Source organism: Virgibacillus sp. GM2-2, from assembly GCF_055329585.1.
Window position 1 is genome coordinate 1 of sequence record NZ_JBUZWC010000005.1, and the last position, 57,671, is coordinate 57,671.

At 36.7% G+C, this 57,671-nt stretch carries 57 protein-coding genes (1 of these 57 running past the window's edge); 48 read left to right on the forward strand and 9 right to left on the reverse strand.

Features of this window, described 5'->3' with window-relative positions; genetic code table 11:
* Positions 1-75 precede the first annotated feature (75 nt).
* The 5 genes from ACY9Z2_RS07640 to ACY9Z2_RS07660 all read left to right on the forward strand — a co-directional run bounded on the left by ACY9Z2_RS07640 (position 76) and on the right by ACY9Z2_RS07660 (position 4,972).
* A complete protein-coding gene (locus ACY9Z2_RS07640; protein WP_463609033.1) occupies positions 76-1,068 on the forward strand; it encodes a thiamine pyrophosphate-dependent dehydrogenase E1 component subunit alpha in 993 nt (330 codons plus the stop codon).
* A gap of 15 nt (positions 1,069-1,083) precedes the next feature.
* Entirely contained in the window at positions 1,084-2,067 is a 984-nt protein-coding gene (locus ACY9Z2_RS07645; RefSeq protein ID WP_463609034.1) for an alpha-ketoacid dehydrogenase subunit beta, read from the forward strand.
* Positions 2,068-2,091: 24 nt separating this feature from the next.
* Positions 2,092-3,369 (forward strand): dihydrolipoamide acetyltransferase family protein, encoded by a 1,278-nt coding sequence (locus tag ACY9Z2_RS07650; RefSeq protein ID WP_463609035.1) that lies wholly within the window; start codon positions 2,092-2,094, stop codon positions 3,367-3,369.
* 94 nt (positions 3,370-3,463) lie between these two features.
* Complete coding sequence (locus tag ACY9Z2_RS07655) at positions 3,464-3,895, forward strand: BrxA/BrxB family bacilliredoxin (RefSeq protein ID WP_463609036.1); 432 nt, start codon at positions 3,464-3,466, stop codon at positions 3,893-3,895.
* Between the two features lie 108 nt (positions 3,896-4,003).
* A complete protein-coding gene (locus ACY9Z2_RS07660; RefSeq protein WP_463609037.1) occupies positions 4,004-4,972 on the forward strand; it encodes an aromatic acid exporter family protein in 969 nt (322 codons plus the stop codon).
* Positions 4,973-4,991: 19 nt separating this feature from the next.
* Here the strand turns inward: ACY9Z2_RS07660 and prli42 are convergent, their stop codons facing one another.
* Positions 4,992-5,126 carry a stressosome-associated protein Prli42 gene (gene prli42, locus ACY9Z2_RS07665; protein WP_463609038.1) on the reverse strand — a complete coding sequence of 45 codons (135 nt, stop codon included), beginning with the start codon at positions 5,124-5,126 and terminating at the stop codon, positions 4,992-4,994.
* A 122-nt stretch (positions 5,127-5,248) separates the two neighbouring features.
* On the opposite strand from prli42, the gene ACY9Z2_RS07670 reads away from it, so the two are divergent.
* The 13 genes from ACY9Z2_RS07670 to ACY9Z2_RS07730 all read left to right on the forward strand — a co-directional run bounded on the left by ACY9Z2_RS07670 (position 5,249) and on the right by ACY9Z2_RS07730 (position 22,330).
* Complete coding sequence (locus tag ACY9Z2_RS07670; protein ID WP_463609039.1) at positions 5,249-6,904, forward strand: acyl-CoA mutase large subunit family protein; 1,656 nt, start codon at positions 5,249-5,251, stop codon at positions 6,902-6,904.
* A gap of 16 nt (positions 6,905-6,920) precedes the next feature.
* Complete coding sequence (gene mce / locus ACY9Z2_RS07675; RefSeq protein ID WP_463609040.1) at positions 6,921-7,745, forward strand: methylmalonyl-CoA epimerase; 825 nt, start codon at positions 6,921-6,923, stop codon at positions 7,743-7,745.
* Positions 7,745-9,292, forward strand: coding sequence for an acyl-CoA carboxylase subunit beta (locus tag ACY9Z2_RS07680; protein ID WP_463609041.1), 1,548 nt, complete (start codon positions 7,745-7,747; stop codon positions 9,290-9,292). The genes mce and ACY9Z2_RS07680 overlap by 1 nt, the downstream gene beginning before the upstream one ends.
* 56 nt (positions 9,293-9,348) lie before the next feature.
* Complete coding sequence (locus ACY9Z2_RS07685; protein ID WP_463609042.1) at positions 9,349-10,473, forward strand: M20/M25/M40 family metallo-hydrolase; 1,125 nt, start codon at positions 9,349-9,351, stop codon at positions 10,471-10,473.
* Between the two features lie 466 nt (positions 10,474-10,939).
* A complete protein-coding gene (locus ACY9Z2_RS07690; protein WP_463609043.1) occupies positions 10,940-12,187 on the forward strand; it encodes a DNA polymerase IV in 1,248 nt (415 codons plus the stop codon).
* A gap of 103 nt (positions 12,188-12,290) precedes the next feature.
* Positions 12,291-13,499 (forward strand): acyl-CoA dehydrogenase family protein, encoded by a 1,209-nt coding sequence (locus ACY9Z2_RS07695; protein WP_463609044.1) that lies wholly within the window; start codon positions 12,291-12,293, stop codon positions 13,497-13,499.
* A gap of 14 nt (positions 13,500-13,513) precedes the next feature.
* A complete protein-coding gene (locus tag ACY9Z2_RS07700) occupies positions 13,514-14,287 on the forward strand; it encodes an SDR family oxidoreductase (protein ID WP_463609045.1) in 774 nt (257 codons plus the stop codon).
* 61 nt (positions 14,288-14,348) lie between these two features.
* Positions 14,349-14,912: a TetR/AcrR family transcriptional regulator gene (locus ACY9Z2_RS07705; protein WP_463609046.1), complete on the forward strand. Its 564-nt coding sequence runs from the start codon at positions 14,349-14,351 to the stop codon at positions 14,910-14,912.
* 47 nt (positions 14,913-14,959) lie between these two features.
* Positions 14,960-16,030: a phosphotransferase family protein gene (locus ACY9Z2_RS07710; RefSeq protein WP_463609047.1), complete on the forward strand. Its 1,071-nt coding sequence runs from the start codon at positions 14,960-14,962 to the stop codon at positions 16,028-16,030.
* A gap of 21 nt (positions 16,031-16,051) precedes the next feature.
* Positions 16,052-17,026, forward strand: a complete 975-nt coding sequence (locus ACY9Z2_RS07715; protein WP_463609048.1) for a quinone oxidoreductase family protein — start codon at positions 16,052-16,054, stop codon at positions 17,024-17,026.
* Positions 17,027-17,126: 100 nt separating this feature from the next.
* On the forward strand, positions 17,127-18,728 hold the full coding sequence (locus ACY9Z2_RS07720; protein WP_463609049.1) for a long-chain-fatty-acid--CoA ligase: 1,602 nt from the start codon (positions 17,127-17,129) through the stop codon (positions 18,726-18,728).
* Positions 18,729-18,789: 61 nt separating this feature from the next.
* Positions 18,790-20,535 (forward strand): acyl-CoA dehydrogenase FadE, encoded by a 1,746-nt coding sequence (locus ACY9Z2_RS07725; protein WP_463609050.1) that lies wholly within the window; start codon positions 18,790-18,792, stop codon positions 20,533-20,535.
* A gap of 184 nt (positions 20,536-20,719) precedes the next feature.
* A complete protein-coding gene (locus ACY9Z2_RS07730) occupies positions 20,720-22,330 on the forward strand; it encodes a peptide ABC transporter substrate-binding protein (RefSeq protein ID WP_463609249.1) in 1,611 nt (536 codons plus the stop codon).
* A gap of 470 nt (positions 22,331-22,800) precedes the next feature.
* On the opposite strand, the gene ACY9Z2_RS07735 is transcribed toward ACY9Z2_RS07730, so the two are convergent.
* The 4 genes from ACY9Z2_RS07735 to ACY9Z2_RS07750 are packed head-to-tail and all read right to left on the reverse strand — an operon-like array spanning position 22,801 to position 26,874.
* The gene (locus ACY9Z2_RS07735) at positions 22,801-24,174 is read right to left on the reverse strand and encodes an aldehyde dehydrogenase (protein ID WP_463609051.1); all 1,374 of its coding nucleotides are present in this window, start codon (positions 24,172-24,174) and stop codon (positions 22,801-22,803) included.
* An 18-nt stretch (positions 24,175-24,192) separates the two neighbouring features.
* Positions 24,193-25,113: a ribonuclease Z gene (rnz, locus tag ACY9Z2_RS07740; RefSeq protein ID WP_463609052.1), complete on the reverse strand. Its 921-nt coding sequence runs from the start codon at positions 25,111-25,113 to the stop codon at positions 24,193-24,195.
* A gap of 12 nt (positions 25,114-25,125) precedes the next feature.
* A complete protein-coding gene (namA, locus tag ACY9Z2_RS07745; protein WP_463609053.1) occupies positions 25,126-26,142 on the reverse strand; it encodes an NADPH dehydrogenase NamA in 1,017 nt (338 codons plus the stop codon).
* Positions 26,143-26,874 (reverse strand): glycerophosphodiester phosphodiesterase, encoded by a 732-nt coding sequence (locus ACY9Z2_RS07750; protein ID WP_463609054.1) that lies wholly within the window; start codon positions 26,872-26,874, stop codon positions 26,143-26,145.
* A 68-nt stretch (positions 26,875-26,942) separates the two neighbouring features.
* Between ACY9Z2_RS07750 and ACY9Z2_RS07755 the strand changes: the two genes are divergently transcribed.
* The 3 genes from ACY9Z2_RS07755 to ACY9Z2_RS07765 all read left to right on the forward strand — a co-directional run bounded on the left by ACY9Z2_RS07755 (position 26,943) and on the right by ACY9Z2_RS07765 (position 30,409).
* A complete protein-coding gene (locus tag ACY9Z2_RS07755) occupies positions 26,943-28,568 on the forward strand; it encodes a M20/M25/M40 family metallo-hydrolase (RefSeq protein ID WP_463609055.1) in 1,626 nt (541 codons plus the stop codon).
* A 74-nt stretch (positions 28,569-28,642) separates the two neighbouring features.
* Positions 28,643-29,605: an MBL fold metallo-hydrolase gene (locus ACY9Z2_RS07760; RefSeq protein ID WP_463609056.1), complete on the forward strand. Its 963-nt coding sequence runs from the start codon at positions 28,643-28,645 to the stop codon at positions 29,603-29,605.
* Entirely contained in the window at positions 29,606-30,409 is an 804-nt protein-coding gene (locus ACY9Z2_RS07765; protein WP_463609057.1) for an SDR family NAD(P)-dependent oxidoreductase, read from the forward strand.
* A gap of 62 nt (positions 30,410-30,471) precedes the next feature.
* On the opposite strand, the gene ACY9Z2_RS07770 is transcribed toward ACY9Z2_RS07765, so the two are convergent.
* The 3 genes from ACY9Z2_RS07770 to ACY9Z2_RS07780 form a co-directional block, all read right to left on the reverse strand.
* On the reverse strand, positions 30,472-32,037 hold the full coding sequence (locus ACY9Z2_RS07770; RefSeq protein WP_463609058.1) for a hypothetical protein: 1,566 nt from the start codon (positions 32,035-32,037) through the stop codon (positions 30,472-30,474).
* A 119-nt stretch (positions 32,038-32,156) separates the two neighbouring features.
* The gene (locus ACY9Z2_RS07775; RefSeq protein ID WP_463609059.1) at positions 32,157-33,407 is read right to left on the reverse strand and encodes a Y-family DNA polymerase; all 1,251 of its coding nucleotides are present in this window, start codon (positions 33,405-33,407) and stop codon (positions 32,157-32,159) included.
* A gap of 156 nt (positions 33,408-33,563) precedes the next feature.
* Complete coding sequence (locus ACY9Z2_RS07780) at positions 33,564-34,481, reverse strand: aldo/keto reductase (protein WP_463609060.1); 918 nt, start codon at positions 34,479-34,481, stop codon at positions 33,564-33,566.
* A gap of 127 nt (positions 34,482-34,608) precedes the next feature.
* Between ACY9Z2_RS07780 and ACY9Z2_RS07785 the strand changes: the two genes are divergently transcribed.
* The 18 genes from ACY9Z2_RS07785 to ACY9Z2_RS07870 all read left to right on the forward strand — a co-directional run bounded on the left by ACY9Z2_RS07785 (position 34,609) and on the right by ACY9Z2_RS07870 (position 50,176).
* Positions 34,609-35,154 carry an NUDIX hydrolase gene (locus ACY9Z2_RS07785; protein WP_463609061.1) on the forward strand — a complete coding sequence of 182 codons (546 nt, stop codon included), beginning with the start codon at positions 34,609-34,611 and terminating at the stop codon, positions 35,152-35,154.
* A 3-nt stretch (positions 35,155-35,157) separates the two neighbouring features.
* Positions 35,158-36,342 carry an endonuclease Q family protein gene (locus ACY9Z2_RS07790; protein WP_463609062.1) on the forward strand — a complete coding sequence of 395 codons (1,185 nt, stop codon included), beginning with the start codon at positions 35,158-35,160 and terminating at the stop codon, positions 36,340-36,342.
* Between the two features lie 86 nt (positions 36,343-36,428).
* Positions 36,429-37,070 (forward strand): stage II sporulation protein M, encoded by a 642-nt coding sequence (gene spoIIM / locus ACY9Z2_RS07795; protein ID WP_463609063.1) that lies wholly within the window; start codon positions 36,429-36,431, stop codon positions 37,068-37,070.
* Positions 37,071-37,181: 111 nt separating this feature from the next.
* A complete protein-coding gene (fur, locus tag ACY9Z2_RS07800) occupies positions 37,182-37,637 on the forward strand; it encodes a ferric iron uptake transcriptional regulator (protein ID WP_404452911.1) in 456 nt (151 codons plus the stop codon).
* A gap of 514 nt (positions 37,638-38,151) precedes the next feature.
* A complete protein-coding gene (locus ACY9Z2_RS07805) occupies positions 38,152-38,358 on the forward strand; it encodes a DUF4227 family protein (protein WP_463609064.1) in 207 nt (68 codons plus the stop codon).
* Between the two features lie 5 nt (positions 38,359-38,363).
* On the forward strand, positions 38,364-39,254 hold the full coding sequence (gene xerD / locus ACY9Z2_RS07810; RefSeq protein WP_463609065.1) for a site-specific tyrosine recombinase XerD: 891 nt from the start codon (positions 38,364-38,366) through the stop codon (positions 39,252-39,254).
* 96 nt (positions 39,255-39,350) lie between these two features.
* Positions 39,351-40,550 (forward strand): phosphopentomutase, encoded by a 1,200-nt coding sequence (gene deoB, locus ACY9Z2_RS07815; protein ID WP_463609066.1) that lies wholly within the window; start codon positions 39,351-39,353, stop codon positions 40,548-40,550.
* A complete protein-coding gene (locus ACY9Z2_RS07820) occupies positions 40,543-41,361 on the forward strand; it encodes a purine-nucleoside phosphorylase (RefSeq protein WP_463609067.1) in 819 nt (272 codons plus the stop codon). The genes deoB and ACY9Z2_RS07820 overlap by 8 nt, the downstream gene beginning before the upstream one ends.
* A gap of 26 nt (positions 41,362-41,387) precedes the next feature.
* Entirely contained in the window at positions 41,388-42,692 is a 1,305-nt protein-coding gene (locus ACY9Z2_RS07825; RefSeq protein ID WP_463609068.1) for a pyrimidine-nucleoside phosphorylase, read from the forward strand.
* Between the two features lie 120 nt (positions 42,693-42,812).
* Positions 42,813-43,997 (forward strand): D-alanyl-D-alanine carboxypeptidase family protein, encoded by a 1,185-nt coding sequence (locus ACY9Z2_RS07830; protein ID WP_463609069.1) that lies wholly within the window; start codon positions 42,813-42,815, stop codon positions 43,995-43,997.
* A gap of 104 nt (positions 43,998-44,101) precedes the next feature.
* Positions 44,102-44,449: an anti-sigma F factor antagonist gene (gene spoIIAA / locus ACY9Z2_RS07835; RefSeq protein WP_463609250.1), complete on the forward strand. Its 348-nt coding sequence runs from the start codon at positions 44,102-44,104 to the stop codon at positions 44,447-44,449.
* On the forward strand, positions 44,446-44,886 hold the full coding sequence (gene spoIIAB / locus ACY9Z2_RS07840) for an anti-sigma F factor (RefSeq protein WP_463609070.1): 441 nt from the start codon (positions 44,446-44,448) through the stop codon (positions 44,884-44,886). Before spoIIAA ends, spoIIAB begins: the two co-directional genes overlap by 4 nt.
* Before the next feature lie 9 nt (positions 44,887-44,895).
* Positions 44,896-45,648, forward strand: coding sequence for an RNA polymerase sporulation sigma factor SigF (sigF, locus tag ACY9Z2_RS07845; RefSeq protein ID WP_463609071.1), 753 nt, complete (start codon positions 44,896-44,898; stop codon positions 45,646-45,648).
* A 195-nt stretch (positions 45,649-45,843) separates the two neighbouring features.
* On the forward strand, positions 45,844-46,467 hold the full coding sequence (locus tag ACY9Z2_RS07850; RefSeq protein WP_463609072.1) for a stage V sporulation protein AA: 624 nt from the start codon (positions 45,844-45,846) through the stop codon (positions 46,465-46,467).
* Entirely contained in the window at positions 46,436-46,864 is a 429-nt protein-coding gene (locus ACY9Z2_RS07855) for a stage V sporulation protein AB (protein WP_463609073.1), read from the forward strand. The genes ACY9Z2_RS07850 and ACY9Z2_RS07855 overlap by 32 nt, the downstream gene beginning before the upstream one ends.
* A gap of 74 nt (positions 46,865-46,938) precedes the next feature.
* Positions 46,939-48,387, forward strand: a complete 1,449-nt coding sequence (locus ACY9Z2_RS07860) for a spore germination protein (protein WP_463609251.1) — start codon at positions 46,939-46,941, stop codon at positions 48,385-48,387.
* A gap of 750 nt (positions 48,388-49,137) precedes the next feature.
* Positions 49,138-49,575, forward strand: a complete 438-nt coding sequence (locus tag ACY9Z2_RS07865; protein ID WP_463609074.1) for a peptidylprolyl isomerase — start codon at positions 49,138-49,140, stop codon at positions 49,573-49,575.
* A gap of 235 nt (positions 49,576-49,810) precedes the next feature.
* On the forward strand, positions 49,811-50,176 hold the full coding sequence (locus tag ACY9Z2_RS07870; RefSeq protein WP_463609075.1) for a GNAT family N-acetyltransferase: 366 nt from the start codon (positions 49,811-49,813) through the stop codon (positions 50,174-50,176).
* 84 nt (positions 50,177-50,260) lie between these two features.
* Here ACY9Z2_RS07870 and ACY9Z2_RS07875 read toward each other — a convergent pair whose 3' ends face one another.
* Entirely contained in the window at positions 50,261-50,350 is a 90-nt protein-coding gene (locus ACY9Z2_RS07875) for a YjcZ family sporulation protein (RefSeq protein ID WP_463609076.1), read from the reverse strand.
* Positions 50,351-50,488: 138 nt separating this feature from the next.
* On the opposite strand from ACY9Z2_RS07875, the gene ACY9Z2_RS07880 reads away from it, so the two are divergent.
* From ACY9Z2_RS07880 to ccsB, 9 genes are all read left to right on the forward strand, one after another.
* On the forward strand, positions 50,489-51,226 hold the full coding sequence (locus tag ACY9Z2_RS07880; protein ID WP_463609077.1) for a segregation/condensation protein A: 738 nt from the start codon (positions 50,489-50,491) through the stop codon (positions 51,224-51,226).
* A complete protein-coding gene (scpB, locus tag ACY9Z2_RS07885; protein ID WP_463609252.1) occupies positions 51,223-51,801 on the forward strand; it encodes an SMC-Scp complex subunit ScpB in 579 nt (192 codons plus the stop codon). Before ACY9Z2_RS07880 ends, scpB begins: the two co-directional genes overlap by 4 nt.
* 308 nt (positions 51,802-52,109) lie before the next feature.
* A complete protein-coding gene (locus ACY9Z2_RS07890) occupies positions 52,110-53,003 on the forward strand; it encodes a D-alanyl-D-alanine carboxypeptidase family protein (protein WP_463609078.1) in 894 nt (297 codons plus the stop codon).
* Positions 52,996-53,586 carry a nucleoside recognition domain-containing protein gene (locus tag ACY9Z2_RS07895; protein ID WP_463609079.1) on the forward strand — a complete coding sequence of 197 codons (591 nt, stop codon included), beginning with the start codon at positions 52,996-52,998 and terminating at the stop codon, positions 53,584-53,586. The genes ACY9Z2_RS07890 and ACY9Z2_RS07895 overlap by 8 nt, the downstream gene beginning before the upstream one ends.
* On the forward strand, positions 53,583-54,113 hold the full coding sequence (locus tag ACY9Z2_RS07900) for a spore maturation protein (RefSeq protein WP_463609080.1): 531 nt from the start codon (positions 53,583-53,585) through the stop codon (positions 54,111-54,113). The genes ACY9Z2_RS07895 and ACY9Z2_RS07900 overlap by 4 nt, the downstream gene beginning before the upstream one ends.
* A gap of 292 nt (positions 54,114-54,405) precedes the next feature.
* Positions 54,406-55,134, forward strand: coding sequence for a pseudouridine synthase (locus ACY9Z2_RS07905; protein WP_463609081.1), 729 nt, complete (start codon positions 54,406-54,408; stop codon positions 55,132-55,134).
* A 53-nt stretch (positions 55,135-55,187) separates the two neighbouring features.
* Positions 55,188-55,766 (forward strand): thiol-disulfide oxidoreductase ResA, encoded by a 579-nt coding sequence (gene resA / locus ACY9Z2_RS07910; RefSeq protein ID WP_463609082.1) that lies wholly within the window; start codon positions 55,188-55,190, stop codon positions 55,764-55,766.
* A 33-nt stretch (positions 55,767-55,799) separates the two neighbouring features.
* Positions 55,800-57,437: a cytochrome c biogenesis protein ResB gene (gene resB, locus ACY9Z2_RS07915; protein WP_463609083.1), complete on the forward strand. Its 1,638-nt coding sequence runs from the start codon at positions 55,800-55,802 to the stop codon at positions 57,435-57,437.
* Positions 57,438-57,464: 27 nt separating this feature from the next.
* Positions 57,465-57,671, forward strand: the beginning of a protein-coding gene (gene ccsB, locus ACY9Z2_RS07920) for a c-type cytochrome biogenesis protein CcsB (RefSeq protein WP_463609084.1). Its footprint extends 984 nt past the window's final position; the window shows 207 of its 1,191 coding nt (coding positions 1-207); the start codon lies at positions 57,465-57,467; its stop codon lies off the right edge, out of view.

Sequence of the window (57,671 nt, forward strand, 5' to 3'; positions counted from 1 at the left end):
CCTACGTTCATCCTGAATATCTATTTGCTAGACGCTAGAAGCCGTAGCTAGACAAAAAGAGGAGGGAAATTTAAAATGACTGAAAATCGTCATAAAGCATTGGGTTTGTCGGATGATCAAGTGTTAGAAATGTTTAAAACGATGCTGTTAGCAAGAAAAATTGATGAAAGAATGTGGCTATTAAACCGTGCTGGTAAAATTCCATTTGTAATTTCATGTCAAGGACAAGAGGCAGCACAAGTAGGGGCGTCATTTGCACTAAATCGCGATGAAGATTATACAGCTCCTTATTACCGAGATATGGGAGTAGTTCTTGCGTTTGGAATGACTGCGAAGGATCTTATGCTATCCGGTTTTGCAAAAGAAGAAGACCCAAATTCAGGTGGACGTCAGATGCCTGGCCATTTCGGACAAAAGAAAAATCGAATTCTTACAGGATCTTCTCCAGTTACCACTCAATTACCACATGCAGTTGGTGTTGCACTTGCTGCAAAAATGGAGAAAAAAGAGATCGTATCTTTTGTAACGCTTGGTGAAGGTTCGTCGAATCAGGGAGATTTTCATGAAGGCTTAAACTTTGCTGGAGTACATAAACTGCCAGTAATTACGATGGTAGAAAATAATAAATACGCAATTTCTGTTCCGATTGAACGTCAATTAGCTGCAGAAAAGGTTTCCGATCGTGCAATTGGTTACGGTATGCCGGGAATTACTGTTGATGGAAATGATCCACTAGCAGTTTTTGAAGCGGTTCGGGAAGCGAGAGAACGTGCAATAAAAGGTGAAGGACCTACATTAATCGAAGCTGTATCGTATCGTCTTACGGCACATTCTAGTGATGATGATGATCGACAGTATCGTGATAGTGAAGAAGTTGAGGAAGCGAAAAAGAAAGATTCTATTATAACATTCGCAGCGTACTTAAAAGAAATAGGAATCTTAACGGATGAATTAGAAAAAGAGATTAACGGTGAAATTGGCGATATTGTAAACGAAGCAACGGATTACGCAGAAAATGCACCATATGCAGAACCTGAAAGTGCATTGAAGTACGTATATGAAGAGTAGGGAGGGAACGATAAAATGCCAGTAATGTCATATATTCAAGCTGTTACAACAGCATTAAAAGAAGAAATGCAACGTGATGAAAATGTATTTGTTTTAGGGGAAGATGTAGGTAAAAAGGGTGGCGTGTTCGGTGCTACCAAAGGTTTGTACGATGAGTTTGGCGATGCTCGTGTACTTGATACACCACTCGCTGAATCTGCGATTGCAGGTGTTGGGATTGGCGCAGCGATGTACGGAAAGCGTCCTGTAGCTGAGATGCAGTTCGCTGATTTCATTATGCCTGCTGTAAACCAAATAATCTCAGAGGCAGCAAAAATCCGCTACCGTTCAAACAATGATTGGAACGTTCCGATGACAATCCGCGCTCCATATGGTGGTGGTGTTCATGGTGCACTATATCACTCACAATCAGTGGAAGCTGTATTTGCTAACCAACCAGGATTGAAAATTGTCATGCCATCTACTCCATATGATGTAAAAGGTCTGTTAAAAGCTTCTATTCGTGATAACGATCCTGTGTTGTTTTTTGAGCATAAGCGTGCCTATCGTTTACTGAAAGGTGAAGTTCCTGAAGATGACTACGTACTTCCACTTGGAAAAGCTGATGTAAAACGTGAAGGATCAGACGTTACGATTATTACGTATGGTTTAGCAGTTCATTTTGCTCTTCAAGCAGCTGAGAAGTTAGCTGATGAAGGCATTGATGCGCATATTTTAGACCTACGTACTGTGTATCCTCTAGATAAAGAAGGAATAATTGAAGCAGCTAAAAAGACAGGAAAGGTATTGCTGATCACTGAAGACAACAAAGAAGGAAGTATTATCGGTGAAGTAGCAGCAATTATTGCCGAAAATTGTTTATTTGATTTAGATGCACCAATTCAACGGTTAGCAGGACCAGATGTACCTGCAATGCCATATTCACCGAAAATGGAAAAATATTTTATGATTAATCCAGATAAAGTAGAAAAGGCAATTCGTGAACTTGCTGAATTTTAAATGACATTAAAGGAGGGACATAAAATGGCTTCTGAAAAAATTACGATGCCACAGCTAGGAGAAAGCGTAACAGAAGGAACGATTAGCTCTTGGCTTGTACAAGTAGGAGATAAAGTTAACAAATACGATCCAATTGCTGAAGTTATGACAGATAAAGTTAATGCTGAAGTACCGTCTTCTTTTACAGGTGTGATTAAGGAACTTGTTGCTCAAGAAGGAGATACAATTGAAGTAGGAGAATTAATGTGTTATATCGACACAGAAGGTGGTTCTAGTAGTTCTGAAGAAAGTTCTCCAAAAGAAGAAAGTAAAACAGATGAAAAAGCAGAACCTGCAAGTGAAGAACAAGATCAGTCCATGAAAAAACGTTATTCTCCTGCAGTTTTACGACTAGCACAGGATAATGATATTGACTTAGCGCAAGTTACTGGTACTGGTAAGGGTGGAAGAATTACAAGAAAAGATATCGAGAAAATTATTGCTTCTGGTGAAATGCCTAAAGCTGATGAAACAGCTTCTGCACCAGAACAGGAAAAACAAGTTGATTCTACACCAACAAAAGAACCAAAAGCAGCATCAGCACCTGCTCCAACATCCCAGGCTGGAGATATTGAAATTCCTGTAACTGGTGTTCGTAAAGTTATTGCACAAAATATGGTGCGTTCTAAAACAGAAATTCCACATGCTTGGATGACTGTCGAAGTAGATGTAACAGATCTTGTAACGTATCGTAATTCTGTAAAAAATGAATTTAAACAAAAAGAAGGATTTGGTCTTACTTTCTTTGCGTTTTTCGTAAAAGCTGTTGCACAAGCATTAAAAGAATATCCACAACTAAACAGTATGTGGGCTGGTGATAAAATTATCCAGAAAAAAGATATCCATTTATCAATCGCGGTTGCAAAAGATCAAGAATTATTTGTACCTGTTATTAAACACGCTGATGAGAAAAGCATTAAAGGTATTGCAAAAGACATTTCTGAACTTGCCTCAAAAGCGCGTTCTGGTAAATTAACATCTGCAGACATGCAGGGTGGCACATTTACCGTTAACAATACAGGATCGTTTGGTTCCATCCACTCAATGGGAGTGATCAACCATCCACAAGCCGCTATTTTACAGGTGGAGTCTATTGTAAAACGACCAATGATTGTAAATGGTATGTTTGCCGCACGAGATATGGTAAACTTATCACTTTCTTTAGATCACCGTATTTTAGACGGGTTGGTATGTGGTAATTTCTTAGCTCGTGTTAAGGAAATTCTTGAAAATATGAATAACAATACAACAAATGTATACTAAGAATAGGTTATTTGAATTGAAATCTAGATATAAAATTGATAAGCTATTGATAGCTTAAATAGCAACTAATTAGTATAAGGGGATGAATGTTCAAATGGACTTTAACCTATTTATGAAAGATGTCGTTGATGTTGCACGTTCAGATATAAAAGAGGCTGGCTACGAGGAACTTATGACTACCGAAGATGTAGATGCTGCAATGAAACGGGAAGGCACTACACTTGTAATGGTCAATTCAGTATGTGGTTGTGCTGGAGGGGTAGCTAGACCTGCTGCAGCAAATGCTATTCATTATGATAAACGACCAGATCATCTAGTAACAGTTTTCGCCGGTCAGGATAAAGATGCAACAGAAAGGGCACGTGAGTATTTTGAAGGATATCCACCTTCTTCACCATCCTTTGCATTCCTAAGAGACGGCAAAATTGTGACGATGTTAGAACGTCATGATATTGAAGGATTTTCAGCAGTAGATGTAGTAGGAAAACTTCAAAAAGTCTTTGATGAACACTGTGAAGAAATATAATTTAACTAGATAATCTAGTTATAGTGAGGCTGTCTCTTTATACTCTGGGTCAGCCTCATTTTATTAAACCAGGAAACTGACTTTACATAGATGAAGGGGAACTAGGCTGTGAAAATTGGTTATCGAACAATAAAAACTGCTATTGGTACACCTCTAGCAATTACGATTGCTCAACTATTGGGATTAACAAACTTTATTTCTGCAGGTATTCTTACTCTTCTATGTATTCAACCATCACGTAAACAATCGGTACTGAGTGCTTGGCATCGGTTTTTAGCTTGTACAATAGGAATGGTATTCTCTTTCGCGCTATTTGAAACATTGGGTTATAATCCTATTGTGGTTGGTATAACCTTTGCATTATTTATTCCAGTTACAGTTTATCTAAAAATATCTCCTGGTATCGCTACAAGTTCGGTCATTATTTTAAACTTATATAGTCTAGAACAAATTACACTAGCATTTATAGCAGATGAATTTTTACTAATAATTGTTGGGGTAGGAACAGCACTTTTATTAAATTTATATATGCCAAGTCTTGATAACAAATTGAAGAAGAAGCAGATAGAATTAGAGAATAATTTTCAAGTAATTTTGCAAGAAATTTCTCTTTACATATGTGATAACAGTAAGGTATGGGATGGAAAAGAAATAACTCGAACTGAGGAAATATTAGATGAAGCAATGAATTTGGTATCACTAGATCGTGAAAACCATTTATTAAGATCGAAACATCCCTATTATGATTACTTTAAAATGAGAAAAAAACAATTTGAGTTGCTCAAAAAAATGCTGCCACTCGTAAGTAGATTGCCAAAAACTGATCAGTTATCGGTTGCAATTGCTTCATTTTTTGAGAAATTATCAGAAGCAGTTCATCCTGGTAATACAGCTTCTCTCTTTTTAAGTGAATTAGCGGAGCTTCAAAAAAACTTTCATGATGAGCAACTTCCAAAGACACGTGAAGAATTTGAAACTAGAGCCAATTTATTTCGACTATTGAGGGAAATAGAGGAATACTTAATTATTAAAAATAAATTTAAAACAAGCGATGTAAATAAAAAAGACCGGAAATAATTTTCCGGTACCCCATTTATTAATTTACAAAAAATGCTAATCCAGCAGTCAGAGTTGATAGTACCATTGCTAAAATCATAATATAGATGATGATTTTTAATCTACGTTCACGCTTTGAAGCTTTTCTAGGTGTATGTGTTTGATTCTTTGCCACAGCTAATCCTCCTTAAATCCAAATACTAATTGTATTTTACCGTTTATTTAAGGATTGGACAAGTCTAAACAAAAGAATAGTTGTATGAATTATCACTCAATAAAATATGGAGGCTATCATATATGAAGAATAATGAATCTACCACATCCCATAGAACTAATTGGGAACAGTCAGTAGAGAAAACAATTAAGCGCTTTCCTGAACGAAAAGAAAAGTTCCATACATCATCGGAAATCGAAGTTGATCGCTTATATTATCCAAAGTCAGATCAACAGTATGAAAAGGAGCTTAGTTATCCAGGCGAGTATCCTTTCACTCGTGGTATTCAACCAACGATGTATCGAAGTAGATATTGGACGATGCGTCAGTATGCTGGATTTGGTTCAGCGATAGAAACAAACAAGCGTTTTCGTTATTTACTCGATCAAGGACAGACAGGATTATCGGTAGCGTTTGATTTGCCTACACAAATCGGATATGACTCTGATGACGTCATGTCTGAAGGAGAAGTTGGTAAAGTGGGGGTAGCTATCGATTCGTTACATGACATGGAGCAGCTTTTAGATCAAATTCCGTTAGATAAAGTAAGTACGTCCATGACAATAAACGCCCCTGCTTCTGTACTATTATGTATGTATATAGCTGTCGGTGAAAAACAAGGAGTTCCTATTGAAAAATTAACAGGCACCATACAAAATGATATTTTAAAAGAATACATTGCACGTGGTACGTATATTTTTCCTCCGAAACCGTCAATGCGCTTGATTACGAATATTTTTGAATACTGCAAAGAAAATTCGATGAAATTTAACACAATAAGTATTTCTGGTTATCATATACGTGAAGCTGGTTCTACTGCTGTACAAGAGTTAGCATTTACAATAGCAAACGGAATGGCTTACGTTGATGCTGCATTACAATCAGGTTTAGAAATTGATGACTTTGCACCACGATTAGCATTTTTCTTTAACGCACACAACAATTTTTTTGAAGAAGTTGCTAAGTTTCGTGCTGCTCGACGGATTTGGGCAAAGATAATGAAGGAACAGTATCAAGCAAAAAATCCGAAAAGTTGGAAATTACGATTCCACACGCAGACTGGTGGATCAACACTTACTGCACAACAACCAGACAACAATGTTGTACGAGTTACCCTTCAAGCATTGGCAGCAGTTATGGGTGGAACACAAAGTCTTCATACAAATTCTCGTGATGAAGCACTTTCGTTACCGACTGAAGATTCTGCTAGAATTGCTCTTCGTACACAGCAAATCATAGCTAATGAAAGTGGTGTTGCTGATACCGTTGACCCACTAGGGGGTTCATATTACGTCGAAGAACTAACGGATAACATAGAAGAAGAAGTAAATAAATATTTAGAGCAGATAAAAGAAATTGGTGGAGCTGTTCAAGCTGTTGAAGAAGGTTTCATGCAACGCGAGATCCACCATAATGCATACGAAACGCAAAAAAGAATTGAAAGAGAAGAAGAAATTATCGTAGGTCTTAATAAATACAAATTAGATGAAGAAGTAAATCCTGATTTATTAAAGGTTGACGAAGCGTTAGAACAGGCACAAATTGAATCACTTCATAAGATACGCTCGGAAAGAGATCAAGCTAAAGTGGATGAATTATTATCTGTTTTAAGAAATAAAGCGAAAACAGAGGATGCTAACTTAATTCCACATATTCTTGATGCAGTTAAAGCCTATGCTACAGTTGGCGAAATCTGTAACGTCTTACGTGATGAATTCGGTCAATACACCGGTATGTAGAGGAGGAGAGAGACAAATGGGAAAAATACGAGTTTTAATTGCAAAGCCGGGTCTAGACGGCCATGATCGTGGAGCTTTGGTCATAGCACAAGCACTACGAGATCATGGTATGGAAGTAATTTATACTGGTTTACGACAAACCCCAGTTCAAATCGCACAAGCGGCGATTCAAGAAGACGTTGATGTTATTGGCCTTTCATCCTTATCTGGTGCGCATCGTTCACTATTTCCAAAGGTGATTGAGGAATTGGAGAAACGGAACGCTGCTGATATCCCAGTTGTTGGTGGGGGGGTTATTCCAAGTGAGGATATTCCTTTCTTACTCGAAAAAGGGGTTAAACAAATATTTACTAGTGGTTCTTCTACGGATGCATTAGCCTACTATATTAAACAATTGATTAACCCTAATTCTTCGACGTTTAGTCAACCTTCAAAAATTGCACATATTGGAATTGCGGTTAATTCAATTGATCAAGCACTTCCTTTTTATACAACAACCCTTGGATTAGATTTAGAGGGAGTTGAAACCGTTGAATCAGAAGGAGTTAAGGTCGCATTTCTTAAGATTGGAGAAACTCGCTTTGAATTACTAGAACCTTTATCGGAAACTTCTTCTATTCAAAAATTTATTGATAAAAAAGGTGAGGGAATTCATCACGTTGCACTTGAAGTAGACAATATTAATGCAAGGTTACAGCAATATAAAGCGGACGGAATCAAATTAATAAATGAACAATCAAAGCAAGGTGCGCATAACAGTGAAATTGCCTTTATTCATCCTAAAGCAGCAAACGGAGTACTGGTTGAATTATGTCAGCCAAACGAGGGAAGTGAAAAATAATGGATATTTTTGATAAAATTAATGAATTATATGATAAAAGAAGACAAGTTGAACTTGGTGGTGGTGACGAAAGAATTGAAAAACAACACGCTAAAGGCAAGAAGACAGCCAGGGAACGGATTGATTACCTTTTAGATGAAGGAACATTTGTGGAGTTGAATCCTTTTATGGAACACAGGGAAACTGACTTCGGGATGGACACTTCTAACGCAAAGGGCGAGGGTGTTGTAACTGGTTACGGTAAAATTAACGGAAAGCCAATCTATTTGTTTGCACAGGACTTCACTGTATATGGTGGTGCACTAGGTGAGATGCACGGTAAAAAGATTGCAGCAGTTATGGATTTAGCAGCAAAAAGCGGTGTGCCTTTTATTGGTTTAAACGATTCAGGTGGTGCTAGAATTCAAGAAGGCGTATCTTCACTAGATGGATATGGTCAAGTTTTTTATCGTAATTCAATTTATTCAGGTGTTATTCCGCAAATTTCCGTAATACTTGGTCCAAGTGCTGGTGGTGCGGTGTATTCACCAGCGATTACTGACTTTGTTATAATGGTAGAGAAAACATCGCAAATGTTCATTACTGGACCAAAAGTAATTGAAACAGTAACCGGGGAAAAAATTTCATCTGAAGGATTAGGTGGAGCGGACGTACATAATTCTAAAAGTGGAAATGCACATATTAAAGCTTCGAGTGAAGAGGAAGCACTAGATGCCGTACGTAATCTACTTACTTATTTACCTGCAAACAATCAACAAAAGCCTGATTTTGTACAGGTAACTGAACGCGATAATATGTGTCAAGATTTGACCGATATCGTACCTTTTGACTCAACTCGCCCTTATGATGTAAAACGTGTAATTGAACAAGTCGTGGATCAGAACAGCTTTTTTGAAATTCATAAAGAATTTGCTAAAAATATTGTAGTGGGATTTGCACGAATTAATGGCCAATCTGTGGGGCTTGTTTGTAATCAACCAAAATACCTAGCGGGTGGATTGGATATTGATTCTAGTGACAAGGCTGCTAGATTTATTCGATTCTGTGATTCATTCAATATCCCACTGATTACATTTGAAGATGTTACTGGATTCTTCCCCGGTGTAAAGCAAGAACATGGTGGAATAATACGTCATGGTGCTAAGATTTTATACGCATATTCTGAAGCGACAGTACCTAAAATTACCATTATTACAAGAAAAGCATTTGGTGGAGCCTATGTTGCGTTAAATAGTAAATCAATTGGTGCTGATTTAGTGTATGCATGGCCTAATGCGGAAATAGCGGTTATGGGACCAGAAGGCGCAGCTAACATTATTTTCGCTAAAGAAATTGCTGAAAGTGAAAATCCTGAAAAGACTAGACAGGAAAAAATTGATACGTACCGTGAAAAATTTGCGAATCCTTATGTAGCAGCAGGACTTGGCATGATTGACGATGTTATTGACCCAAGAGAAACACGAGTTAAATTAATGCAAGCACTAGAAATGCTCTACAACAAACAAGAGGATCGCCCGAAGAAAAAGCACGGAAATATTCCGCTTTAGTATGTTAAAAACAACAATGCTTAAAAATGATTTTAGATGAATCATAGGAGGTACCAATGATTACTGTAAATAAAGAACGAATTGTAGAAGAATTTTTAGAGTTAGTACAAATTGATTCCGAAACAAAACATGAAGAAAAAATTGTAGAAGTGTTAATAAAGAAATTTACCGATTTAGGTGTTGAGGTTGTCGAGGATAACAGCAAAGAAGAAACAGGTCATGGTGCAAATAACTTAATTTGTACACTAAAAGGTACAAAAAATTCAATTGATCCAATATATTTTACCGCACATATGGATACAGTTGTTCCTGGAAACGGTATTAAACCATCAATTAAAGATGGATATATCGTTTCTGATGGCACGACTATACTAGGAGCGGATGATAAAGCTGGCTTAGCAGCGATATTAGAGATGGTACGTAGTCTCAAAGAAAATAATATCGAGCATGGTGATATTCAATTTATTATTACTGCAGGCGAAGAGTCAGGCTTAGTAGGTGCCAAGGCATTGGATGCTTCGTTATTAAACGCTAAATATGGGTACGCGATTGATAGTAATGGTAACGTTGGTGACATCATCGTCGCTGCCCCAACCCAAGCAAAAATCTTTACCATCATGAAAGGAAAAACGGCACATGCTGGTGTTGCACCAGAGCAAGGAGTATCAGCTATTACACTTGCTGCGAAAGCTATTTCCAAAATGCCGCTTGGACGTATTGATGATGAGACGACTGCAAATATCGGCCGTTTTGAGGGTGGAAAACAAACGAACATCGTGTGTGATTATGTTGAAATCCTTGCCGAAGCTAGGTCACTTGTGCCAGAAAAAATGGAAGCTCAAGTGGAAAAAATGAAACAAGCCTTTGAATCCACTGCAAAAGAATTTGGTGGATCTGCTGAAGTAAATGTTCAAGTTATGTACCCTGGATTTAAACAAGAAGCGGGTGATCGAGTAGTAGAAGTTGCACGAAATGCTGCTAAAGCGATTGGTCGAGAAAGTAACTTACTAACTAGCGGTGGCGGTAGCGATGCAAATGTTATTGCTGGACATGGAATCCCAACAGTTAACTTGGCAGTAGGGTATGAAGATATCCATACAACAAATGAACGAATCGCAGTAGAAGATTTGGTTAAAATCTCTGAATTAATTACTGCCATCGTCGTCGAAACAACAAAATAAATTACCAAAGCCCTTATAACCATTTTGTGTTATAAGGGCTTTTTTAATAGATACTAAAGCAACATTAAAATAAAGAATCTAAGATTACTCGTAGGGAAAATAAACTGAGCGGACACCAGATTTCTTATTTGAGCAAATTTGGGGCAAATGTGTCAGTTCGCGGACACAGGATGCGCTATTTAATGAAATAAGACTGTTTCAACCTGTTTTCACCTAAATAACGCATCCTGTGTCCTCTTAACCCATAAAACAGGTGCGAATAATAAAAGTAGCGTCTTCTGTGTCCGCTAAGGACTAGTCCATGGATTCATTCGCAGTTTATACGTAGATGGACCTACTGAACTAGATTTTTTTGATTATCAAACGTTAACGGATAGTAGTGAAGATAACAAAATTGCTCTGAATGGAGTTACACTTTATGCTATAATCAATATAGAAACAACCGTTCGTGAAAAGGGTGTTGATTATGTCAGAATGGTATCCAAAAAAAGGTCGCGTTATTTTTCATATTGATATGAATTGTTTTTATGCTTCGGTCGAAATGGCGTACAATCCAAAACTTAAAGGAAAGCCACTTGCAATTGCGGGGAATCCCGAGGAACGAAGAGGTATTATCGTGACGAGTAGCTACGAAGCACGTGCAAAGGGAGTAAAAACAACGATGCCATTGTGGGAAGCTAGAAAACTTTGCCCCAATTTGATTGTTATGCGACCAAATTTTGAACGATATCGAATGGCATCAAAAGAAATGTTCAAAATGTTAGCTGATATCACTCCACATGTACAACCAGTATCCATTGATGAAGGCTATATGGACATATCTGAGTGCCAAGATTTAGGTAGCCCGCTTACGATTGCTGAAAGTCTTCAACAAAGAATAAAGTCGGAGTTAGACTTGCCCTGTAGTATAGGTATAGCTCCTAATAAATTTTTGGCCAAAATGGCGTCAGATATGAAAAAACCGATGGGAATTACTGTTCTACGAAAAAGAGATTTATCTGTAAAACTATGGCCACTTCCTGTTGGAGAAATGTACGGAATAGGAGAAAAAACTGCCAATAAATTAAACAGTGTTGAAATAAAAACGATTGGTGATTTAGCAAATACAGATGTATATCAATTAAAACGTGTATTGGGAATTAACGGGGAACGATTAAAAAATCGTGCAAACGGAATTGATACGAGATCCGTAGACCCTGATGCTGTCCATGAATTTAAAAGCATTGGTAGTTCACAAACATTACCAAACGATACAACAAATGAAATGGAAATTCAAAAACTAATGCAATCTTTAGCTGATAATGTAGAACGTCGCTTAAAGCGGAAAAATGCTGCTGGTCGTGGCGTCCAATTAATGATCCGGTATCATGATTTGAAAACAATTACACGTAGTAGAAAATTAAAAGTATATATCGAAAAAAAGGAAGATATTTTGCACGTAGCAAATGATTTGTTACAGAAGCATTGGAATATGGAGCCAATCCGTCTCTTAGGCATTACAGTACAAGATGCAGAAGAAAAAAAGCATATTGCACATCAATTGGATTTGTTCACTTACGAAAAAGAAGCTGAAAAAGAAAAGCTGTATTCCGTAATCGATACACTCTCCGAGAAATATGGAAAAAATCCATTTAAAAAATTACAAAATGAAAAGAATCACGATCAACCAAGAACTAGCTTTCAAAAGGATTTTTTGGATGATTATAAGGGATAGGAGGTAAATATTGCATTTATCTCCTTATTTGTTTATAATTAACTATAATATTCTGAACATACTATCCGGTTAGTAAGTATATAAATGAAAATGGGGGAAAACAATGGATTTTTCATATTCGGATAAAGTTAAAAGCCTGCAAAGTAAGGTTTCTAACTTTATGGAACATTATGTTTATCCAAATGAAAGCGTTTACGAAGAACAGCTAAATCAACAAAAAACTCGTTGGGAACAGGTACCTCCAGTTATGGAAGAAATGAAACGTCAAGCAAAAGCGGAAGGACTATGGAATATGTTTCTTCCAGAAAGTAGTAATGGCGCAGGTTTAACAAACCTAGAGTATGCCCCACTTTGCGAAGCAATGGGACGTTCCATGATTGGTCCAGAGGTTTTTAACTGTAATGCACCAGATACAGGCAATATGGAGGTATTAGATCGTTATGGATCAGCAAAACAAAAAGAGCAATGGCTAAAACCGTTACTCGATGGTACTATTCGTTCATGTTTTTCCATGACGGAGCCTGAAGTCGCTTCAAGTGATGCCACAAACATTGAAGCTAGTATTAGGCGAGATGGCGATGAATATGTTATTAATGGCCGTAAGTGGTGGTCATCTGGAGCAGGAGATCCTCGTTGCAAAATCGCAATCGTGATGGGTAAAACGGATCCTTCAGCGGCACGGCATGAACAACAATCTATGATTCTAGTGCCACTAGAGACACCAGGTGTAAAAATTAAACGTATGCTTTCTGTTTTTGGTTATGACCATGCGCCACATGGACATGCTGAAATTTCCTACGAAAACGTCAGAGTTCCTATAGATAATATAATATGGGGTGAAGGTAAAGGATTTGCGATTGCACAAGGACGACTTGGTCCAGGTAGAATTCATCACTGTATGCGTCTAATTGGTATGGCGGAACGAGCGCTAGAAGATTTATGCACCCGAGTCCAATCAAGGGTAGCTTTCGGAAAAAGGTTATCAGAACAAGGAGTAGTACAAGAATGGATAGCAGACTCACGAATTGAAATTGAACAAGCACGATTACTTACCTTACATGCAGCTTACAAAATGGATACCGTTGGTAATAAGGTGGCAAAAACTGAAATCGCAATGATTAAGGTAGTTGCACCAACTATTGCTTTACGAGTAATCGATCGGGCAATCCAAGCACTTGGCGGCGCAGGTGTAAGCGGTGATTATACACTTGCAGCACATTGGGCAAATGCTCGTACACTACGGCTAGCGGATGGTCCAGATGAAGTTCACAAACAACAGTTAGCTAAGTTAGAGTTGAAAAAATATAAGTAAAAGGGCGTGGTAAAATGCATGTACTAGATTTATTTAAATTAGAAGGAAAAACAGCAATTGTAACTGGTGGAGGACGTGGATTAGGTGCACAAATTGCTCAAGGATTCGCTGAAGCTGGTGCAAATGTGGTGATTTGTTCACGTAAGCTAGAGGCATGTCAGGAAGTGAGTGAAAAGTTAAAAGAACTTGGGATAGATTCACTAGCTTTTAAGTGTGATATAACGAATGCTGAGGACATTAAACATGTTGTGGCTGAAACGGAGAAACATTTTGGATCAATCGATATTCTAGTAAATAATAGTGGTGCCACTTGGGGATCCCCAGTTGTAGATATGCCAATTGAGGCGTGGCAAAAAGTTATGAATGTTAATGTTACTGGTACGTTTTTAATGAGCCAAGAAGTCGGTAAAGTTATGATTAAACAAAATAAAGGTAAAATCATAAATATTGCTTCAGTAGCTGGATTCGGTGGTACAGATCCAAGATATATGGATACTATCGGATATAACACGAGTAAAGGTGCAGTAATAACCTTTACCAAGGATTTGGCAGTTAAGTGGGGTAAACATAATATTAATGTCAATGCTATTGCTCCTGGATTTTTCCCAACCAAAATGTCAAAAGGATTAATTTATACAGGAAAAGACAAAATTTTAGAAGGAACACCTTTGAATCGACTAGGAACGGATACAGATTTAAAAGGAGCAGCACTTTTCCTTGCTTCTAAAGCATCTGATTACGTTAGTGGTGATATCTTAACCGTTGACGGCGGAGCACATGCTCAATGATTTAGTAACAAAATTTACGAAAAATGAGCTTAAATAAAAAACAAACTAGAGAGGTTTTCCTATGAAAGAGAGAATAACAGAACAGAGCATCTTACTTTTTGAAAAAAAGGGGTTTAGCCATACATCTATTCAAGATATTACAAGTGCACTTGATGTGACAAAAGGTACTTTCTATTACTATTTTGATAGTAAAGAGCAATTATTAATGGATATTCATGATGAATACATTACCAATTTATTAATACGACAGCATGCCATTATTGATGATGATCAGTTGCTACAAAAGGAGAAGCTTATACGGATTATTAAGTTACTAATAAAAGATATTTCGGATAAGGGACCAAGTGCTCGCGTATTTTTTCGTGAAATTCGACACTTAGCTAATGAGAACATCGAAAATATAAAACAAAAGCGTAATCAATTCCGTTTAAATATTGAACATGTTATTGAAAAAGGTAGTGAAAGCGGAGAGTTTCGTAAGGGACTACGTGCGGATATGCTTGCTTTTGGGATATTGGGTGTTACAAATTGGAGCTATAATTGGTATAAATCAACTGGCGATGTCTCACCAGATGAATTAGTAACTATATTTGCCGATATGATTTTTAGTGGAATCGAAAAATAATTGAATGATTATAAGATTATACAAATTTAAAGGGGATGAATACTGAAATGAATGCTTCTTTTAAAGATACTATCGATGTTCGTCCTGGAGAAGAGCTTGAAACAAAGCCTTTACTAAATTTTTTACACGAAAATTTTACAGAAGTTCAAGGTAACGAACCAATAGAAATCAAACAGTTCAGTGCTGGACACTCAAATCTTACGTATCTTCTTCGTGTTGGAGAATGGGAAGCAGTGTTACGTCGACCACCTCTTGGACCAGTAGCACCCAAAGCGCATGATATGGAACGTGAGTACATGATTTTGTCAGCATTACACCCGATTTATCCTGTAGCACCAAAGCCTTTTATTTTTTCAAAAGATGAAGAGATTGTAGGTAGTCCATTTTTTCTCATGGAACGTAGAAAGGGAATTGTGCTAGACACAGCGTTTCCAAGCAATGTGAATTACGACAAGGAATTAGGGCGTAATATCTCTAAGATGATGGTTGATCAGTTAGTTGCGTTACATGATATCGACTACCGGAAAACAGAACTAGTTAAAATAGCTAAACCAGAAGGATTTATGGAACGACAAGTATACGGTTGGATTAACCGTTACGAGCGTTCGAAAACAGATGATATTCCAGGGGTCGATCAACTAACAACATGGCTTAAATCAACTTTACCAGACTCTAATGATTCTACTATTATTCATTATGACTACAAACTAAATAATGCAATGTTTTCAGAGGATTTTAATGAAATGACTGGACTATTTGATTGGGAAATGACAACTGTAGGTGATCCATTAGCTGACCTTGGTGCAGCATTAAGCTATTGGATTGAAGCGGATGATCCCGAATTGTTAAGGCGTGGGCTAGGGAAACCTCCTGTTACCATTCAAAATGGATTTTATACTCGGAAAGAATTTCTTACTGCATATGCAGAAAAGAGCGGTCGCGATATTTCTAACATATATTTTTATCTAACTTTTGCTTATTTTAAGCTTGCAGTAATTTGTCAGCAGATTTATTACCGATACAAGAAAGGTCAAACGAATGATCAACGATTTGCGCATTTTGATACATTTATCGCAAATTTAATAGAATATGCCTTGCAAACAGCCAAAGGTAAGTAAATAGAAATTGGAGGGTCGAAATTGAAAACAATACAATTCAATCAGTATGGCGGTCCTGAAGTATTACAGGAAATTGAAACAGACATTCCGGAAGTAGGAGAACAAGATGTATTAATAAAAGTCAAAGCAATAGGCGTAAACTATGCTGACACTGCACGGAGGGAAGGCAAGTATGTTGTCCCAACAAAATTACCTTTTATTCCTGGTGCAGAGATAGCGGGTGAAGTTTCAAAGGTTGGGTCTAATGTAAAAGGCGTAGAAATAGGTATGCGAGTCGTTACATTAATCGAATCAGGTGGTTATGCAGATTATGCCGTTGCTAATTCACATTCCTTAATTCCAATTCCCGATGGTGTGACGTATGAAAAAGCTGTTGCCCTTCCATTACAAGGCTTAAGTGCCTACCATATATTGAGAACAATGGGACGTGTAGAATCAGGTGAAACAGTCCTTATTCACGCTGCAGCAGGTGGGGTTGGATCAATAGCCGTTCAGCTTGCTAAGTTATTTGGCGCTGGAAATATAATTGCAACAGCTAGTAGTACTGAAAAATTACAACTTGCGAAGAAATTAGGTGCAAATCACACTGTTAACTACACAGAAGATGGATGGGAAGATGAAATTCTTGAGATAACAAGAGGACAGGGTGTTGATGTTGCGCTTGAAATGGTAGGAGGGGATATTTTCCATAAAACGCTAAAATGCCTTGCGCCTTATGGGCGTCTAGTGATTTACGGTGCTGCTAGTGGAGAGCAGGCGAAATTCTATCCTTCATCATTGATGAAACGGAACCAGTCAGTAATTGGATTTTTTCTACCACAAATCATGCGAAAACCAGAATTATTCCAGTCAAGTTTGCAAGAGCTTTTAGCTTATGTAAATAAAGGACAAATTGAGCTTACGATTGGAGGGACATATTCGTTATCTGAAGCTGTTCGTGTTCATCATTTGTTACAAGGAAGAAAAACGAAAGGAAAGCTGGTGTTACTCCCATAAATTAATTTTCCTGATATTCCATCATGAAACACACAACTATGTAACATGTAAATGTAAGCGTTACCATTAAAGCGTGTTTACTATTAAGGAGGAATAAGTAATGGAAAAGGTATGGTTAAAGCATTACCCAGAACACATTCAACATGATCTTGAAATACCAAATGAAGCTGTATATAACATGTTAAGTCGTTCGATTGCGACATATAGTGATCGTCCTGCACTTCATTTTTATGGAAACGAACTAACGTATAAAGAGCTAGGCATGCGTACAGCAGCCTTTGCAGCTTCTCTGCAGCATGATGATTTTAAGAAAGGGGATCGTGTAGCTATTATGCTTCCTAATTGTCCGCATTACGTAATTAGTTACTATGGGACACTTCAAACGGGTGGTACGGTTACACAGGTAAATCCAATGCTTGTTGGAAAAGAATTGCAACATATTTTAACTGATTCTGGTGCAGAAACCATTGTAATTTATGAACCGCTGCTGCCAGTACTAAATCAAATAATTGATCATACATCGGTTAAAAGAGTGATTAAAGTTAATTTAGCAGGACGGGACACTGAAGATGACTTTGCAATAGGTTTCACTAACTTCTTAAAACAAGCAACGAAGGCTCCAGATCCTACCGATATCAATCCATCTGAAGATATCGCTGTTCTTCAGTACACTGGTGGCACTACCGGTAGATCGAAGGGTGCAATGCTGACACATACGAACGTCCTTGCTAATGTCATGCAAACATATGAGTATTTTAAAGATGGAATTGAATTAGGGCAAGACCGATACCTTACTGTCATACCGCTTTTTCATGTTTTTGGCATGACCGCATGTATGAATCTTTCTATCTATACTGGTTCAATGAGTGTTATGTTACCGAAATTTGATTTAGAAGAAGTATTGCAAACAATAAAAGAACTAAAGCCCACCTCTTTCCCTGGAGTTCCAACGATGTACGTTGGTCTAACAAATCATCCAAAAGCGGAACAATATGGAATCGATAGTATTAAAATTTGTAATAGCGGAAGCGCACCTATGCCAGGGGAACTATTACGTTCATTTGAAAATAAGACTGGTGCTCAAATTCTAGAAGGATACGGTCTGTCAGAAAGTTCACCAGTTACGCATTGCAATCCTATGTTTTCTACAAGAAAACCAGGAAGTATCGGAATTGGAGTTCCATCAACCGATTACAAAATTGTTGATTTAGAGGAAGGGAACCGCGAATTACCATACGGGGAAATCGGCGAAATTGTCATCAAAGGTCCTCAAGTAATGAAAGGTTATTGGAATATGCCAGAAGAAACAGAAATCGCATTACGTGACGGATGGCTGTATACCGGTGACATTGCACATATGGATGAGGAAGGTTATGTCTATATTATTGATCGTAAAAAGGACCTTATTATCGCTAGTGGCTACAACATATACCCACGTGATGTAGAAGAAATTATTTATGAGCATCCTGCTATTCAAGAAGCAGTTGTAGTTGGAATTCCTGATGCTTATCGTGGAGAAACCGTTAAAGCAGTTGCTGTATTAAAAGATGGAATGGACTGTACTGAAGAAGAATTGATGGAATATTGCAGAAAAAATATGGCCTCGTATAAAGTACCACGCGTTGTGGAATTTAGAAAAGAACTTCCAAAGACTAACGTAGGCAAGATATTACGTCGGGCAATTAGAGAGGAAGCAAGGTAAAGGGGAGAGCGTTTATGAGGAAGGAAATACAAAAAGTGGCGGTAATCAGGGAGGAAGGGTATTGTCTAATACATTAACGGAAATTTCCGGAGGGTCTTTTTTAACCAATCAAATAAATGAAAAAGATGCATTTTTTCCAGAAGATTTATCGGAGGAACATAAATTAATACAAAAGACTGCTCAACAATTTGCTGTGAATGAAGTGGAAACTAACTATAAAGAAATTGAAATGCAAAATTTTGATGTTGTGGTTAAACTACTGAAAAAGGCTGGAAATCTTGGGTTACTTGCTCATAGTGTACCAGCCAATTATGGAGGATTAGGATTAGATAAAATTACCAAAGGCATTGTTGGTGAACAGGTTGGTCGTACGGGTAGCTATGGCGTTGCTCATTCCAACCATACATGTATAGCAACTCTGCCTATTACGTATTTTGGAACACGCGAACAGAAAAAGAAATACTTGCCCAAACTAGCAAGTGGCGAATTTATTGGTGCTTATTGTTTAACCGAGCCTGATGCAGGATCAGATTCTATGTCAGGTAAAACGACAGCAGTATTAAATGATTCAAAGACTCATTATCTATTAAATGGCACGAAAATCTATATAACCAATGCTTCCTTTTCTGATACATTTATTGTTTATGCAAAAGTAGATGGAGAACATTTCTCTGCCTTTATTGTTGAAAAAGAATTCCCAGGATTGCATCTTGGACCTGAGGAAAAAAAGATGGGAATAAAAGGATCATCCACACGGTCAGTCATTTTAGAGAATTGTAAGGTTCCAGTGGATAATTTGCTTGGTGAAATTGGAAGAGGACATATTATTGCATTTACAGTGTTAAATTTAGGCCGATTCAACCTTGGTTCGGCATGTGTAGGTGCAGCTAAGTATGCTTTGAAAGAGACGGTTAATCATATTCAGGAACGGAAACAATTTCGACAGCCATTAGCAAATTTTGGTGCGTCTAAAGAAAAAGTTGCCAAGATGGCTGCTCGAATATATGCGGCAGAATCATTGCAGTATAGAACGTCTAATTTGTTAGAATCTGCTTTGGGGCAATTGACTGATGAACATGATCAAAAACAAGTAATTGCAGCCCTTTCCGAATATGCAATGGAATGTGCAATTTGCAAAGTTTATAGTTCCGAAACGCTAGATTATTTAGTGGATGAAGGACTTCAACTGCATGGTGGAGCTGGTTTCATACAAGAGTATCGAATGGAACAAATGTATCGTGATTCACGAATAAATCGAATTTTTGAAGGAACAAATGAAATTAATCGATTGCTATTAACTGGTCAATTTTTAAAGAAATCGATGAAAGGACTCTTACCTTACAAAAAAGCAGTTGAAGATGCCTTTAATCGAGTGGAGAAACAACAACCTTCCGAAGAAGTGGTTGATCTAATTCAGGATTTACGCGCAATCTATCTAGTATTAGTAGAATTTGCACGTAGAAAATTTGGTGAACACATAGAGCATCAGCAAGAAATACTAATGAAATTGTCAGATTTAGCAATCCAGTTATACGCATCAGAATCGGTTGTTTTACGTACCAAAAAGCATGATTCAATCGGAAGTGCAAGAACCTTGAAGCAACTACTAATGGAAACATCGCTAGAGAATGCGCTTCATCAAGTAATTCCAGGTGTAAAGCTATTGACACAGGAATTGATGGAAAACCATCAGAAGCTTAGTGATAATGTGTATGCTACGTTATTTTCCTACTCATTCTCAAATTCTATTAATAGAAACCGAGAGATTGCTTCTTACATGTATGAAAAAAATGAATATGTTTGTTAGAAGTAAAAGAAAAAGCTGTCATGCATAGTGACAGCTTTTTTAATCAATTCTATAACCTGTCTTACTTGTTTTCTTAAGTTAACTCCTATTATAATGTAACACGTTGATTTTTATTTTTTAGGAGGGGTAACTGTTGATATACATAAAAAAGTGCTTGCCTATTTTAATAATAGCTTTATTACTTATGGCAGCATGTAGTAACCAAAATACGGAGGAAAAATCGGCAAATCAAGATTCAAAACAAAATAAGAAGGTAGTTTATTTAAGTGCGCCTGGAGTTATTCCTGGTTTAAATCCTACTCTAGCAGATAATGATTTCAGTTTTACTGTTATTAATCAGGTATTTGAAGGCTTATACCGACTTAATAAAAATGGCGAACCAGAACTAGCTCTTGCTGCTAAAGAACCGAAAGTAAGCAAAAATAAAAAGGTTTATACATTTACCATTCGAGAAGATGCGAAATGGTCGAATGGCACCCCAGTGACAGCACACGATTTTGAATACGCGTGGAAAAAAGCTGTAAATCCCGAAACTGGGGCAGCTTATGGACCACAGTTTGAGGAAATTGTTGCGAATGCATCAGAAATTCTAAAAGGAAAAAAACCAGCCGATTCACTCGGGGTAGAGGCACTTGACGATCGTACCTTAAAAGTAACGCTTGAAAACCCAATTCCATTTTTTAAAGAACTGTTGACTACTGCTATATTTTTTCCGCAGCCAAAAGAATTCATTGAGAAACAGGACGGGAAATATGCATCAGACAGTAAGCACACGTTGTTTAATGGACCGTTTGTCTTAGCTGATTGGGAAGGTACAGATCAATCTTGGACATATAAGAAAAACGAGAAATACTGGGATAAGGATGCCGTAAAAGTAGATGAAATTCGAGTCAATGTTGTAAAAGATACTGCGACAGCTGTTAGTTTATATCAAGAGGGAAAGCTTGATCGAGTAAACCTAACAGGCGATTTTGTAGACAAATTCAGAAGTGATGATGAGTTTCATACCTTTTTAACTGGTGCGATGTCATATATTAAAATGAACCAAGGAAAAGACGGTAAAAGCACTAATCTAGCAAATCTTAATATCCGCAAGGCAATGAATATGGCTCTTAACAAAAAGAAGCTAGTGAATTCTATTTTAAATAATGGATCAATCGTTGCACATGGTAACGTACCAACGGGACTTTCGGAGAATCCAAAAACTGGTGAAGATTTTCGAGAGGAAAATGGTAATCTAACACACTATGATCCTGAAAAGGCTAAAGCACATTGGCAAAAAGGATTAAACGAACTAGGGAAAGAGAGGCTTGAATTTACTTTAATCAGTTCAGATTCAAGTACATCAAAGCAATTAGCAGAAAATATAAAGTATCAGTTAGAAAACAATCTTCCAGGTTTAACGATTACGATTAAAAATCTACCACCAAAAGCGAGTATTGAAGCAAATGTTACACAAAATTACGAAATGATTATGACAGGATGGAATGGAGATTATCATGATCCACTTACGTATCTGAATCTATTCATTACAGATAGTCCTGGTAATCATACAGGTTACTCGAATAAAACTTACGATAAACTTATATTGGGTGCTAAAGGAATCATAGCAGATCAACCGTTGAAACGATGGAATGCAATGTTAAAAGCGGAGCGAATGTTAATAGAAGAGAGCGCCGTACTAATTCCTCTTTATCAAAACGGAACCGCATTTATGCAAAAGGAATACGTGAAAAACTATGTAACATATAAAGTCGGAGCACCGAATTATAAATGGATTGATATCGAAAAATAAAGGCTGTTTTTAAAAATTATTTTGCACAAGATACGTAAACTGCGAACTAAGTAGGGGGCTAGCGACTATCGGACTGAGGATGCCCTATTTACCTTTTTTGCCTTTATTTTGAGGGTTAACGGACACACGATGCCTTATTCAGCTAAAAAACATGATTTTCAACTGTTTTTATCCAAATAAGGAATCCTGAGTCCGATAACAACCGCATTTACCCTTATTTTTCACAAATAAGGGATCGTGTGTCCGCTAGCTGACATCTTGCATGCAATCATTCCAGTACGCCTGAAAATGTTTCTTCACTAGCCTTGCCCGTAGCGGAAATCAGCGTTGCTGTTACCATAAACATGAATTTTCACTAGTTCGCAATTTACTTCAACTACGAAGAGTAAGTAACAAAATTTTTTATGAAAAAGCCAAAAAACAAGCTCACACCTCTAACCGGTGTGAGCTTGTTTATAGTATAGATGATCTTACTTCATAATCCTCTTAATTATTCCGTGCGCTACTTTGCTACCTGGGTAGCGTAAGGGGATATCGAATTTCGTTGTTTGTTTTAAGACGCTTTTTTTATGGGAGAATGTATCAAAGCTATCTTTACCATGATAAGAACCCATTCCACTATTACCAACACCACCAAATGGTAGATTTGGATTAGCTAAATGGTATAATGTATCATTGATACAACCACCACCAAATGATAGGCGATTCATCACATTTTGTTGTGATTTTTCATTCTCGCTAAAGTAGTATAATGCTAGAGGTTTCTCTTTGTTTTTTAGAATTGAAATTGCTTCTTCCGTGTGTTGGAACGTTATAACCGGAAGGAGTGGGCCAAAAATTTCCTCTTGCATAATTTTATCGTTCCAATTTACATTGTCAATTATCGTTGGTTCGATTTCCAATGCTTCAGAATTAGTAGTACCCCCGTGCACGATATCGCCATCTACTAGTAATCCTAGTAATCGGTTAAAATGATCCTGATTAACGATGCGCCCATAATTTTGGCTTTTAATAGGGTGCTTACCATAAAATGATTTAATATGTTTTTTCATTGCCTTCAATAGTTTTTCTTTTACTTTTTCATGTACATAAATAAAGTCTGGTGCAACACAGGTTTGACCAGCGTTAGTGAACTTTCCCCATACAATTCGTTTTGCTGCCAAGTTTATATTTGCATCATGATCAACGATTGCAGGGCTTTTTCCACCTAACTCTAGTGTAACTGGAGTTAAATGTTCACTTGCTTGTTTCATAACTATTTTTCCGACATTTGTACTACCAGTAAAGAAAATATAATCAAATCGTAAATCGAGTAACTGCTGGCTCGTTTCTTTGGCACCTTCGACCACGGCAATGTAGTGTTGGTCAAATGTTTCCGCAACCATTTTTGAAAGCACTGCCGAGGTCGCTGGTGTAAATTCGGACGGTTTTATTATGGCAGTATTTCCAGCTGCAATTGCTCCAATCACAGGAGTGATTGCTAGCTGTAAAGGATAGTTCCAAGGTGCAATTGTTAAGGTTACTCCGTAGGGTTCGGCAACAATAAAGCTTTTTGACCCTTTATGGGTAATCGGTGTATCTACTTTCTTCTCCTTCATCCATTCCTTCAAGTTCTTAATTGTGATGTCTATTTCGCTGTATAGAAATCCTAGTTCGGTTGTCAACGTTTCATTCTCTGATTTATTTAGATCATTTTTTAAAGCTTGATAGATATCTTTTTCATTGGATTTCAGCATGTTTCGAAGTTTTTCCAATTGTTTTTTACGAAATGCAAAAGGAAAGGTTGCTTCAGATTTAAAAAAAGTTCGTTGTTCATCAACTAATAATTGATATGGGTTCAACATACATAACAACTCCTTCGATTATTTATGGATATCCATGACAAAGAAATCGTGTGCAAGCTCTGTCTCTGGAAAAATAGAGCGAGCTTCTTGAATGAGGTGTTGATAGTCATTTTTTTGATACCGTGATGAAATGTGAGTTAAAATGAGTTGCTGAACATCGCCATTTTTAGCTAAATTAGCAGCTTGTACAGTTGTTGAATGAAAATACTGATTGGCAAGCTGTTCGCTTTCTTCATTAAAGGTGGCTTCATGCACCAACACATCTGATCCGTACACGAAGTCTTGATTTGTATGCGTATTTCGTGTGTCGCCTAAAATGGAAATGATTCTTCCTTTTTTATGTGGACCTAGATATTCATCTCTTGCAATTTTTTCACCATTTGGTAATATCGTTGTTTCTTGCTCCTTAATTTGTTGATAAATTGGTCCTGGTTGTATTCCTTTGTCCCTTAATTTATCAACGAGTAATTCCCCTGGTTTGTCCTTTTCCACGATTCGGAATCCATAGCTCGGTACACCATGATGAAGTTTCTTACAATATACCTTAAACATATCATCTTCAAACAATTTTCCTTCAAAGATTTCTACAAACTCTAGTGGATACGTTAAATGAGTTTCACTTAATTTTAGACTTGTTTCTGTATATTCTTTAATCCCAACTGGTCCGTAAATTGTAAGCGTGTCATTCCCACCCTGGAACGATCTACTACTTAACAAACCTGGTAAACCAAAAATATGATCTCCATGCAAGTGTGTTATAAATATTTTGTTAATTTTTCTAGGTTTAATTGACGTGTGTAAAATTTGATGCTGTGTTGATTCTCCGCAATCAAAAAGCCAAATGCTATTTTGTTCCTGATGCAATGTTAAAGCTAGGGAGGAAACATTACGTTCTTTGGATGGAACTCCAGACCCTGTACCTAGGAATATCAATTGCAATTCAATCGCCTCCTATTTCCATCCACGTTTATATTGGGTTGGAGCATCAATGGTCTCATTCAGTTCATCGGCAACTTGTTTTGCCCAGTATGGATTTTTTAGTAAGGCACGTGCAACGAAAATTAAATCAGCACGATCGTTTTGCAGAATTTCTTCAGCTTGTATACCTGTTGTAATTAGCCCAACCGCACCAGTTGCAATTGATACTTCTTTTTTAATTGCTTCACATCGTGGTACTTGATATCCAGGATACGGAGAAATTCTCGCTGGGACTACTCCTCCGGAACTGCAATCAATTAAGTCTATTCCTTGTGCCTTCATTTCTTTTGTAAAATAATAAAAATCTTCAAGTGTATTACCATTTTCGTTATATTCATCCGTTGAAATTCGAACAAATAATGGACCGTCCCAAACCGTTTTTACTGATTCAATAATTTCAGATAAAAAACGGTAACGATTTTCCGTTGATCCTCCGTATTCATCTGTACGTTTATTTGTTAATGGTGATAAAAATTGATTGATTAAGTATCCGTGTGCACCGTGCAATTCAATAAAATCAAATTCCGCTTCTTTTGAGCGCCTAGCAGCGTCTGTGAATGCTTGAATTGTACGTTTGATGTCATCAATTGTCATTTCTTTTGGTACCTTATAATCCTCGTTAAATGCAATAGGGGAAGGGGCATGAATTGTTGTTTTCAGATCTGCCTTTCTTCCTGCATGTCCTAATTGTATACCCGATTTAGCACCATATACGTGTAGTTGATCATTTAGCTCTTTTAGACCTTCTATATGTGCATCATCCCAAATTCCTAAATCTTGTGCCGAAATTCTACCTTCAGGCTGTACTGCTGTAGCTTCTGTGAACACGAGCCCTACTTGTCCAATCCCTCGAGATACATAATGAGTTAGATGAAAAGGAGTTAATTTACCATCCTCGTCGAAACAAGAATACATGCACATCGGTGACATTGTTATTCTATTTTTAATTGTTACCTTACCAAAAGTGATAGGTGAAAATATTTTTGCCATTTAGTAGCCTCCTAATTCTATTTCACGTGCTTCGTGTGGTACGTCGGTAATAATTCCGTCACACTTCAAATTGAAACAGCGCTTAATGTGTAGAGCTTTATTAACAGTATAAACACGAATATCCATGTTTTCCGCTAGACATTGATCTACTAGTTTACGACTGAGTAATCGATATTTAATGTGTACGGCATCGGCACCGAGTGATTGTGCATAGCCTACTAAATTCCGTCTTCTTCTCGACGTAAGAAAGGCTACATCCATTTGCTTATCAATTTGCTTTATCCGCTTTACACTCTTTGGATTAAACGTGGAGAGTGTGGTACGATTTAGTAACTGAAAATCGATTAACAACTTATATACAATTTCTTCTAAGTTCTTGTAGTCTATCTTATTATTTTTTAGCTCAATGTGTAAATATAACGGCTTATCCTTTATCCAGGTGAGAAATTCGACTAACGATAGTAGTCTCGTGTTTGAGAAAGATGATGAAAACCACGCACCTGCGTCTAATTTTTTTAACTCTTTGTATGTATAATCTTTAACATACCCATAACCGTCTGTTGTTCGTTTTAGGACTTCATCATGGATAAGTATTGGTATGTTATCTTTTGTTAACTGAACATCTGTCTCAATACCATCTGCGCCATATTGGTACGCGAGTTCAAACGCAGGCAATGTATTTTCCGGTGCTAGTTTACTTGCACCACGATGTGCTATGATTTTTGTAGACAATAGCTTCACCTCAAGTATGATTTTGTTTTATTTGCGTAGAAAAGTCAATTTATTAGGAGGTTATTACATTGAAAAATTGGCAAACAAAGGAAGAACTGACTGATTTATTATGCTCGCTTGTCAATCATCAAAGTATTACGGGAAGTAGTGCAGAAATTGCACTTCCGGAATACATCCACCATCTACTTGCTCAAAAGGAGTATTTTCAGTCGAATGAACAACATTTGAAGCTACACCCACTAGAAGATGGTAGAAGATTACTGACCGCACTGGTCAAACAAGGTAATAAGAAAGAAACGGTCATTTTATTAAGCCACTTTGATGTAGTTGGGGTAGAAGATTATGGTTCATTACAAAACCTAGCCTTTCATCCTCGTGAATTGACGCGTGAATTAAATAAATTAAAAGATAAATTACCTGAAGAGGTTCAAAAGGATATCGATAGTGGTGAGTGGCTATTTGGCCGTGGCACAATGGATATGAAGGCAGGATTAGCACTTCATTTGTCATTAATTGAAAAAGCAATTGATGATGAGTTTGACGGGAATATTTTACTTGTTACCGTTCCAGATGAGGAAGTTAATTCCCAAGGGATGCTAACAGCACTTCCCGTTCTGAATCAGCTAAAAGAAGAAGAAGATTTAGTCTATCAAGCCTGTTTAAATGGCGAACCAATGTTTAGTAAATACCCAGGTGATCCCGCTTATTATGTTTATGCTGGATCAATTGGAAAGGTGCTCCCTGGTTTTTATTGTTATGGTAAAGAATCCCATGTGGGAGAGCCATTTGCTGGAATTAATCCTAACCTAATGGTGAGTTTTTTGTCCCAGCAGTTGGAATTAAATGAAACATTTATCGAAAAAATCGACGATGAAGTAACACCGCCGCCCGTTAGTTTAATGCAACGTGATTTAAAAGAAGAATATTCGGTACAAACACCAAATGCAGCAATTTCTATGTACAATGTATTGTATTTGAAACAAACCTTTGCTGAAATTAATGAAAAATTACTTACTAGTACCAAAAAAGCCGCAAGCGAAATAGAAGCGTACGTAAAGCAGAAGGCTGGAAACTATGCAACTATCGCCACAGATTTTACGATGCCAGACTTTGGTGTAACCGTTATGATGTATGAAGATTTATATCAAGAAGCGGTAAAACGACACGGACAACACGAAGTAGATCGTCGTCAAAACTTATTGGTTAGCCAACGTGATACAGGAGATCGAGACTTTTCTACTATCCTTGTGCAAGACCTAGCCACAATGTGTAAGGATCTGGCACCGATGATTATATTATTTTATAGCCCACCATTTTATCCTGCTGTATCATCATATCACGATCTATATATTAAAAATATCATGGACCATGTAAAATCATATACATCAAAAAATTATGAAATGGACTTAACTGTTGCAGAGTTTTTTACCGGTCTATCCGATTTAAGCTTTCTTGGTCCAGTATCGTCAAAAAGTAAATTAAATCAGTTAACAGTTAATATGCCATTGCAACATAATGGTTTCGTTTTTCCAGAAGATATCATGGAAAAATTAACGATGCCAGTATTAAATATCGGACCATTAGGGAAGGCACCACATCAGTGGACGGAACGCCTTGAATTAGTTTATAGCTTTGAGTATTTACCGCATATATTATCAGAAGCAGTCCAACATCTCTTGATCCCGAAAAGCTAATATATGTGACATTCATGCCAATTAACGATAAAATAAAGAAAAAATGAATGATCATTCATTATGGGGGATTTAGCATGCGCGTTTTACAAGACACAATAGAAAAATTGACGGTACCAACACCCTTTGCAGTTGGTGATACACATGTTTATTTACTTATAGGGGATCACTTGTCATTAATCGATGCTGGTGTAAAAACAAAAGAAGCGTGGGAAGCTTTAACATTTCAACTTAAAAAATTAGGATATTATCCAAATGATATTGAGCAAATTATTTTGACTCATCATCACCCAGATCACACAGGTCTGGTGGAACAATTCCCACGTGCCGAAACATTAGCAGGTCATCCAAATAATGATTTATGGCTCACTAGAGACCCATCTTTTTTTACGGTTTATGAAGCGTTTTATCGAAACTTTTTCGTTGCTTCTGGAGTTCCGGCATCATTTAATGGCTTCCTAAAAAAATTAGATGATCCTTTACAATATGGAGGAGAAGGGAAGTTAACCACATTTTTGGAAGAGGGGATCCGTTTACCGGGCCATGATGATTGGCGGGTAATTGATACGAAAGGACATGCGCAAAGCCATTTATCATTTTTCCGGGAACGGGATGGGGCTTTTATCGGTGGAGATCATATATTAGCTCATATTTCACCAAACCCGATTATCGAACCACCTCATGGTGGGGAAGTAGAACGCGCCAAACCACTTGTCCAATATCGCAAAAATCTGTTGAAATGTTTATCACTTGGGATATCTACTGTTTTTCCAGGACACGGGGAGACATTTTCAACAATCGATGAGTTGATTCCGACTCAGCTCCATCGGCAAGAGCAACGAGCAGATAAAGTTCTTCATATGTTACATGAGGTTGAACAAACGCCTTTTCAAATTTGCCAAAAATTATTTCCGAAGCAAATTGCTAAGCAGCTTGACTTGACTATGTCTGAGACTATTGGTCAGCTCGACTTTCTTGAGGTTGAGGGAAAAGTTCAAAAAACATTGGTTGATGGCGTCTATTACTATAAAGCAAATTAGGTGATTTTGTTGAATAAGCTGGTAACGTCTAAAAAAATTATTGTAACAGGTGCATCAAGTGGGATCGGTGAACGACTCGTTTGGCAGATTGCCCGGAATGGTGGGATACCCATTTTGCTCGCTAGATCTATTGATAAGCTGGAGAGTATAAGTTATCAATTGAAAGAAACGTTCGGGATACAAGCTTATTGTTATCAAGTCGATTTGTTAGACGAGAATAGTCGTCACGCCGTATTTCAAAAGGTTTTACTGGATCATCCTCAGGTATTGGGGCTAATCAATAATGCTGGTTCTGGCTTATTTGAATACGTTGAATCATTGAATTGGGACGAAGCCAAAAAGATGTTCGAGTTAAATGTATTAGCAGTAATCCAAAGTTCACAACAAGTTTTGTCCCATTTTCTAACTAATGGGGGAGGACACATAATAAATATAGCCTCACAAGCTGGTAAAATGGCAACACCGAAATCATCCGTTTATTCATCAACGAAGCACGCAGTACTTGGTTTTACTAATGCCCTACGAATGGAAGTGGCTTCAAGAGATATTAAAGTCACAACAGTAAATCTCGGGCCAGTACGAACGAATTTCTTTGTTGATGCAGATCCTACAGGAAAGTACCAGTTAAGTGTAGCTGCTTTCATGCTGGATCCAGACAAAGTTGCTAAGCAAATAGTGAAGTACTTATTTAAAAGAAAACGGGAAATTAATATGCCTAGATGGATGGAATTCGGCAGTAAGTTCTACACACTTTTTCCAAATACGATGGAATTTGTATTAAAAAATCAGTTTAATAAAAAATGAGGATGCTTTTAGAATACAACCAATAAAAAAACAGTCCTTTTGTGGACTGTTTTTTACATCCTTTATATTAAATAAGGTCCAAAGAATGTTGTTACTAGTATGATGTGTATTCCTACAAAATAGATCATTCTTGCAGTGTTGTCCCAATCATTTACCCGTTTGATGATTCGAACGAGCAGAAAAGCGATAATTCCAAACAGTAACATATAGAAGTATGAACTTCCATCGAAGGTTAAATAACCTGGTGCTTCGACGTATATATTGTCTACAAATATTTTATCCTTCCAAATTAATGCTGCAATTGCATAAAGTCCTATTCCCGCATAAAAAATCCAGGTAGGATCGCGTTGTATGATTCTACTTTTGAAAAAATGCATGATAGCAATAAAGGTTACTGGCCAAATGAACCATATTGCTGAAATAGCGATTGCAAAAAGTCCTGAAGAGATCATTCCAAGTGTTTTACCAAGAGCACGTAACCAATCGTCACTATTAAATCCAGACGCTGCTTTAATTGCAGCGATGTTACTAGAAGAAATCTTGATTACATTGCCATCCGAATCTAGGTCAATCCATGCAACCGTTTCATTATTTATCCATTGTGGATTGGTAGAAATGGCTGGAGTATTGCTTCGACGATCTGTCGTTGTGCCATTATCTGTTATAACCGCTTTGTAAATATTAAATGCACTATCATCGTTGTATTGTGTGTTGGTTAGTCCATTTGCTTGAAATAGTAAGCTCAGTTCATCATTCATGTACGCTAGCTCAACACTGTTTATTTCACTTAGATTTCGATTTCCTTTCGGGTCATGAAAAGTTAATTCACGTAATGGACCTGATTGTTGATCGGAAATGGTAGTTTCCAATAGGTAGTTAAAAAATTGTGGTGGACCTTGTGGTGATTCCAGTTGCTCCTGAAGTAAAATAGCCACCTTTTGACCTTTCTGAGCAAATTCTATATTTGTAACAATCTTACCTGGAACTATATCCACCTTAGTTTGATACTTTTCCGTAAGTATTCCTTCATTTAATTGATAAATCGTTATGTTTAACTCACCTGATGTTAATGAATGTGTTAATAGCTGTATTCCATCCTCATTTTGTTGTGTGCTGATAGATTTTTTCTCTAAGTCAATATTCATCAGTTTAGTCGATTCTTTTGTTTCTGGTAATAATTGATAGAGAACGTTTTCTTTAACGTAAAGAATCGTTGATTTTAACGGATAAAATCCTTCAACGTCTTTTACAATTTCATTTTTTTCTTTGTCGTATATGTTCGTGTAGTCAAAATAAATGATCTGATCACCATTTTGATAAACTTGTGTCCATTTATCGACTGGGATATCAAATGTTTCCGTATTTTGTACAACGAATTCTTTGTTTAACGTTGTATTGGCTAGTTTTCCATTTTCAAATCTAGTAACAATTAAGTTTCCGTTTTTTGTCTCTCTAATAGGTTGGAGCTTGCTCACATCTGTTGTACCAACCGATAAGCCTCTGCTCCAGTTTTGTTCAGGTTGTTCCGTAACCTTCTCGAAATTTTGATAGAACAATAACGTTAATCCGAAGATTATAATAATCCCTGGAACAATCCAGTACAGGTGTTTAAGTAGACTTCTCTTCATAATGTACCCCCATATTGTTATCTTCTGTTTTTACAACAATAAAACAATATTATCATATTTCTGAAAGATAAAACATGGAAAATTTGGTGAAAATTTACGTTATTTATCTTCACGGTAAATCAGGCTTGGTGGCCCCCGATTTTTGTACTTCGGTCAATGGTAATACCTGCATCTGTATAACTCGTAGCACGCAGAATTGCGGTTGAACCATATTTTGCACGAATTGAATCCATTACATAACCGATATCTTTTTTCTTCGGTCGGTCATCAAACAAATCCAATTGTGTTTCATTATTATCATATAGTTTAGTGAGTGTTACATAAACATGTCTAATATCGCTCATCCCATCATAAAACTCGTTAAATAAGCGCATGCAAACACCATAAACCTCCATTGTAATGTTGGTAGGAAGAGAGGTTGATCGTGATCTATTAAAACCTCCACCCGTTACCTTTGAATACACGATACCGAGATGAATCGTTCTACCGGCTTTATTAGCTGTTCGAGCTCTGCGGCACACTTCTTCACATAAATCGAGAATACATGCAGCTACATCATTTTTTGAATAATCCCGTAATAGTGAGATGCCATGACCAAATCCTTTTTGTTCTGTTTTTGTAAAATTTCCTAACACGGGACTAAGGTCAACACCCCATGCATGCCAGTAAAGCTGCTCTCCCATCACCCCAAATCGTTTTGTTAGTTGGTTTAACGGAACATTTGCTAACTGCCCAAGTGTGACAATTCCCATCCTGTTCAAGTTATTTTGCATTTTGCTGCCTATACCCCAAATACTTTGAACAGGGAAAGGCCATAACATCTTTTCTACATCCTCATATTTACATTCGGCTATTCCAAATTTTTTTGCGTATAAGTCCATAACCACCTTAGCTAGAAATTTATTATCACCAATACCGATTGCGCACGTTACACCAAAATACTCTAACAAATCTTTTTTTATTAACCTGGCTACTTCCCAACGATCACCAAATAATTTCTTTAGCCCGTTAACCGTCACCCAGACCTCATCAACAGAATATTGGTGAATTGCTTCTTTTGGTACATATTGTTCAATTAGTTTTGTAATTTGCATCGAAACATGTAAGTAGTCTGCCATGTGCGCATTAGCAATATAGAGTTCGGGGTCGTCTGGTAACTCAAAGAAACGGCTGACATTGCTAATCCCATGTTTATTTTTTAATATAGGCGAGGCAGCAAGTACAATACTGCCGGATCGATTGGGATCACCAACAACAGCCAGTTGAACTTCCATTGGATCATGGCCTAATTTTATTGCTTCAACACTGGCGTAGAAGGAACGTATATCGATACACAATACATCGTGTCGTGGGTATATGGAATAATCCATTAATATCACCTCATAATAATAGAACGTTTGTTCCTATTATATGTAGCGAGAAACTAATTATCAATGGAAATTACTAGGAAGCTTGATCGATCGATAAAATTTATGGCGAAATTTTAGTTCTATAATAAAATTAAAAACCGAAGCGGTGGCTTCGGTTTAGCGATGATTTTCATATGTGATTGCCTTCGTTGTAGCTTGCAGAGCTTCGTAAAGAGAATTAGAAATCGATTGTGAAGTGTAGTTTGAAATATTCTCTTGCACTTGATCAACAGAACTAGCACCAAAAACAGCGCTAGCAACCGCTGGATGGTGCAAAATGTATTGGAATGCTGTCTGATTCAATGATGATGTGTCAACGAGATTGGTTAATGCTTCATGAATTTTAACTAATTCTTCATAGGAATAGGTAAGAAATCCGTCCTTGGCTTTATTTTCTATTTGCTTCATTCCATGTTTTGTGAGCATACCTTTTGCAAGCGGTCCACGAGCTAGGACGCTAATAGAGTGTTGATCCAGCAAATACAATATTTCTTCTTCAGGGCGACGGTCAAACATATTGTATTGCATCATCACACCATCGATGGTGGAACGTTTAACATATTCGCGTATCACATTTGGTCTAATTGAAGAAATTCCGTACGCACGAATAAGACCTTCTTGTTTTAATTCCTCAAAGGCTTTAATTGTTTCGTCAATCGGGTCATCAATTGTCCCACCATGTAACATATAAAAGTCAATATAATCCGTTTGAAGTCGGCGTAAACTAGCTTTCAGTCCATTTTTAATATGAGACTTAGATGGATCCCAATACCAATCCTGTTTGTCCAGGTCAAAATGATTTCCTACTTTTGATGTTAAAATAATGTTTTTTCGTTTGTCTTTAATTACCTCACCAACAATTTCCTCATTCATTCCAAAATCATATAAATCGGCGGTATCAAGATGGTTAATCCCTGCATCTAGTGCAGCGTCAATAATTTTTTTTGCTTTAGAGGAATCTGTGCCAAGAGACATACATCCAAGTGTTAACTCTGAAACATGCAACTCTGATTTTCCCAAACGGTTTGTATTCATATATTCGACCTCCATTATTCCGTATAAGACTAGTGTAAAAATGAATCCATTAGAATACAACTATTTCACAGAGAATAGCTATTAAAATGTGATAGAATGGGGAAAATAAACGTACGGAGGATTAAAAATGAAAAAATTTGAAGAAAAAACAATACAGACAGAAAAAATATACAACGGGAAAGTGGTGCATTTACAGGTGGATGATGTGACACTTCCTAATGGCAAGACGTCAAAACGAGAAATTATAAAACACCCTGGAGCAGTTGCAATCATTCCAATTACAAAAGATAGAAAAATCGTTTTTGTTGAACAGTACCGAAAACCGCTTGAAAAATCCTTAGTAGAAATACCAGCAGGTAAGCTTGAACCAGGAGAAAATCCAGAAACAACCGCCATAAGAGAGTTAGAAGAGGAGACAGGGTACACGACAAATGAAATAGAATTTGTTGCCTCTTTTTATACATCCCCGGGTTTTGCTGATGAACTGATGTATATTTATGTTAGTGATAAGCTTGAAACATTAGAGGAAAAAGTAGCTGGTGATGATGATGAATTTATAGAAATACTAGAATTAACATTAGAAGAGGCAGAACAATATGTTAGAGAAAATCGAATTCATGACGCAAAAACTAATTATGCGATTTTATATTTACGAACTTTGGAAAGGATGTAAGTGATGCTAGATTCATTCTTCGCTGATTTACACATTCATATCGGTCGTGATATGTACAATAAGCCAGTAAAAATAACTGGGGCTAAAAGTTTAACACTTACAAATATTTTACTAGAATCGAGTAGAAATAAAGGGATTCATTTAATAGGTATAATAGATAGCCATGCGCCACATGTGCAACAAGAATTGAAGCATTTATTATCAACGCATCAAGCGAATGAGCTTGATGAAGGTGGTATCCAATTTGAGGACGTCACGTTAATATTAGGTTCTGAAATTGAAGTTTATGATGAGAATTGTCAAGGACCAATACATGTTCTTTGTTATCTTCCAACACTAGCAAAAATGGAAGAGTTTACGGAATGGCTGGCAACGAAAATGACGAATATTAATTTAAGTTCGCAGCGTTATTATGGGACAGCAAAAGCACTACAATATAAAGTAAAAGAGCTTGATGGCCTATTTATTCCAGCACATGTGTTTACACCATTTAAGAGTACCTATGGAAAAGGGGTAAAGCAATCATTAAAGGAAGTTTTTGAACCGGATTTAATTGATGCAATTGAGCTTGGATTGAGTTCTGATACTACGATGGCGGATCAAATAGAAGAATTACACAACTATACTTTTGTATCCAATTCAGATGCTCATTCACTTGGTAAAATTGCTCGAGAATATCAGGAAATCAGAATGGACAAACCAAGTTTTAAAGAATTAAACTGGGTGCTGCATCAAGTGGAAGGTAGGGGAATAGAACGTAACTTTGGGATGAATCCACAGTTAGGAAAATATTATACCACCGTGTGTAGTAAGTGCATGGAACCCTTATCAATAAACGAAAATCGATGTCCTAAATGTGACGCAACAAAAATTATAAAAGGGGTATATGACCGTATTCAGGAGCTTTCTTCTTGGAAAGAAAACGGGAAGAGTCGCCCGCCTTATATGTATCAAGTACCACTTGATTATTTGCCATCACTTGGTCCGAAAACATATAAGAAACTTCTTGAAAATTTCAATACAGAAATGAATGTTATTCACCATGTACCTGTAGATAGATTAGAAGAGGTCGTACCAGATAAAATAGCTAGTGCAATTATGCAAATGAGAAGTGGGGAATTGATGATAACAGCCGGTGGTGGTGGAAAATATGGAACAGTAAAATCTGCTCCAAAAAAATATAACTAGTAAGAAAAAAATAGATTGTGGTATTTTTAATCGGAATTCCTCATAGATTTTAAGTATACAATAGTTTGTGCGAATGGAGGACTCCGATGTTACAAAATAAAAGGTTAATCACAAATCATGTAAAAAAATACGCAACGATCTACTTATTTATGCTAGTTCTGTTTCTAACTGGAGTTATTTTTGGTGCAGTTATTGTAAACAGTATGAACGGCGTCCAAAAACAGGATTTGTTTTTCTATTTAGAACAATTTTTCATAAAAATTTCAGGTGGACAGGAAATTGAAAATAGTGAAATTTTAAAGAATAGCTTTTTTTATCATGCTAAATATTTGGTTTTGTTGTTTATCCTTGGGTTATCCGTTATTGGTCTACCTATAATTTGGATATTATTATTCTTAAAAGGACTGGTAGTAGGGTTCTCAGTCGGATTCATTGTTAATCAGCTTGGGCTAAAAGGATTGTTGCTGGCTGCACTCTCGATCGCCCCACAAAATTTAGTAATAATACCAATTTACCTTGTTGCAGGTAGTTTATCGATGATTTTTTCATTAACATTGTTAAACAAATTGTTTTCGAGACGGTTATCAAAGCCTATCTTGCAACCGCTAAGTCGATATGCAATTGTTTTCGTATTATTACTCGCTGGTACATTACTTGCTGCAGTGATGGAGGCATATATTTCAAATGAGGCGATGGAATCTTTGATCAAAACATTTTATAAACAGTAATAAATACTATATAATAATTATTATTGATAGTTATTTATAATAATTATACTTTGACACGCTTTTCAACAGTGCTTATAATATAGGTGGGAATAGTGAGGGAGGAGACTTGCCGTGGAACACCGAATTGATCGAATTAAAAAGCTACTCCATGCACAAAGCTATAAGCTAACTCCGCAACGTGAGGCGACTGTTAGAGTATTGTTAGAACGTGAAGAAGATCACTTAAGTGCTGAAGAAATTTACTTATTAGTAAAAGATAAAGCGCCTGAAATTGGTCTTGCAACCGTATATCGTACATTGGAATTATTATCGGAATTAAAAATTGTTGATAAAATTAACTTTGGTGACGGTGTTTCCAGATATGACCTTCGTAAAGAGGGCGCTGAACATTTTCATCACCATTTAGTTTGCATTGAATGTGGTTCTGTCGAAGAAATTGTTGATGACTTATTAGAGGATGTTGAAAAGATAGTAGAAAATGATTGGGGCTTTCAAGTGAAGGACCATCGATTGACCTTTCATGGGATTTGTAAGCAATGTCAAAAAGTAGCGGTAAAATCAACCTAATGAGTAACATATCTGCCTTTTTTCTGTGAAGTAACAGAAAAGGGCTTTTTTATTTGCCAACAATAAGTACTCATCTACGCTTCTCATGTCTAGCCTCAGCTTCTAAGTCAGGATGAACGTAGGGAAAAACCCCCTACTGTTCACCTGCCTATCTATTTATACGCTGCTAAACAGTCGCCTCCGCTTTTCTTTGTCTAACTCCGGCTCCTAGAAGCTGCCGTCATAAGTAATAAACACTTCTGCCCCACAGGACGTGGGGTAGTTCGATGTTGCCACAGGATGTGGCGGTCTTAGTCGAACTTCCTTAACCCCACGCGTTTTACGGTTTCTTACTTATGCGTCCGCTTCTGAACAGTCGCCTTCGCTTTTCTTTCTTATTTACAAATCTTAGAAAATAGGTTACTTTTAGGTTAGTGAACATTTAGCTCTAGTTTTCTAGTTTTTATGTATATTGTTCCAGTTTTTTGGCATATCTTTTAATAGTAGAAGCTATGGAAAAAAGGAGATATGCTAGATGAAGCGGTTAGTATGGGACACGATTAAAGTTTTTATTATATTTACAGCATGTACGTTTTTATTTTATTTTGGCTTGCGGATAATGCATGCAGAATATCAAGAGTATCATCGATATGATCCACCAGAAGGACCAGCTATAAAAGTCTATGAAACAGAAGATGACCTCATGGATCGCTTTAACCTATTTTTTCGACTAGGGGAGTAACAAGTATGCTTAAACATGCTATTAATGATTTTTTTCATTATGTACAAGTAGAGCGTGGGCTTTCAGATAATACGATAAAATCGTACCGACGTGACTTGAACCGGTACGTATACTTTCTCGAGAGCGAATTACATAAAACTGATTGGAACACTATTTCTCGCAGTGATATATTGGGGTTTTTGCGCGTATTAAAGGATGAAAATAAATCTTCATCTACTATTGCACGTACTCTTTCAACACTCCGTTTATTCCATCAATTTTTGGTACGTGATCAGCTTGTAACACAAGATCCGAGCATACATATTGAAACACCAAAAAAAGAACAAAAACTACCATCCGTATTGTCATCAAACGATGTAGAGAGACTCCTAACAGTTTATGGGCGTAAACCATTAGAAATTCGAAACAAAGCAATGATGGAGATACTATACGCTACTGGCTTACGGGTATCAGAACTTATTACATTAAAGGTTAGTGATTTACATTTAACAATGGGATTTGTCCGCTGTCTGGGAAAAGGTTCAAAGGAACGAATTGTCCCGCTTGGTGACGTGGCTAAAAGTGCAGTAGAAGATTATGTGAATAATGCTAGAAATGCACTTCTTAAGAAAAAGAGAGAAGATATTCTGTTTGTGAATCAACATGGGCGGCCATTATCAAGACAAGGGTTTTGGAAGATTTTAAAGTCAATAGCAAAAGAAAAGCAAATTGAGAAGAATATAACTCCACATACGTTACGTCATTCCTTTGCTACACATTTGCTAGAAAATGGAGCTGATCTGCGCTCTGTGCAAGAAATGCTTGGACACGCAGATATTTCTACCACACAAATATATACACACGTAACGAAAACAAGACTTAAAGACGTGTATAAAGCATTTCATCCAAGAGCATAGGATTTCTTGTAATTTTAGTTGTCTGACATCCTACAACGTTAAACAGGCAACATATATTAGTGTAATTATGGGAATATAATTATAGGAGGTATGATCATGGAAAAATTTAACCGAGTTTTTTTAATTGTTATGGACTCTGTAGGTATCGGTGAAGCTCCTGATGCAGATAAATTTAACGATAAAGGTGCAGATACATTAGGGCATATTGCTGAACATATGAACGGTCTTTACATGCCGAATATGGAAAAATTAGGATTAAGTAATATTCGTGAAATTAAAGGTATTAAACCACAAGAACATCCGTTAGCGCACTATACAAAAATGCAGGAAGCATCTAATGGTAAGGATACCATGACAGGTCATTGGGAAATTATGGGGCTGAATATTCAGCAACCATTTCGTACATTTCCAGATGGTTTTCCTGAAAAACTAATAAAAGAACTTGAGGCTAAATCTGGCCGAAAAGTTATCGGAAATAAACCTGCCTCAGGAACTGAAATAATAGAAGAGTTAGGGGAAGAACACATGGATACGGGTGCGCTAATTGTATATACTTCAGCGGATTCGGTATTACAAATCGCTGCACACGAAGAAATTATCCCAATTGAAGAGCAATATCGTATTTGCGAAATAGCACGTGAGCTTACACTGGATGAACAGTATATGGTTGGACGTGTAATTGCACGACCATTCGTTGGTGTACCAGGCGCATTTCAACGAACATCGAATCGACACGATTATGCCTTGAAACCATTTGGGCGCACCGTTATGAATGAACTAAAAGACACAAATCATGATGTTATAGCATTGGGTAAAATATCTGATATCTATGACGGAGAAGGCGTAACAGAGGCAATCCGAACTGTGGATAACGAGGATGGTATGACCAAGCTGGTAGAATCAATGGATAAAGACTTTCATGGTATAAGCTTTTTAAATCTAGTTGATTTCGATGCGAAGTTTGGACATCGCAGAGATCCTGAAGGCTATGGGAAAGCTCTAGAAGCTTACGATGCAAGACTTCCTGAAGTATTAAATAAATTAGAAAATGATGATTTATTACTAATTACTGCTGATCATGGAAATGATCCTGTTCATAGTGGTACCGATCATACACGTGAATTTGTCCCACTTATAGCTTTTCATAAAAACATAGATAAAGGCTCGAACATCACAGAACGAAAGACGTTTGCTGATATTGGAGCAACTATTGCTGATAACTTTAGTATAACAATGCCTGAACATGGAAAAAGCTTTTTATCGGATATAAAGCAAGGAGGAAGTAAAGGTGCATAAAAATAAGATACAAGAAGCTAGTGCATATATAGAAGAAAAACTATCAGCCAAGCCTAGTGTTGGATTAATTCTTGGTTCTGGCTTGGGTATTTTAGGTGACGAAATAGAAGATGCAGTTACGATAGCTTATAAGGATATTCCGCATTTTCCGGAGTCTACAGTTGCTGGTCATAAAGGGCAATTGGTCATTGGTACATTAGAGGGTAAGCAAGTTATAGCGATGCAAGGTCGCTTTCATTATTATGAAGGTTACACGATGCAGCAGGTGACATTTCCTGTCCGGGTTATGAAAGCATTAGGAATTGATTCAATTATTGTTACGAATGCTGCTGGTGGAATTAATAAGGGATTTGATCCTGGTGATTTAATGCTCATTACCGATCACATTAATAACATGGGTGATAACCCTCTACTTGGCCCTAATGATGACCAACTAGGCGTGCGTTTTCCAGATATGTCACAAGTATATAGCAGGGAGTTAATTGCCCATGCGGAATCATGTGCAAATGAGCTTGGTTTGTCGATAAGAAAGGGAGTATATATCGGAAACACTGGACCTGTATATGAAACACCTGCAGAAATTAATATGCTTCGAGTATGGGGCGGTGATGCAGTAGGAATGTCAACGGTGCCAGAAGTTATGGTAGCTGGTCACGCAGGGTTACGAGTGCTAGGCATTTCTTGTATTTCAAATATGGCTGCTGGCATACTTGACCAACCATTAACTCATGATGAGGTAATCGAAACGACTGAAAAGGTTCGGGAAAACTTTCTTCAGTTCGTAAAGAAAATAGTTAAAACATTATCTTAAAATTGATTATAAAGGTGTAGTTAACCATGAGAATGTATGATTTAATCGAAAAAAAGCGTGAAGGAAAGGAACTTTCTAAAGAAGAAATTCACTTTTTTATAGAAGGATATACAACAGGTGAAATTCCAGATTATCAAGTGAGCGCACTATTAATGGCTATTTATTTTCAGGATATGACCGAGGAAGAACGTGCTGTTCTCACTTCAGCAATCGTTAACTCCGGTGACACCATTGATCTTTCAAAAATAGAAGGAATTAAGGTGGACAAGCACTCCACTGGCGGAGTAGGTGATACGACAACACTTATTTTAGCACCACTAGTTGCATCCGTAGGGGTACCGGTTGCCAAAATGAGTGGACGAGGTCTTGGACATACTGGTGGTACTATTGACAAGTTAGAGGCTGTACCAGGATTTCATGTAGAAATCACTGGTGATGAATTTATCCAATTAGTAAATAAAAATAAAGTGGCAGTCATCGGTCAGACCGGCAATTTAACGCCTGCTGATAAAAAATTGTACAGCTTACGTGATGTTACAGCAACTGTAAACTCAATTCCCTTAATTGCAAGTTCCATCATGAGTAAAAAAATTGCTTCAGGTGCTGACGCAATTGTGTTGGATGTAAAGACCGGTGCTGGAGCATTTATGAAGGAATTAGATGACGCCAAACAACTAGCAGAAGCAATGGTTTCGATTGGTAAACGCGTTGGACGAAACACAATGGCTGTTATTTCTGATATGTCGCAACCGCTTGGTAACGCTATTGGAAATGCGCTTGAAGTAAAAGAAGCAATAGAGACATTAAAGGGTAACGGACCAAAAGATTTAACGGAATTATGTATAACACTTGGTAGTCAAATGGTGCTATTAGCCAACAAGGCTGAAACGCTTGAAGAGGCTCGTACAAAACTTGAGGAAAATATTGCGAATGGTAAAGCCTTCGAACAATTTAAAACCTTTCTGAGTGCTCAGGGCGGCGATGCTAACGTTGCCGATAAACCGGAATTATTACCACAAGCGGAATATAAAATAGAATTACCAGCAAAAAGCACCGGTACCGTATCTGAAATTATTGCAAATGAAATAGGTACTGCTGCAATGATGCTTGGTGCAGGTAGAGCTACAAAAGAATCGAAAATTGACTTAGCTGTTGGAATCGTTTTAAACAAAAAGATTGGCGATAGTGTTAAAGAAGGCGAATCGCTTCTAACTATCCATGCAAATGCTTCAACTATTGATGATGTGAAAGAAAAATTATATGAAAGTATTGCAATTACATCTGATACAGTAAAAGCACCTTCATTGATATATGACATGATAACTGATTAATGAAAACACCCAAATTTCACTGATACTGAAATTTTGGGTGTTTTTTAGATTATCCTGGTGTTATAAAAACAGAAGATATTGGAAATCCTAGAAATAAATAGAACGTTGGAGGTATCTGTTATGAGAAATTGGATTGTAATATTATGTACCGTTTTTATTGTTTATGCTGGGATATCAACCCCTATACATGCGGAGGAGGACAAATCAAATGATAAATCCGAAGCAGTGAATCTAGCACCTAATGCAAAATCTGCCATAATAATGGAACAGGATACAGGCACGACGATATATGATAAAAATGTTCATGAAAAGCTTCCACCAGCAAGTATGACTAAAATTATGACATTATTATTAATAATGGAGGCATTGGACGAAGGAAAGATTCAATTAGATGAAAAGATTCGCATTAGTGAACATGCAGCTTCAATGGGAGGATCGCAAATCTTTCTTGAAGCAGGAGAAGAAATGACGGTAAAAGATTTATTAAAAGGAGTTGCAATTGCGTCTGGTAATGATGCAAGTGTGGCACTTGCCGAACGAATTGCTGGCAGTGAGGAAGCTTTTGTTAAGAAAATGAATGAAAAGGTTAAAGAGCTCGGATTGGAAAATACAAAATTCCAAAACCCAACAGGACTTCCTGCAGAAAATCATTATTCTACTGCATATGATATGGCGGTCATTGCACAACATTTATTAAATTATGAAAAAATAACTGAATATACTTCCATCTATGAGGATTACTTGCGAAAAGGATCAGAGGATGAATTCTGGTTAGTAAATACAAATAAATTGGTTAAGTTTTATCCAGGTGTAGATGGGTTAAAAACTGGATACACAAGTGAAGCAAAATATTGTTTAACCGCTACTGCAAAGAAAAATGGGATGCGTGTTATAACAGTTGTAATGGGTGCAAAATCACCTAAAGAACGTAATTCCATCGTTTCTAATATGTTGGATTACAGTTTTCAGCATTATGAAACCACAAATCTCTTTAAAAAAGGCGAAGAGGTCGCAAATATTAACCTTTTAAAAGCGAAAAACAGTAATGTTCAAGTAGTAGCTTCTCAACCTATAAGCACCGTTCATAAAAAAGGTGAAAAGGTAAAAAAATATTCTACTTCTGTGAAATTGAAACAGTCGATTGCTCCACCATTACAAAAAGGAGAAGAAGTAGGTACGTTAATTGTTAAAAATGGTGATAAAGTATTATCGAAAACGCCATTAATTGTCGAAGAAAAAACGGAGGAGGCTAACATATTTACGTTATTTAACCGTACGTTGCAAAAGATAGCTAAATATAACTAGTTTTGTTGAATATCTTCTACTTTTGACACCTTGCAGGAATTGGGTTACAGAATAAAGAAGTTTACTATTATAACTTTTCTAGTTAGGAGGAGAATTTTTTGGGGATGAATTCTACATTTGAAGTAATTGAAGATGTTCTAATCGTACGTCTTGAGGGCGAGTTGGATCATCATGAAGCAGAGGCGTTACGAAATCAGTGGAAAAATATGATTGAAAAGAATCTGGTGAAACACGTCATTTTAAATTTACAATCTGTAACATTCATGGATAGTTCTGGATTAGGTGTTGTCTTGGGTAGATACAAGGAAGTATTACAGCTTGGAGGGGAGATGGTAGTATGTTCAATCTCTCTTCCAATAAAAAGGCTGTTTGAAATGTCTGGTTTATTTAAAATCATTCGTCTGGAAGAAGATGAGCGTAGTGCACTATTTACGTTGGGGGTGGCTTCATGAAGAATGAAATGTATGTAGAATTTTCTAGTGTTAGTGAAAATGAATCATTTGCTCGCGTGTTAGTTGCATCGTTCATAGCGCAGCTTGATCCGACAATGGATGAATTGACCGAAATTAAAACAGTTGTATCGGAAGCAGTTACCAATTCGATTATACATGGGTACAATAATGAACCTGATCATAAAATAAGCATAGAATGCAAGATGATCGACGAAGAAATTGAACTAATCATTAAAGATGATGGTATAGGAATAATTGATATTGAAGAAGCGAGACAGCCTTTATTTACTTCTAAACCTGAGCTTGAACGCTCAGGTATGGGCTTTACCATTATTGAAAACTTTATGGATTCCGTTAATGTGATTTCAACCGTTCAAGAAGGTACTACGGTTATCATGAAAAAGCAATTGACCAAAAGTAAAACGGTTTGCAAATAGGGAATGCCTATGGATGTAAATGTAAAGCATCAGAAACGGGATGAACAATTAACGGATAAGGAAGTAAAGGAATACATTCAAAAAAGCCAAAACGGTGATAAAATTGCGAGAGATATCTTAGTTGAGAGAAATGTACGGCTAGTTTGGTCGGTTGTGCAGCGATTTATTAACCGGGGGTATGATCCGGACGATCTATTTCAAATAGGCAGTATAGGCTTAATTAAATCCATCGATAAGTTTGATTTATCCTATAACGTACGCTTCTCAACATATGCAGTACCAATGATAATTGGTGAAATCCAACGTTTTATTCGGGACGATGGAAGTGTAAAGGTAAGTAGGTCACTCAAAGAAATAGGCAATAAGATCCGTAAAAAAAGAGATGAATTGACTAAAGAGCTTGGACGATCACCGACCGTTAATGAAATTGCGTATATTTTAGAAATAACACCAGAGGAAGTGGTTCAAGCTGAAGAAGCGACAAAGTCCTTACACTCAATTCATGAAACCGTTTTTGAAAACGATGGTGATCCAATTACATTATTGGATCAAATTGCAGATCAAGATACAAAATGGTTTGATAAATTAACATTACAAGAGGCTATAAGAGGATTAAATGAACGAGAGAGACTTATCGTATATTTACGGTATTACAAGGATAAAACTCAATCGGAAGTCGCCACAAGGCTTGGTATATCCCAAGTACAGGTTTCACGATTAGAGAAAAAGATTCTTGATGAAATGAAAAAAATAATGGACTAAAAACATCACTAGCGATAGTGGTGTTTTTTTGCGTTGGTAGGAAAATTTAATTTTAAGGATGTCAATATAAGTCCAATTAAAGCATTTGCCATTTTGGCTTCGTGAAGCTGAGTTTTCTAACTTTAAAATTCCGTTATAAAAAATGCAAAATAACAAAGACTAACTGAAAACAAGATTTAGGGGTGAGAAGAAGGTATGAAAATCGTCTACATTCGGATGAAAAAAAAGATAATCGTAGAAAAGTTACGAAATATAAAGCTAAAACATATTGCCTATATCTCCGCTCCTGCTGAAACAAAAAACGAACTAGAAGAAATTCCTGTATATCGTATAACGCACAAAGATAATAACATTGTTATCATCGATAGCTTCTTAATAATTGATCATCTCTCAAAAATATGGTCAGACTTAGAATTTCAAGTGATTGGTCCTCCACAATCAATTATCCGAATTGAAAAGCAAAAAAAAGAAGCTTCCGTACTAGTAGTCGCGTTTGTTTGGTTACTATTGTTTATCGGAACAGCGATGACCATCATGAATTTTCACTATGATGTTAGCATGCAAGCTGTACAGCAAAAACTACACTATTTATTAACAGGTAAACATAATGAGTTTCCTTTATGGATTCAAATACCCTATTCAATTGGTCTTGGAGTGGGAATGCTGCTGTATTTTAATCATTGGTTTAAAAAACGATTTAATGAAGAACCAAGTCCATTAGAGATAGAAATTTATAACTACCAACAAAATCTTGATCAGTATGTAACCTACCACGAAAACAAATTGAATGATAACCATGCTCCTGATAAATATTATTGAGGTCATAATCGGATTTGCTAGTGGTCTTGCAGTAGGGTCAGGATTTGTAGCGTTTCTAATGGTTTTAGGAATAATTCCTAGATTAATTCAGTTGAGTAGATCGATGAAGTTGATACACCTTTATGGACCTTGTGTTATAGCAGGATCATTATTCGGAGTCTATCTGTCTTTTACTGCAACAACATGGAATCAACCGCAAATTATATTAGCGATGTGGGGAATATTTCACGGAATATTTGTTGGGATGCTTGCAGCTGCACTGACAGAAGTGTTGAATGTATTTCCAACTTTATCCAAACGTATTGGTGTAGATAAACAATTACTGTGGCTATTAATGGCAATCGTATTTGGAAAAATTGCCGGTTCATTGTTTCAGTGGACGATTTTTGTTAAATAATTGAACTTTGGAGGGATAGAATTGTGAGTACGAAACAAGCGTTTCAATCGAAGAGCCCTATTTCGACTAATATTATGGACAACGAATCGTACATGAAAGAAAACGTTGGTATCGGGGTCTCCTTCGATTTAGGATTTCGAGAACTAATTATTATGAAGAAAAAAATTCAGTTATACTATTTGACTGGATTAGTTGATACTTCCGTAGTATTGGAAGTAATCAAAAAATTGGTTGATATTAACGATAAAGAAAGTAATACCAAAAAAATACCAGAAATTATCAAAAACCGATTAGTCCATCAACAGGTTAAAGAAATTAAGTCAATGGATGAAGCGGTGGATCAAATATTATCGGGGTTAACAGTTGTTTTTGTTGATGGTATAAAGTCTGCGTACGTGATTGATGTCCGGAATTATCCAGGTAGAACTCCTCAAGAACCTGATTCCGAACAAGTAGTGCGTGGGTCTAGAGATGGTTATACCGAGAATATTATTGAAAATACAGCACTTACAAGAAGAAGAATACGTGATGCCAGGTTGCGCAACGAGATGTTAAAGGTTGGAGAACGATCAAAAACAGATGTTTGTATCAGTTATTTAGAAGATGTTGCGGATGATGGACTCGTAAAGGTCATAAAAGAAAAAATAAAAGCAATTGAAGTTGATGGAATATCTATGGCAGATAAAGCAATAGAAGAATTCATTATTGAGCGTAAATGGAGTCCCTATCCTTTAGTACGTTTTACCGAAAGGCCAGACATTGCGTCAAATCATTTGCTCGAAGGTCATGTATTGATTACGGTTGATACCTCGCCGAGTGTTATCATAATGCCAACGACTTATTTTCATCATTTACAGCATGCAGAAGAATATAGAAATGCGCCATCAGTCGGTACGTTTATTCGTTGGTCAAGATTTATTGCAGTATTAATGTCAATATTTTTATTACCACTTTGGTTGCTATTTGTAATGGAACCATCGTTACTACCAAAACAACTTTCCTTCATCGGTCTAAATGAAGAAGGCAATATTCCGGTGTTTGTTCAAATAATACTTGGTGATATTGGAATAGAATTTTTACGAATGGCAGCAATTCATACACCCACACCGTTATCAACCGCTATGGGGCTAATTGCAGCCGTATTAATCGGGCAAATAGCAATTGATGTTGGGATGTTAAGCCCAGAAGTTATTTTATACATTTCAATTAGTGCGATAGGTACTTATGTAACACCTAGTTATGAACTTAGTCAAGCAAATAAATTAGCACGTATGTTGTTGGTAATACTTACTGCAAGTTTTGGAGTGCCTGGGTTTACCATTGGAGCCACTGCTTACGTATTATTTTTAATTAGTTTAAAATCAATACGGACCCCATATATGTGGCCGCTATTACCATTTAACCCTAAGGCAATGATGCAAATTTTATTTCGTGTTCCAGTCCCGCTCTCAAATGATCGCCCAAGTATTGTTCACCCAAAAAATAATTATCGACAACCCCCGAGAAAAAACGAACTTAGGTAAATTAAATGAGGATGCCCTACTAAGAATCGTTTCCTCTCATCTGCAATACACACAATATGTTGCTATTGATTAGGGAGCACGAGCTCTTTTGGACATCCTCATTTTTTTATTTGTCATTTTTAAAAAACATTGTTGCTTTTGGCAGGAAATAAGTAAACTGCGAAAGTGGTAGGTTGAGCTACCGCTACAAAATACACTACGCTTTCCGGGCGCTTGCGCTGAGCCTCCCAGTGAGAACTGTAAACTAAACATTCTACGTCAAGGACACTGCTTGGTGTCGGACTGAGAATGCTTTATTTCCCTTTTTCACCTTTATTTTGAGGATTAACGGACACACGATTCCTTATTCAGCTAAAAAACATGATTTTCAACTGTTTTTACCCAAATAAGGAATCCTGAGTCCGATAACAACCGCATTTACCCTTATTTTACCCAGATTAGGCATCGTGTGTCCGTTAACTCCGCTAGCTGACATCCTGCATGCAACTTTCCAGTACGATCGAAATTGTTACTTGACTAGCCTTGCCCAAAGCGGAAATCAACGTTGTTGTTCCCATAAGCATGAATTTTCATTAGTTCGCATTACTTCAACTCTGAAAGTGCATAACAACAAAATTTACTAATTGATTCTTACGTTTAGATAAATTATACAGTGTACTTAAAATAATAATTAGTTGAATAAATTTAGTAAAGTGATAATATAAGGATTGTGTTAAATTCAATTCATTTTGATTAAAAGGAGATATACTAATGGCTAAAAAAGGATATATATTAATGGAAAACGGAAATAAAATCGAATTTGAACTTTTTCCTAATGAAGCACCTGGAACAGTAGAAAATTTTGAAAAACTTGCAAATGAAAACTTTTACGATGGTTTAACATTTCACCGAGTAATTGATGGATTTGTAAGCCAAGGTGGTTGTCCACAAGGAAATGGAACAGGTTCTGCTGGATATACAATTAAGTGTGAAACGGAAGGGAACCCTCATAAACATGTGGAAGGATCTTTATCAATGGCCCATGCAGGTAAAGATACTGGTAGTTGTCAATTCTTTATCGTTCATGAAGCACAACCACATCTTAATGGCGTACACACTGTCTTCGGACAAGTTATATCCGGTATTGAACATGCAAAGGCGATGAACAATGGGGATGTCATGAAAGAATTAAAGGTAGTTAACGATTAATTTATTATATAATCATGACAATTTAGTAATTTAGTAGTATGATTTATATTAAATTAGTAAAAGATAGTAGAATGAAGACAGTTGACAAAAAGTTCAGAGTAAGGCATAACTATATATACACTCTAGTGTAGGTAAATGGTTTTAAATATAGATAACCTCATCTAAGTAGATTAGTTGACGGAAAATCGTTTTGCTTACCGTGGTAGCAACGTTACATTCATAATGAGGGGTATTTATGTTAATTCGGTTTAAGAAAAACTTAGAAAAAATTGCAATGGGATTACTTTCCTTTATGCCAGAAGAAAAGGAAGTAAAAAAATTGCAGCAAACCATAAAAGAATATGAAACTAATCCAGATTGGCATCTATACCTATGGAAAGACGAAGATATTATAGGTGCGATTGGTGTTCGAATCGAGGATGACATTAACGCAGTGATTCAACATATTTCTGTGAATCCTTCACATCGAAGCATGGGTATTGGTAAAAAGATGGTAAACGAAGTAAATAAGGTTTATCAAGATAAGTATGCCGTTTGTGCAGACGACTTAACACAGCAGTTTTATAATAAATGTGATGAGGCTATAAACGAGGATGAATAAGCCAAAAAGCCAGCCCAATTAAAAAGGGTTGGCTTTTTGGTATAATAATAATAAGTTATTGTTAGTTGACTTGCCTTAATAAAACTACATCCATGCAGCTCCCACAATAATGAGAAGAATGAACAACACAACGATTAACGCAAAGCCATTGCCACCGCCATAGTTACCACTCATAATAAAACTTCCTCCTTTTTGTAAATGTTTCTTATAACATTTATCTTACGTTAATAACGTATGTTGACATACGTTACTGTGTATAGGCGAATATGACAATAATCAATTAAAAATTTTTTTGGAGAGGAAGAATGGGCTGTGAATCAAGCATATCATGTTAAATTAGATGGGTTTGAAGGACCGCTTGATTTATTACTTCATTTAATAAAGCAATACGAAGTGGATATTTATGATATACCAGTTGCTACGATAACAGAACAATATATGCAATATATACATACCTTGCAACGATTAGAGTTAAATATTGCAAGTGAATATCTCGTGATGGCAGCAACGTTAATAGCGTTAAAAAGTCAAATGCTACTTCCGATTGAACAAATAGATGAAGATGACGATGAATATATAGAGGATCCCCGAGCGGAACTAATGAACCGTTTGATTGAATACAGAAAATATAAAGAAGCTGCAGAATCACTTAAACAAAAGGAAACAGAGTCCAATGAGATTTACACACGAGAACCGGTTATTTTTGACCATATTGATAGCAGCCAACCGATGCTGAATACGGATACTTCTATATATGACATGTTATCAGCGCTTAATAAATTGTTCGAACGTAAAAAATGGACTGAACCTTTGGATACTAAAATTAAAAAAGTGGAAATTCCAATAGAACAACGAATGGACGAGGTAATAACAGTTGTAAAACACGCTACAGAAGGTATATCCTTTTATGATCTTTTCGTTTATCAATCACGATCGCATATTGTTGTTACGTTTATAGCAATATTGGAGTTAATGAAGGCGAAAAAGATTTATTGTGAACAGAAAACTCATCTGGATTTATTACAGGTATATTATATGGAGGAACAATAGTGGAGAAAGAACATAAGGCTATAGTAGAAGGCTTATTATTTGCAAGTGGTGATACAGGTATAACTGTTTCACAACTAGCAAAGATTATGGAGGTTAATCAAGCAACAATAGAATACTTAGTAGAAGAGTTAAAATTTGACTACGAACGTACTGATCGTGGCATTATGATACTGCAATCTCAAAACGCGTTACACCTTACAACAAAACCAGAACACAGTCAGTATTTCCAGCGTTTGTTTGAAAATCCGAAGATGAGTAAAATGTCTCAAGCAGCATTAGAGACGCTTGCAATAATTGCTTATCAACAACCAATTACACGGACGGAAATTGAAGAAATCCGTGGAGTAAAAAGTGATCGACCTGTACAAACATTGCTAGCGAGGTCACTAATTGAAGAAGCTGGTAGAAAAGAAAGCATTGGTAGACCTGTATTGTTTATTACGAGTAAAGAATTTCTGACTTATTTTGGGCTTTCTTCAATAGAAGAATTGCCACCATTGCCCGAAAATGTAAATGAAGGTGACTTAGATCAAGAAGCAGATTTATTTTTTGAGAAATTTAATGAGGGTATCTAACTAATAAGTTCGATGACTGGTTGAACAGCCAGTGATTGGGCTTTTTTTAATAGCAAAGAAAGTATAAACGAAACGCTGTCTAGCTCCAGCGCCTAGACACTCGAGACATAAGCAGTCCACTTCCGTGTGGTAAAACCCCCACACTGCAGTGTTCTGCTTATGCTAGTCGTGTCTTTCGAGGCGCTTGCGCTTTTCTTTTATAAAGTAATCATATCAAGTGTGGCCAAGCATAGACTATAAGGAATAAAGAAAAGCGAGTCGACTTACGAAGTGACTGAACAAGATAAGATTGCGGGAGGAACCCTAATATGCGAATGGCAATTATCTCTTATTTTATAATAGGGTTGATACTATTATTTCCACTACATGGAATGGCAAAGCCTGGTGTATCAGCAACTAATGCGGTAATGATGAATGAGCAAACCGGTGAAGTTTTATACAATAAAAATGCTCATGAAAAGGCGGAGATAGCCTCCATTACGAAGATTATGACTGCCATCATTGCTATTGAATCAGGTAAAATGAATGAAATGGTAACGGCAAGCAAGCGCGCAGTATATACGGAAGGATCATCGATCTATTTAGAACAAGGTGAAAAAATGAAACTAAAAGATTTAGTTTATGGCCTGATGCTACGCTCAGGAAATGATGCTGCTGTTGCAATTAGTGAACATGTTGGTGGAAGTGTTGAAGGATTTGTCTACTTAATGAATCGGAAGGCACGTTGGATAGGTATGACAAATACAAATTTCGAAAATCCAAGTGGACTTGATGGTGAAGAGCATTATTCGACGGCCTATGATATGGCACTGTTAATGCAATATGCAATGGATAACAAGGTATTTCAAAAAATTACGAAGACCGAAATGTATAAATCTGATTCTAGAGACTACGCATGGAAAAACAAAAATAAACTTCTAACAACTTACTATGAGTACTGCACTGGTGGGAAAACTGGCTATACCAAAAGTGCGGGTAGAACATTAGTATCTACTGCGACTAAAAATGGAGTCGATCTTATTGTTGTAACATTACGTGATCCAAATGATTGGATTGATCATATAAATCTATATGAGTGGGGATTCAAAAATGCAGACGAGCCCACGTTTCAACTAAATAGTGATCCAAAAGGAAACAAAAGTTTCTTAGATAATTTTGAACATATTTATCGCCAGATAGTAGGAATCGATGTAAATGGTTAATCTTATTTGGGCATGTATGGCAATGATCGGAATTATCTACGCCATGTTTAACGGTACCATGGATGAAGTGAATAAAGCACTTTTTGAAAGTGCAAATAATGCTGTTACACTGTCAATCGGTTTAATCAGTGTATTAGTATTCTGGCTAGGTATGATGAAAGTAGCCGAGGCGGCAGGTATTTTGAAATTTTTAATCAGGCTTTTTAGACCTGTTGTAGAAAAACTGTTTCCGGAAATTCCAAGAGACCATCCTGCCATGGGTTACATTCTTTCTAATATAGTGGCCAATATGTTCGGTCTAGGAAATGCGGCAACTCCAATGGGATTAAAGGCAATGGAGCAGATGAAAGAGTTAAGTGGAACAAATACTGCTTCTAGATCAATGATAACTTTTTTAGCAATTAACACGTCAAGTTTGACATTAATTCCTACAACAGTAATTGCTATTAGAATGCAGTATGATTCTGCTTCCCCAACCGAAATAGTAGGAACGACAATTATAGCAACGATCATTTCAACCGTAAGTGCACTTATTATTGATCGATATTTTTATTATAAGAGCGTGAGGAGCGACCCGAAATGAGTATGATAACCACAATCAGTGCATGGCTAATTCCTTGTTTTATATTAATTATTTTATTAACTGCCACGTTTAAAAAAATACCGACGTACGAAACTTTTGTTGAAGGAGGTAAAGAAGGTGTCAAACTGGCATTTTCTCTACTTCCTTTTTTGGTAGGGATGATTGTTTCAATTGCAATATTACAGGCTTCAGGTGCCATGTCTGCATTTATTCATTTAATTAGTCCGATACTCACCTTTATTGGTGTGCCTGCTGAAATTATTCCATTGGCGTTAGTTCGACCTATATCTGGTACTGCTGCTTTAGGTATGACTACAGATATAATTGAAACATTTGGTCCAGACTCATTTTTAGGGCGATTGGCTTCTACCATGCAAGGTAGTACTGATACCACGCTCTATATATTGACTGTTTATTTTGGAGCTGTCGGGATTAAAAAAATGCGATATGCACTAAAGGTTGGACTATTGGCCGATTTAATTGGTATAATAGCGTCAATCATTATTGTAACAATTGTTTTTGGATAAAATAGAAGTAGAACGTGGCGTTAGCATTATGTTAACGCTCTTGTTATGTTTAGAGGATAGGATGGCTGTTTAGAAAATGGCACAATAAATATAAAATCGAGTACTCAGGATCCAGACTCAGAAGGTGCTATTTCACGTGAATTACATTTTTTTAGTGGACCAAGTATGGTAGTCAGGATAGAAATCAACATAACAGTTAAGTTACAGTTTATATTAATTTTGAAGGTTAAGAGGAACAAAGTTTACAAAAAGAGCTTAAGACTATAAAAAGGAACATGGTGATGATATGACAATGGAACGATTACAAAAGATTATTGCGCAAAGTGGAGTAACATCTAGGCGGAAGGCTGAACAATTGATTTTAGATGGTAAAGTCAAGGTTAATAATAAGACTGTTACCGAACTGGGTTCAAAAGCTTCTCCCACTGACCAAATAGAAGTAGAAGGCGTGCCTTTAACAAAGGAAGTACCCGTATACTATATGTTATATAAACCAAGAGGGGTTATATCAAGTTTAAAAGATGAAAAAAACAGAAAGATAGTCACTGACTTTCTAGAGGATGTCCCGGAACGAGTATTTCCAATTGGGCGACTAGATTATAATACATCCGGTATTCTGCTATTAACAAATGATGGTGAATTCGCAAATCTTTTAATGCATCCAAAGCACGAGGTGAACAAAGTGTACGTGGCGAAAGTAACCGGAATCCCTGAAAAAAGTGAACTTAACGTTCTGCGAAAAGGTGTAAAAGTGGATGATGACTTATTACGTGTGGTAGGTTATAAAATACTTTCTACTGATAAAAGCAAAAAGTCCTCGATTATCGAATTAACACTAAATGAAGGGAAAAATAGACATATTAGACGAATGATGGAACAAATCGGATTTCCAGTTCAAAAATTAAAGCGTGAAAGATATGGATTGCTAACCTTACAGGGACTTCAACCAGGAGATGCAAGACCGTTAACACCACATGAGGTGAAGCAAATGCGACATATGGCAAGTGAAATTGTTAAATAATAGTCAAATTTGACAGACTTTGCACATGGTATAATGGCATGGGAGTGAGATTCGTGAATGTAGATCAAATTAAAGCAAACAAAAAACAAAAAAAACGTAATCGCCTAATCTTTCGTACAATTGTTTTACTTATACTATTGGCCGCTGTATTATATGCACTTATTTCTAATTTAACAAAAGATACGACTAAAATTGATGTCGGTTCAAATATAGCTGAATTCGATTTCACACTGGAGCAAATAAATGAAAATAACGAAAAAGAAACGATTCAATTAACTGATCTAAAAGGAAAAGGTATCATGTTAAATTTCTGGGCAACGTACTGTAAACCGTGTGAAGCAGAAATGCCTTATATGCAAAAACTGTACCCAGAGTATAAAGAAAAAGGCGTTGAAATCGTTGCTGTGAATTTAGATGCAACGAAGCTTGTTGTTGATCGTTTTATCGATCAGTATGACCTAACGTTCCCAGTTCCATATGATAAAACTGGTCAGGTTATGGAATTGTATGATATCGGTCCAATACCTAGTACATTTTTTATTAACCCTGAGGGAGAAGTAGTCGAGATTGTAGAAGGTGCACTGACACTGGATAGTTTAGAAGGGTACTTAAAACAAATTCAGCCCGAATAATTATTGTAAACACTACCGATGTGAGGGATTCAGATGAATAATATTAAATGCGAATGCGGGCATGTAAATCCAGAGGGTACTGTTCTATGTGAAGCTTGTGGTAAACCAATCGAGGGAAATCAGCACATAGATGGTAATGATAAAACAAAGCTTTTAAACATGCGGTATGATGGAAGTGCGCGTCGCTCGCAAACGTATAAGAAATCCATTGTAGATAAGATATGGAATTTTTTCTCTTCAGTAAAGATAGGGGTATGGTTGATTGTTCTAGCGTTAGTAGCTTCTGCTCTTGGAACGATTTTTCCACAAGAACAATTTATTCCGGCTAATGCCGAATCGAGAGACCCCGCAGTATACTATGAAGCTACTTATGGACTTATTGGACAACTCTACTACCAATTAGGCTTTTATGATTTATATGGCTCATGGTGGTACATGCTATTAATTGCGTTAATTGGAATTTCGCTAGTGATTTGTAGTATCGATCGCTTTGTCCCACTTTACAAGGCTTTAAAAAATCAAAAAGCAAAACGACATAAAACATTTTTAAGCCGCCAGCGTTTATACAGTGAATCGGACCACGTATCTGATGATGATAAACAAGCAATTATCGATTCATTAAAAAAACAACGTTACAAGGTTCGTGACGAAGAAGGTCACATTCTAGCTGAAAAAGGCAGATTTTCTAGATGGGGTCCTTATGTAAATCACATAGGATTAATTATTGTATTGATTGCAGCTATTCTGCGTATGACAACACCAATGTACATAGATGAGTATATGTGGATTCGTGAGGGAGAACGTCAAGTAATTCCGGGAACCCATGGTGAATATTATGCGAAAAATAAAGATTTTATTCTAGAAACCTATGATAAAGATAACGAACGTTTTGAAGAAGCTATTAAAAAAGAAGGTGTAGTAGCAAAAAACTTTGAAACGGAATTAGTTATTTATAAAGAAAAAGAAGGATCCGTAACGGGTGCTGAACCGAAATTAGAAAAAATTAAAGAAGATAGTATTCGATTAAACCATCCATTAAAGTTCGATGGCTATACATTATACCAAGCTGGTTATCAAAAAAATGAATTTACTAGTATGTCATTTAAAATTCATGAAACGGATGACCAAGATGAGACTGCTTTAGGTTCATTTACGATCGATTTAACCTCACCAGAATCAGAATACAAGTTGGATAATGGATTTCGAGTAGTGATCGATCAATATTATCCAGAGTATTATTTGGACAATGGTGAACCTAGATCTAAATCTAAATTTCCAAGAAATCCAGCATTTGTTTTCTTTGTATACCCTCCAGGTAGTGATGAACCTGAAATTAGTTTTGTTGGGATAAGAAAGAATATTGATGCAACTGGAGAGAATGATTATAAACTAGGTTTAACGGACTTCGAAATGCGTGATGTCAGTGGAATTACAGTGCGTAGAGACTATACATTACCTTTCTTTATAGTTGGCGCTGTGATCTTTATGATTGGTGTTATTCAAGGAATGTACTGGCAACATCGAAGAATATGGATTCATCCGAAACAAGGTAAATTATTAATGGCAGCACATACAAATAAAAATTGGCATGGGATGAAAAAAGATATTGAGCAAGCAATAGAGAATACGGACGTGAAAATGGTTCGCGACCAGCAAGAGTTACCAGATTAATGCCATTAGGTTCAAAGGAGGAGTTTCATGGATACACTACTTAATATTAGTAGTACAATGTTATATACAGCTTTTTTCTTGTACTTACTTGCAACGTTTTTCTTTGGTGCAACTATTCGTGATAAGCGAAGTACAAGTAAAAAGGGGAAAGCTGGAACAATTGGTATTACGATAACAATTATTGGTTTTTTAGCACAAATTGTTTATTTTATCACCAGGTGGATGGCAAGTGGA

Excerpts from the sequence above, each read along its gene's own strand:
- ACY9Z2_RS07640 (WP_463609033.1), top strand. The coding sequence starts at position 76 with ATGACTGAAAATCGTCATAAAGCATTGGGTTTGTCGGATGATCAAGTG.
- ACY9Z2_RS07645 (WP_463609034.1), top strand. The coding sequence starts at position 1,084 with ATGCCAGTAATGTCATATATTCAAGCTGTTACAACAGCATTAAAAGAA.
- ACY9Z2_RS07650 (WP_463609035.1), top strand. The coding sequence starts at position 2,092 with ATGGCTTCTGAAAAAATTACGATGCCACAGCTAGGAGAAAGCGTAACA.
- ACY9Z2_RS07655 (WP_463609036.1), top strand. The coding sequence starts at position 3,464 with ATGGACTTTAACCTATTTATGAAAGATGTCGTTGATGTTGCACGTTCA.
- ACY9Z2_RS07670 (WP_463609039.1), top strand. The coding sequence starts at position 5,249 with ATGAAGAATAATGAATCTACCACATCCCATAGAACTAATTGGGAACAG.
- mce (WP_463609040.1), top strand. The coding sequence starts at position 6,921 with ATGGGAAAAATACGAGTTTTAATTGCAAAGCCGGGTCTAGACGGCCAT.
- ACY9Z2_RS07680 (WP_463609041.1), top strand. The coding sequence starts at position 7,745 with ATGGATATTTTTGATAAAATTAATGAATTATATGATAAAAGAAGACAA.
- ACY9Z2_RS07685 (WP_463609042.1), top strand. The coding sequence starts at position 9,349 with ATGATTACTGTAAATAAAGAACGAATTGTAGAAGAATTTTTAGAGTTA.
- ACY9Z2_RS07690 (WP_463609043.1), top strand. The coding sequence starts at position 10,940 with ATGTCAGAATGGTATCCAAAAAAAGGTCGCGTTATTTTTCATATTGAT.
- ACY9Z2_RS07695 (WP_463609044.1), top strand. The coding sequence starts at position 12,291 with ATGGATTTTTCATATTCGGATAAAGTTAAAAGCCTGCAAAGTAAGGTT.
- ACY9Z2_RS07700 (WP_463609045.1), top strand. The coding sequence starts at position 13,514 with ATGCATGTACTAGATTTATTTAAATTAGAAGGAAAAACAGCAATTGTA.
- ACY9Z2_RS07705 (WP_463609046.1), top strand. The coding sequence starts at position 14,349 with ATGAAAGAGAGAATAACAGAACAGAGCATCTTACTTTTTGAAAAAAAG.
- ACY9Z2_RS07710 (WP_463609047.1), top strand. The coding sequence starts at position 14,960 with ATGAATGCTTCTTTTAAAGATACTATCGATGTTCGTCCTGGAGAAGAG.
- ACY9Z2_RS07720 (WP_463609049.1), top strand. The coding sequence starts at position 17,127 with ATGGAAAAGGTATGGTTAAAGCATTACCCAGAACACATTCAACATGAT.
- ACY9Z2_RS07730 (WP_463609249.1), top strand. The coding sequence starts at position 20,720 with ATGGCAGCATGTAGTAACCAAAATACGGAGGAAAAATCGGCAAATCAA.
- ACY9Z2_RS07735 (WP_463609051.1), bottom strand. The coding sequence starts at position 24,174 with ATGTTGAACCCATATCAATTATTAGTTGATGAACAACGAACTTTTTTT.
- namA (WP_463609053.1), bottom strand. The coding sequence starts at position 26,142 with ATGGCAAAAATATTTTCACCTATCACTTTTGGTAAGGTAACAATTAAA.
- ACY9Z2_RS07760 (WP_463609056.1), top strand. The coding sequence starts at position 28,643 with ATGCGCGTTTTACAAGACACAATAGAAAAATTGACGGTACCAACACCC.
- ACY9Z2_RS07770 (WP_463609058.1), bottom strand. The coding sequence starts at position 32,037 with ATGAAGAGAAGTCTACTTAAACACCTGTACTGGATTGTTCCAGGGATT.
- ACY9Z2_RS07775 (WP_463609059.1), bottom strand. The coding sequence starts at position 33,407 with ATGGATTATTCCATATACCCACGACACGATGTATTGTGTATCGATATA.
- ACY9Z2_RS07780 (WP_463609060.1), bottom strand. The coding sequence starts at position 34,481 with ATGAATACAAACCGTTTGGGAAAATCAGAGTTGCATGTTTCAGAGTTA.
- ACY9Z2_RS07785 (WP_463609061.1), top strand. The coding sequence starts at position 34,609 with ATGAAAAAATTTGAAGAAAAAACAATACAGACAGAAAAAATATACAAC.
- ACY9Z2_RS07790 (WP_463609062.1), top strand. The coding sequence starts at position 35,158 with ATGCTAGATTCATTCTTCGCTGATTTACACATTCATATCGGTCGTGAT.
- spoIIM (WP_463609063.1), top strand. The coding sequence starts at position 36,429 with ATGTTACAAAATAAAAGGTTAATCACAAATCATGTAAAAAAATACGCA.
- ACY9Z2_RS07805 (WP_463609064.1), top strand. The coding sequence starts at position 38,152 with ATGAAGCGGTTAGTATGGGACACGATTAAAGTTTTTATTATATTTACA.
- xerD (WP_463609065.1), top strand. The coding sequence starts at position 38,364 with ATGCTTAAACATGCTATTAATGATTTTTTTCATTATGTACAAGTAGAG.
- deoB (WP_463609066.1), top strand. The coding sequence starts at position 39,351 with ATGGAAAAATTTAACCGAGTTTTTTTAATTGTTATGGACTCTGTAGGT.
- ACY9Z2_RS07825 (WP_463609068.1), top strand. The coding sequence starts at position 41,388 with ATGAGAATGTATGATTTAATCGAAAAAAAGCGTGAAGGAAAGGAACTT.
- ACY9Z2_RS07830 (WP_463609069.1), top strand. The coding sequence starts at position 42,813 with ATGAGAAATTGGATTGTAATATTATGTACCGTTTTTATTGTTTATGCT.
- spoIIAA (WP_463609250.1), top strand. The coding sequence starts at position 44,102 with ATGAATTCTACATTTGAAGTAATTGAAGATGTTCTAATCGTACGTCTT.
- spoIIAB (WP_463609070.1), top strand. The coding sequence starts at position 44,446 with ATGAAGAATGAAATGTATGTAGAATTTTCTAGTGTTAGTGAAAATGAA.
- sigF (WP_463609071.1), top strand. The coding sequence starts at position 44,896 with ATGGATGTAAATGTAAAGCATCAGAAACGGGATGAACAATTAACGGAT.
- ACY9Z2_RS07850 (WP_463609072.1), top strand. The coding sequence starts at position 45,844 with ATGAAAATCGTCTACATTCGGATGAAAAAAAAGATAATCGTAGAAAAG.
- ACY9Z2_RS07855 (WP_463609073.1), top strand. The coding sequence starts at position 46,436 with ATGATAACCATGCTCCTGATAAATATTATTGAGGTCATAATCGGATTT.
- ACY9Z2_RS07860 (WP_463609251.1), top strand. The coding sequence starts at position 46,939 with ATGGACAACGAATCGTACATGAAAGAAAACGTTGGTATCGGGGTCTCC.
- ACY9Z2_RS07865 (WP_463609074.1), top strand. The coding sequence starts at position 49,138 with ATGGCTAAAAAAGGATATATATTAATGGAAAACGGAAATAAAATCGAA.
- ACY9Z2_RS07870 (WP_463609075.1), top strand. The coding sequence starts at position 49,811 with ATGTTAATTCGGTTTAAGAAAAACTTAGAAAAAATTGCAATGGGATTA.
- ACY9Z2_RS07875 (WP_463609076.1), bottom strand. The coding sequence starts at position 50,350 with ATGAGTGGTAACTATGGCGGTGGCAATGGCTTTGCGTTAATCGTTGTG.
- ACY9Z2_RS07890 (WP_463609078.1), top strand. The coding sequence starts at position 52,110 with ATGCGAATGGCAATTATCTCTTATTTTATAATAGGGTTGATACTATTA.
- ACY9Z2_RS07895 (WP_463609079.1), top strand. The coding sequence starts at position 52,996 with ATGGTTAATCTTATTTGGGCATGTATGGCAATGATCGGAATTATCTAC.
- ACY9Z2_RS07900 (WP_463609080.1), top strand. The coding sequence starts at position 53,583 with ATGAGTATGATAACCACAATCAGTGCATGGCTAATTCCTTGTTTTATA.
- ACY9Z2_RS07905 (WP_463609081.1), top strand. The coding sequence starts at position 54,406 with ATGGAACGATTACAAAAGATTATTGCGCAAAGTGGAGTAACATCTAGG.
- resB (WP_463609083.1), top strand. The coding sequence starts at position 55,800 with ATGAATAATATTAAATGCGAATGCGGGCATGTAAATCCAGAGGGTACT.